This window comes from Paenibacillus glycanilyticus (genome assembly GCF_030161375.1).
In the GTDB taxonomy this organism is placed as follows: Bacteria; Bacillota; Bacilli; order Paenibacillales; family Paenibacillaceae; genus Pristimantibacillus; species Pristimantibacillus glycanilyticus_B.
Window position 1 is genome coordinate 230,687 of sequence record NZ_BSSQ01000013.1, and the last position, 57,671, is coordinate 288,357.

The 57,671-nt window shown below is 51.6% G+C and carries 49 protein-coding genes and 1 other annotated feature (1 of these 50 cut by a window edge); of the genes, 31 read left to right on the plus strand and 18 right to left on the minus strand.

Features of this window, described 5'->3' with window-relative positions:
• Positions 1-15 precede the first annotated feature (15 nt).
• Positions 16-624 carry a polysaccharide deacetylase family protein gene (locus tag QQK89_RS15760; protein WP_284239580.1) on the plus strand — a complete coding sequence of 203 codons (609 nt, stop codon included), beginning with the start codon at positions 16-18 and terminating at the stop codon, positions 622-624.
• A gap of 72 nt (positions 625-696) precedes the next feature.
• Here QQK89_RS15760 and QQK89_RS15765 read toward each other — a convergent pair whose 3' ends face one another.
• Positions 697-1,335 (minus strand): M15 family metallopeptidase, encoded by a 639-nt coding sequence (locus tag QQK89_RS15765; RefSeq protein ID WP_284239581.1) that lies wholly within the window; start codon positions 1,333-1,335, stop codon positions 697-699.
• An 818-nt stretch (positions 1,336-2,153) separates the two neighbouring features.
• Between QQK89_RS15765 and QQK89_RS15770 the strand changes: the two genes are divergently transcribed.
• Positions 2,154-3,770, plus strand: a complete 1,617-nt coding sequence (locus QQK89_RS15770; RefSeq protein ID WP_284239582.1) for an S-layer homology domain-containing protein — start codon at positions 2,154-2,156, stop codon at positions 3,768-3,770.
• Positions 3,771-3,873: 103 nt separating this feature from the next.
• Here the strand turns inward: QQK89_RS15770 and QQK89_RS15775 are convergent, their stop codons facing one another.
• Positions 3,874-4,518: a TetR/AcrR family transcriptional regulator gene (locus tag QQK89_RS15775; RefSeq protein ID WP_284239583.1), complete on the minus strand. Its 645-nt coding sequence runs from the start codon at positions 4,516-4,518 to the stop codon at positions 3,874-3,876.
• 153 nt (positions 4,519-4,671) lie between these two features.
• Between QQK89_RS15775 and QQK89_RS15780 the strand changes: the two genes are divergently transcribed.
• The 20 genes from QQK89_RS15780 (at position 4,672) to QQK89_RS15875 (ending at position 32,615) form a co-directional block, all read left to right on the plus strand.
• Positions 4,672-5,424, plus strand: a complete 753-nt coding sequence (locus QQK89_RS15780; protein ID WP_284239584.1) for an SDR family NAD(P)-dependent oxidoreductase — start codon at positions 4,672-4,674, stop codon at positions 5,422-5,424.
• 138 nt (positions 5,425-5,562) lie between these two features.
• Entirely contained in the window at positions 5,563-7,020 is a 1,458-nt protein-coding gene (locus QQK89_RS15785; protein ID WP_284239585.1) for a PLP-dependent aminotransferase family protein, read from the plus strand.
• Between the two features lie 150 nt (positions 7,021-7,170).
• Entirely contained in the window at positions 7,171-8,082 is a 912-nt protein-coding gene (locus tag QQK89_RS15790; RefSeq protein ID WP_284239586.1) for a D-alanine--D-alanine ligase, read from the plus strand.
• 23 nt (positions 8,083-8,105) lie between these two features.
• The gene (locus tag QQK89_RS15795) at positions 8,106-9,275 is read left to right on the plus strand and encodes an aminotransferase class I/II-fold pyridoxal phosphate-dependent enzyme (RefSeq protein ID WP_284239587.1); all 1,170 of its coding nucleotides are present in this window, start codon (positions 8,106-8,108) and stop codon (positions 9,273-9,275) included.
• Positions 9,276-9,442: 167 nt separating this feature from the next.
• Positions 9,443-10,333 (plus strand): DUF72 domain-containing protein, encoded by an 891-nt coding sequence (locus QQK89_RS15800; RefSeq protein ID WP_284239588.1) that lies wholly within the window; start codon positions 9,443-9,445, stop codon positions 10,331-10,333.
• Positions 10,334-10,390: 57 nt separating this feature from the next.
• On the plus strand, positions 10,391-11,026 hold the full coding sequence (locus tag QQK89_RS15805) for a DUF2306 domain-containing protein (protein ID WP_284239589.1): 636 nt from the start codon (positions 10,391-10,393) through the stop codon (positions 11,024-11,026).
• Positions 11,027-11,050: 24 nt separating this feature from the next.
• The gene (locus tag QQK89_RS15810; RefSeq protein ID WP_284239590.1) at positions 11,051-12,133 is read left to right on the plus strand and encodes a PQQ-dependent sugar dehydrogenase; all 1,083 of its coding nucleotides are present in this window, start codon (positions 11,051-11,053) and stop codon (positions 12,131-12,133) included.
• An 84-nt stretch (positions 12,134-12,217) separates the two neighbouring features.
• Positions 12,218-12,598 (plus strand): hypothetical protein, encoded by a 381-nt coding sequence (locus QQK89_RS15815; RefSeq protein WP_284239591.1) that lies wholly within the window; start codon positions 12,218-12,220, stop codon positions 12,596-12,598.
• A 41-nt stretch (positions 12,599-12,639) separates the two neighbouring features.
• Positions 12,640-13,071 (plus strand): SRPBCC family protein, encoded by a 432-nt coding sequence (locus tag QQK89_RS15820; RefSeq protein WP_284239592.1) that lies wholly within the window; start codon positions 12,640-12,642, stop codon positions 13,069-13,071.
• A 4-nt stretch (positions 13,072-13,075) separates the two neighbouring features.
• Positions 13,076-13,450 carry an ArsR/SmtB family transcription factor gene (locus QQK89_RS15825; protein ID WP_284239684.1) on the plus strand — a complete coding sequence of 125 codons (375 nt, stop codon included), beginning with the start codon at positions 13,076-13,078 and terminating at the stop codon, positions 13,448-13,450.
• A gap of 697 nt (positions 13,451-14,147) precedes the next feature.
• Positions 14,148-15,200 (plus strand): undecaprenyldiphospho-muramoylpentapeptide beta-N-acetylglucosaminyltransferase, encoded by a 1,053-nt coding sequence (locus tag QQK89_RS15830; RefSeq protein WP_284239685.1) that lies wholly within the window; start codon positions 14,148-14,150, stop codon positions 15,198-15,200.
• Positions 15,201-15,311: 111 nt separating this feature from the next.
• A complete protein-coding gene (thrC, locus tag QQK89_RS15835) occupies positions 15,312-16,712 on the plus strand; it encodes a threonine synthase (RefSeq protein WP_284239593.1) in 1,401 nt (466 codons plus the stop codon).
• Between the two features lie 231 nt (positions 16,713-16,943).
• Complete coding sequence (locus QQK89_RS15840; protein WP_284239595.1) at positions 16,944-17,720, plus strand: SDR family NAD(P)-dependent oxidoreductase; 777 nt, start codon at positions 16,944-16,946, stop codon at positions 17,718-17,720.
• Positions 17,721-17,898: 178 nt separating this feature from the next.
• On the plus strand, positions 17,899-20,211 hold the full coding sequence (locus tag QQK89_RS15845) for an AraC family transcriptional regulator (protein WP_284239596.1): 2,313 nt from the start codon (positions 17,899-17,901) through the stop codon (positions 20,209-20,211).
• A gap of 56 nt (positions 20,212-20,267) precedes the next feature.
• A complete protein-coding gene (locus QQK89_RS15850; RefSeq protein ID WP_284239686.1) occupies positions 20,268-21,878 on the plus strand; it encodes an extracellular solute-binding protein in 1,611 nt (536 codons plus the stop codon).
• A gap of 298 nt (positions 21,879-22,176) precedes the next feature.
• Positions 22,177-23,097 carry an ABC transporter permease gene (locus tag QQK89_RS15855; RefSeq protein ID WP_284239687.1) on the plus strand — a complete coding sequence of 307 codons (921 nt, stop codon included), beginning with the start codon at positions 22,177-22,179 and terminating at the stop codon, positions 23,095-23,097.
• A 17-nt stretch (positions 23,098-23,114) separates the two neighbouring features.
• Positions 23,115-24,023 (plus strand): carbohydrate ABC transporter permease, encoded by a 909-nt coding sequence (locus tag QQK89_RS15860; RefSeq protein ID WP_284239597.1) that lies wholly within the window; start codon positions 23,115-23,117, stop codon positions 24,021-24,023.
• Positions 24,024-24,170: 147 nt separating this feature from the next.
• Positions 24,171-25,817 carry an extracellular solute-binding protein gene (locus QQK89_RS15865; protein ID WP_284239599.1) on the plus strand — a complete coding sequence of 549 codons (1,647 nt, stop codon included), beginning with the start codon at positions 24,171-24,173 and terminating at the stop codon, positions 25,815-25,817.
• A 100-nt stretch (positions 25,818-25,917) separates the two neighbouring features.
• A complete protein-coding gene (locus QQK89_RS15870; RefSeq protein WP_284239600.1) occupies positions 25,918-27,618 on the plus strand; it encodes a right-handed parallel beta-helix repeat-containing protein in 1,701 nt (566 codons plus the stop codon).
• 194 nt (positions 27,619-27,812) lie between these two features.
• Positions 27,813-32,615, plus strand: coding sequence for a X2-like carbohydrate binding domain-containing protein (locus QQK89_RS15875; protein ID WP_284239601.1), 4,803 nt, complete (start codon positions 27,813-27,815; stop codon positions 32,613-32,615).
• Positions 32,616-32,680: 65 nt separating this feature from the next.
• Here QQK89_RS15875 and QQK89_RS15880 read toward each other — a convergent pair whose 3' ends face one another.
• Positions 32,681-33,190: a methylated-DNA--[protein]-cysteine S-methyltransferase gene (locus tag QQK89_RS15880; RefSeq protein ID WP_284239602.1), complete on the minus strand. Its 510-nt coding sequence runs from the start codon at positions 33,188-33,190 to the stop codon at positions 32,681-32,683.
• Positions 33,187-33,765, minus strand: coding sequence for a bifunctional transcriptional activator/DNA repair enzyme AdaA (locus tag QQK89_RS15885; RefSeq protein WP_284239603.1), 579 nt, complete (start codon positions 33,763-33,765; stop codon positions 33,187-33,189). The genes QQK89_RS15880 and QQK89_RS15885 overlap by 4 nt, the downstream gene beginning before the upstream one ends.
• 156 nt (positions 33,766-33,921) lie before the next feature.
• Here QQK89_RS15885 and QQK89_RS15890 point away from each other — a divergent pair, with 156 nt between their 5' ends.
• Positions 33,922-34,830 carry a DNA-3-methyladenine glycosylase family protein gene (locus QQK89_RS15890; protein ID WP_284239604.1) on the plus strand — a complete coding sequence of 303 codons (909 nt, stop codon included), beginning with the start codon at positions 33,922-33,924 and terminating at the stop codon, positions 34,828-34,830.
• Between the two features lie 18 nt (positions 34,831-34,848).
• A complete protein-coding gene (locus QQK89_RS15895) occupies positions 34,849-35,595 on the plus strand; it encodes an SDR family NAD(P)-dependent oxidoreductase (RefSeq protein WP_284239605.1) in 747 nt (248 codons plus the stop codon).
• Positions 35,596-35,848: 253 nt separating this feature from the next.
• Here QQK89_RS15895 and QQK89_RS15900 read toward each other — a convergent pair whose 3' ends face one another.
• From QQK89_RS15900 to QQK89_RS15925, 6 genes are all read right to left on the minus strand, one after another.
• Positions 35,849-36,856, minus strand: a complete 1,008-nt coding sequence (locus QQK89_RS15900; protein ID WP_284239607.1) for an LLM class flavin-dependent oxidoreductase — start codon at positions 36,854-36,856, stop codon at positions 35,849-35,851.
• Between the two features lie 886 nt (positions 36,857-37,742).
• Positions 37,743-39,212, minus strand: coding sequence for a hypothetical protein (locus tag QQK89_RS15905; protein ID WP_284239608.1), 1,470 nt, complete (start codon positions 39,210-39,212; stop codon positions 37,743-37,745).
• 109 nt (positions 39,213-39,321) lie between these two features.
• On the minus strand, positions 39,322-39,693 hold the full coding sequence (locus QQK89_RS15910) for an iron chaperone (RefSeq protein ID WP_284239609.1): 372 nt from the start codon (positions 39,691-39,693) through the stop codon (positions 39,322-39,324).
• A gap of 70 nt (positions 39,694-39,763) precedes the next feature.
• Entirely contained in the window at positions 39,764-41,452 is a 1,689-nt protein-coding gene (gene argS, locus QQK89_RS15915; RefSeq protein ID WP_284239610.1) for an arginine--tRNA ligase, read from the minus strand.
• A 49-nt stretch (positions 41,453-41,501) separates the two neighbouring features.
• Positions 41,502-41,742, minus strand: a binding site (T-box leader).
• 44 nt (positions 41,743-41,786) lie between these two features.
• Positions 41,787-42,107: a thioredoxin family protein gene (locus QQK89_RS15920; RefSeq protein WP_284239611.1), complete on the minus strand. Its 321-nt coding sequence runs from the start codon at positions 42,105-42,107 to the stop codon at positions 41,787-41,789.
• Between the two features lie 46 nt (positions 42,108-42,153).
• The gene (locus tag QQK89_RS15925) at positions 42,154-43,107 is read right to left on the minus strand and encodes an L-lactate dehydrogenase (RefSeq protein ID WP_284239612.1); all 954 of its coding nucleotides are present in this window, start codon (positions 43,105-43,107) and stop codon (positions 42,154-42,156) included.
• A 545-nt stretch (positions 43,108-43,652) separates the two neighbouring features.
• Between QQK89_RS15925 and QQK89_RS15930 the strand changes: the two genes are divergently transcribed.
• The 3 genes from QQK89_RS15930 (at position 43,653) to QQK89_RS15940 (ending at position 47,409) form a co-directional block, all read left to right on the plus strand.
• Positions 43,653-44,612, plus strand: a complete 960-nt coding sequence (locus tag QQK89_RS15930; RefSeq protein WP_284239613.1) for an ABC transporter permease — start codon at positions 43,653-43,655, stop codon at positions 44,610-44,612.
• Positions 44,613-44,713: 101 nt separating this feature from the next.
• Positions 44,714-45,631 carry a carbohydrate ABC transporter permease gene (locus tag QQK89_RS15935; protein ID WP_284239614.1) on the plus strand — a complete coding sequence of 306 codons (918 nt, stop codon included), beginning with the start codon at positions 44,714-44,716 and terminating at the stop codon, positions 45,629-45,631.
• A 71-nt stretch (positions 45,632-45,702) separates the two neighbouring features.
• Entirely contained in the window at positions 45,703-47,409 is a 1,707-nt protein-coding gene (locus QQK89_RS15940) for an extracellular solute-binding protein (protein ID WP_284239615.1), read from the plus strand.
• 69 nt (positions 47,410-47,478) lie between these two features.
• Here QQK89_RS15940 and QQK89_RS15945 read toward each other — a convergent pair whose 3' ends face one another.
• From QQK89_RS15945 to QQK89_RS15960, 4 genes are all read right to left on the minus strand, one after another.
• Positions 47,479-48,216, minus strand: coding sequence for a DUF4247 domain-containing protein (locus tag QQK89_RS15945; RefSeq protein ID WP_284239616.1), 738 nt, complete (start codon positions 48,214-48,216; stop codon positions 47,479-47,481).
• Positions 48,217-48,235: 19 nt separating this feature from the next.
• Positions 48,236-48,742, minus strand: a complete 507-nt coding sequence (locus QQK89_RS15950; protein ID WP_284239617.1) for a DUF4178 domain-containing protein — start codon at positions 48,740-48,742, stop codon at positions 48,236-48,238.
• A 30-nt stretch (positions 48,743-48,772) separates the two neighbouring features.
• Entirely contained in the window at positions 48,773-49,174 is a 402-nt protein-coding gene (locus QQK89_RS15955) for a DUF350 domain-containing protein (protein ID WP_284239618.1), read from the minus strand.
• A gap of 116 nt (positions 49,175-49,290) precedes the next feature.
• Positions 49,291-49,965, minus strand: a complete 675-nt coding sequence (locus QQK89_RS15960) for a PspA/IM30 family protein (protein WP_284239619.1) — start codon at positions 49,963-49,965, stop codon at positions 49,291-49,293.
• A gap of 194 nt (positions 49,966-50,159) precedes the next feature.
• On the opposite strand from QQK89_RS15960, the gene QQK89_RS15965 reads away from it, so the two are divergent.
• Both QQK89_RS15965 and QQK89_RS15970 read left to right on the plus strand, forming a co-directional pair.
• Entirely contained in the window at positions 50,160-50,666 is a 507-nt protein-coding gene (locus tag QQK89_RS15965; protein ID WP_284239620.1) for a DinB family protein, read from the plus strand.
• Positions 50,667-50,827: 161 nt separating this feature from the next.
• The gene (locus QQK89_RS15970; protein ID WP_284239621.1) at positions 50,828-52,249 is read left to right on the plus strand and encodes a hypothetical protein; all 1,422 of its coding nucleotides are present in this window, start codon (positions 50,828-50,830) and stop codon (positions 52,247-52,249) included.
• Positions 52,250-52,289: 40 nt separating this feature from the next.
• On the opposite strand, the gene QQK89_RS15975 is transcribed toward QQK89_RS15970, so the two are convergent.
• The 3 genes from QQK89_RS15975 to QQK89_RS15985 form a co-directional block, all read right to left on the minus strand.
• Positions 52,290-52,466: a hypothetical protein gene (locus tag QQK89_RS15975; RefSeq protein WP_284239622.1), complete on the minus strand. Its 177-nt coding sequence runs from the start codon at positions 52,464-52,466 to the stop codon at positions 52,290-52,292.
• A gap of 50 nt (positions 52,467-52,516) precedes the next feature.
• Positions 52,517-52,693 (minus strand): hypothetical protein, encoded by a 177-nt coding sequence (locus QQK89_RS15980; protein WP_284239623.1) that lies wholly within the window; start codon positions 52,691-52,693, stop codon positions 52,517-52,519.
• 532 nt (positions 52,694-53,225) lie between these two features.
• Positions 53,226-54,458: an aminopeptidase gene (locus QQK89_RS15985; protein ID WP_284239624.1), complete on the minus strand. Its 1,233-nt coding sequence runs from the start codon at positions 54,456-54,458 to the stop codon at positions 53,226-53,228.
• A gap of 172 nt (positions 54,459-54,630) precedes the next feature.
• Here QQK89_RS15985 and QQK89_RS15990 point away from each other — a divergent pair, with 172 nt between their 5' ends.
• Positions 54,631-55,743, plus strand: coding sequence for a M24 family metallopeptidase (locus QQK89_RS15990; protein ID WP_284239625.1), 1,113 nt, complete (start codon positions 54,631-54,633; stop codon positions 55,741-55,743).
• A gap of 911 nt (positions 55,744-56,654) precedes the next feature.
• Here QQK89_RS15990 and QQK89_RS15995 read toward each other — a convergent pair.
• On the minus strand, positions 56,655-57,572 hold the full coding sequence (locus tag QQK89_RS15995) for a proline dehydrogenase family protein (RefSeq protein WP_284239626.1): 918 nt from the start codon (positions 57,570-57,572) through the stop codon (positions 56,655-56,657).
• Between the two features lie 93 nt (positions 57,573-57,665).
• Between QQK89_RS15995 and pruA the strand changes: the two genes are divergently transcribed.
• Positions 57,666-57,671, plus strand: partial view of an L-glutamate gamma-semialdehyde dehydrogenase gene (gene pruA / locus QQK89_RS16000; RefSeq protein ID WP_284239627.1) — the 5' portion only. The gene runs 1,542 nt beyond the window's last position; the window shows 6 of its 1,548 coding nt (coding positions 1-6); its start codon is at positions 57,666-57,668; its stop codon lies beyond the right edge, outside the window.

Consider the following 57,671-nt stretch of genomic DNA (forward strand, 5'->3'; position numbering starts at 1 on the left):
GAGAAGGAGCATTTTATGTTGATACAAGCCATTAACACGAACAGCAAAGCGGTTGCTTTTACGTTTGATGACGGACCTGATCCGGTGCATACGCCGGAGTTGCTTGAGATTTTTGCTGAAGCCGGAGGGCAAGCGACCTTTTATATGGTTGGCGAGCAGATCGCAGCTAACTTCGAAGTGGCCAAGCTTGTCCATAAACGTGGGCATGAAATCGGCAATCATTCGTACACCCATCCTAATATGACGGAGTTATCGGTTGAAGAGATTGAAAGTGAAATCGCGCGGACGGAAGAGCTTATAAAACAAGTAACCGGATCGCGTGCGGCAACGATGCGTTTGCCTTATTTGGCGGGAGATGAACGTGTTAATGCGATTCTTGCCCGCGAAGGTTACCCTTCCATTGGCGCGGTAAACACGGAAGCAAGGGACTGGGATATGCCCGGCGTTGACCATATTCTCGAAAGTTCGCGCAACGCCGTGGAGAACGGAAGTATTCTGATCTTCCACGACGGGTACGGCGACCGCTCGCAAACGGTTGAGGCCGTACGCGTTCTGACAAAGGAACTGGCGGCAGAAGGGTACCGTCTAGTGACGGTCAGCGAGCTGCTTCGTCTAGCGGAATAGACATGGCTAACGATAAGTAATAACCTTCATAACAATGGCCCGTTGCTGAAACCAGCACGGGCCATTGCTGCGTTATTCCGTTGTTGGCGGGCGTTTGCCGCGCTGCAGGTCTTTAATCGAGTAGCCGAAATCCATTTGCAAATGAGGGTAGTCCTTGAAGCTTTGCCAATCTCCGCCCCAGGCGAAACCAAGCTTTTTGGCAGCCGAGACGACTTCCATCCAGTCAGGCTTCCCGTTGTCGTTGCCGTCATATTTCATATCCCAGATCACATCGCCATCCGGCTTGACGAGCGCGAAATCGACAGCCAGGCCGTAGTTATGGTAGGAAGCGCCGCCTTTGACGTTAGTGACAACTTGTCCGGGTTCGGTTCGTCCTTTTTTGTACAAGACGTTCTGCTCCTCGCTTGAGCGGAAATCGTCGGTAATTAGAATCTTTATGCCGAGTTTGCCGGTTTGGGCAACAAGGGTATCGGCTTTGTTGGCAACGATCGGATTAAGGGAAGTTGTTGGCGCATTTTGCTTTTGCGTCTGCTTGGAAGCTGGTGCCGGTCGATCCTGGACCGATTCAATCCACCTCCAGCCCAATATAATAATCGCGATCAATACGATCGAGGTCATGAGCGGGTTTCGCTTCTGCTTCTGCTCCGGCCTGACATACGGCTGGTTGATCTGCCTCATTGCTGTATTCTGTCGTGCCAAAGGTTCGGGCATCTCATTACGTCTCCTCTCCGGGCTTGTCTCTCTATCAATCTATAACTCTCTCTATCAGCATGCGCATTTATGTACGATCGTAAACACTCGGATTGCCCTATTGTAGCATAGTTCGACATGGCGAGCCCCCGCCTGGGGTAGGGGAAGAACGATCATACTTAAGAGGGATAGGGGATACAAAGCGTTGGCGAAACGACAAAAGGCCCATTGAAATGGGCCTTTTGCTTGCGGGTTAAGCTTCGTATTCTGCTTGGATGGATACTGCAGTTAAGCTAGGAATTAGTACATTCTGCCAAAGCCACAACCGCAAATAATGATCACCAAGAGTATAAAAAGCACCAGGATGAAACCTGTAGAGTTAACACCACCAACGTAACCGGACATTATACATGCACCTCCTTACGTCTTCAATACTCTATAACTTATGACGATTTGCTCCAAGGTGATTGGGTGTTTGTTCCTGAGGCATTTGACCAATTATAAATGCAGCCCCATGTTGCTTGTACCGGATGCACGTTTGCCCGGCAAAATATTCATTCCCATTTTCTTGCCGATGAACGCCGGCGCCATCTTTGTTACCATTAAAGAATCATGACCTTAACTATTAAGGAAGCACATGCTTACGAAGTAAGAATGATCAATGAACAGCCCAATTGGGCTGTTTGAGTTGACCATCATGCTTACGAAGCAAGAATGATCAAGAAACAGCCCAATGCGGGCTATTTGAGTTAATCATCATGCTTACGAAGTAAGAAAGATCAAGGAACAGCCCAATGCGGGCTATTTGAGTTAACCATTCTTTTTAGGAGGGCGAAACCTTGTTTGGTAGCAAGTTTAAGAGATGGCTCGCGGGAACCGCAGCATTGTCTTGCCTGATGGGGATCGTTCCAACCGTAGATGCAGCAAGCGCGGACAAGTTGCCTTTCGACGATATTGCGGGCAGCTTCGCCAAGGAATCTATCATTCGTTTATATAATAAACAACTATTATCGGGAACTTCCGCTAGAACCTTCTCGCCGAAACAAGCGGTGACCCGGGCGGAATTTATCACGATATTGGACCGCGTTCTCGGAATTACACCGGTCCAAAGCGCAATTAGCCCATTTAAGGATTTGTCCGCAAATGCTTGGTACTACGGTGCCGTTACGGCGGCCGTGCAGGTCGGTCTCGTGGACGGAACAAGCGCGCATACGTTTGAACCATCGAAGCCGGTTACGCGGCAGGAAGCCGCGATTATGCTTATACGGGCTTTCAAGCAGTCTGGCGTAAGCGGGGATACTTCGTATTATGCCGATGCCGATAAGATTGCAAGCTGGGCGGATGCGGCCGTTGGCGCGGCGCTCGAGCTGAATCTGATGGCAGGCGATGCGAATGGCAACTTTAAACCGGCAAACGGAATGACTAGGCAGGAGATCGCCGCCGTGATCGACCGCGCATTGCAAGACGATGACTGGTCAGCCGCGCTCGCCAAGAAGCCGAATACGGCACGGATCCAGCTTGGCTGGCAGTATGGCCAGACAACGGCTCAGTTCGAACAGTCCGTCAAACAAGCGGGCGTAAACACGATGTCGCCTCGTTGGTTCTTTTTTGACCCGGCAGGGGTTGTGGCAAGCAATGCCGATCAATCGCTCGTCACTTGGGCGAATAAAAATAATAAACAAATATGGGCGATGGTCGGCAATCGATCGAATCAGGAAGTCACGCATCAGAACTTGTCCAATGTGACGTACCGGACCAAGGTGGTTAATCAACTGGCGGCCTACGTGCAGAACTACGGACTTAAAGGACTGAATATCGATTTCGAAAACGTAGCTCCCGAAGACCGCTCCTACATGACGGCTTTCATAAGCGAGCTCAGCGCGAAGGTGCATAAGCTTGGAGCTGTTGTTTCGGTCTGCGTTTCTCCTGATCTTGGCAGCGACTGGACGGAAGGTTTTGATTACGCGGCGCTTGGCGCTTCGGCGGATTATATCGTCATGATGGCTTACGACGAGCATTGGAGTACCAGTCCGCTTGCCGGTTCTGTTGCCTCCATGCCTTACGTGAATCATGCCGTCGATACGCTGCTTGACGTCGTGCCCGCAAGCAAGGTGATTCTGGCATTGCCTTACTACAACCGGGACTGGACAACAAACAAGAACGGTACCGTAACGGCAACGGAATTGACCTTAATCGAGCAAAATCAGACCGTGAAACAACGTAAGCTGTTGCCGGAATGGAACGCATCGGTCCAGCAGTATACGGTTTCCTATCAGCTTAACGGACTTAAGCATCAGATTTGGCTGGAAGACGGACGGTCGCTTGCCGCCAAATACAAAGCCGCGATGGACCGCAATCTGGCGGGGATGGCTTATTGGTACATGGGCGGCGCCAGCGCCGATATTTACACCAGCCTTGGCAATGCGGAACGGTTCTACGGGCTAAATTTTAATTAGCTTTTGTATTAACGCCATTATTTATTAATTTTGATAAATATTTTTGACGCAAAGAAAGCTCCCCGGCTGCGGGGAGCTTTCTTCTGTTTGAATCGGCACAAGCTTAACGGCTTTTCACATATTCGAGGAACAGTCCTTTGAGAATAAGCAATTGCGGCTTCGACTCAAGATCCGATTCGAACAGCAAAATGTTGTTCTGCAGCGACAGCTGACGTGAAAATTGGCCGAAAGTATTCATAATCGTCGTTAAGGTTTCCTTGATCTGCAGATCGCTGCGGATAGAGCCGTCCTCGATGCCGGACTGTACAATAGCCGCAAAATGCTGCGAGATTTGCCGGTGCAATGCTTCAAACGTCTCCATATCCTCTACTGGCTCAAGCGAATGCGCAGCGTAGCTATCGAAGTCGACCATGAATTTGGCGCTTGCGCGGTTATGTTCCTCGATTAAATAATCGAATAGCCGTTCCAGCTTATCCAGACAAGGCACCTGCAGCGCAGCGGTCGCCATAAAGGCATCATGAATCGGCTGCAGCAGCTTGGTCGCCACCGCAACAATCAGCTTCTCTTTCTTCGGGAAATACCGAAACAACGTAGCAATGCCGATATTAGCCGCGTCCGCGATATGCTGCATAGTGGTTTTCTCGATGCCCCGATGTATAAATTCGCGTTCAGCCGCGTCTAGAATCGTTAGCAGCCGTTGCTGTTTACCGTCTTTCCGTTCTTTTACATACCGTGCTTTCGCATCCATAGGCCATTACCTTTCTTCCGCATTAAATATATGCGTATTATACCGATGCCAACTCCTTCTAGGCAAGAAGCATTGCGCTTGAATTAGTATGGTGATATAGTTTATATCATAGTGATATACAAACTATCATTACATTCAAAGGAGAGATGATCCATGAGTCGTCTAGCGGATAAAGTAGCCATCATTACCGGTGCGGGAAGCGGCATGGGCCGGGAGGAAGCGCTGTTGTTCGCCCAAGAAGGCGCAAAGGTTGTTGCAACCGACATTAATGAAGAAGCGGTTCTCGCCGTCGTAAAGGAAATCGAGGCAAAAGGCGGCGTTGCAATGGCAATCGCGCATAACGTCGCATCCGAAGAGCAGTGGATCAGCGTTGTTGCAGCGGCGGTGGAGGCTTATGGACGAATCGATATTCTCGTTAATAACGCCGGTATTTCGTTTGCTGTTGGCATGCTGGATACAACGGTCGATCAATGGGACAAGGTGATGAATATTAACTTGTCTAGCGTATTCCTAGGCATGAAGCATGTCGTTCCGCATATGCAAAATAATAAAAGCGGCTCAATCGTTAACATTTCGTCGATCGCCGGCCTTACCGGCAGCCAAGGCGCCGGCGCTTACACGGCGTCTAAAGGCGCGGTCCGCATGCTGAGCAAAGCGGCGGCCGTAGATTATGGGAAGGACAATATCCGCGTCAATTCTGTGCATCCCGGCTTTATTGAGACGCCAATGAGCAAGGAGTTCGTGAACAACGAGCAAATGCTTGGCTGGTTCTTGTCTCAGACCGCCCTTCCTCGCGTAGGACAAGCAGTTGAAGTCGCGAAGGCGGTCCTGTTCCTCGCTTCGGATGACGCATCTTACCTGACCGGTATCGAATTGCCCGTCGACGGCGGCGTGACGGCGAAGTAATATTTCATAAGAGCACTTATCCATTAGTCTTGTCTAAGAACCACGCTGAAGGCGAAAGAAGCCTAGCGTGGTTCTTTTGCTTTGGACCGTTTTATGACATGATAAGCTTATCGGTAAAATTGTTGGAGGTTAATTGGGATGTATTCTGATATTCAATTCGCGGGCGACCGGCCGGTATCGATGCAGGTCAAAGATTATATGAAACGGCTAATGATCACGGGCGCGCTGCAAGCGAATCAGAAGCTCCCGTCCACGCGAGAGCTAAGCCTCTTGATGAATGTCAGCCGCAACACGGTCGTGACCGCTTATGCGGATCTGGTGGAAGAAGGGTTCATTTATGTCGTTAAAGGCAAAGGCAACTTCGTTGCTCAATCGGCGATAGCGGCTGATGAAGGCGGCGGCAAACAGCTGAACTGGAGCGAGCGGATCAACGCGCTGGCCCGCACGGCCGAAGAGCATGATCTGATGAAGCATGGCATCCGCTCGAAGCGGGGTGCGATTTCTTTTACAAGCATCGCTCCGGACGAGAAGCTGTTTGACCTGCAAAATGTAAAACGAGCATTCCTCGACCGGATGTCGCTGGAAGGCAACATCATTCTGAATTACGGTTACGCCAAGGGCTACAAGCCGCTCATCGAGTTTCTCATGCGTTATATGGAGAACAAAGGCGTTGATCTAACCGGCAAGGATATGCTCATTACGAACGGCTTTACGGAAGGGTTTGACCTTGTCCTGTCGGCGCTTGGAAAGCGCAGCGGACACGCGTTATGCGAGAACCCGACTCACCATACCGCAATAAAAAATTTAAAGATGCACCAATTCGCCATAACCGGCGTAGATATGGAGCCTGACGGCATTAGCCTAGAGCAGCTGGAAGAGAAGCTTGGCAGGCAGGATTACGACCTTGCTTATCTTGTTCCTTCGTACCATAACCCGACCGGAATCGTGATGTCCCATGAGAAAAGAACGGAATCGGTCCGGATGCTGAACGACCGCCAAATCCCGATTATCGAGGACGGCTTTAATGAAGAGCTCCGTTATTCCGGCGCTCATGTAGCCCCTCTTCTCGCATACGGCGGCACACGAAACAACGGAACGATCTACTTGGGCAGCTTCTCCAAAATTCTGTTCCCGGGCCTCCGTGTCGGATGGATTCTGGCGGATAAGGAGCTGATCGACTATTTGGAAAGCGTCAAACGCGCGCGCACCATTCATACGTCGACTCTGGATCAATCGCTGCTGTATCAATATCTTCACAACGGCAACTTCGAGAAATATCTGAAGCGGGCGAAGGCGGAATACAAGCGCAAATACGAGCTGGCAGTTGAAAGCTGCAAGACGTATTTACCGCTGAAAAGGCTCTCAGGAGACGGCGGGCTTCACCTGTTCGTCGAGTTCGAGGAGAATTTCTCTACGAGGGAATTGCTGCAGGCGTGCACGGAGCAAGGCGTGCTCTTTACGCCGGGGGATATTTTCTACACGGACGGCGGCGGACGGCATGCGATGCGGCTTGGCTTCTCCCGCGTGTCCGATGAGGATATCGTGAAGGGGATCCGAAAGATCGGGGATTGCGCGAAAAATATGCTTACGAAGTAATTTTGCTTCGCAAAATTTAGGCAAATGCTTACGAAGTAATTTTGCTCGTTAATTAATTTGTAATTTGATTAAGTATTTGCTTCGCAAAATTTAGGCATATGCTTACGAAGTAATTTTGCTTCGCAAAATTTTTAGGAGGCTACACACATCATGAAGAAAATCGGAGTTATTATGGGCGGCATTTCGTCCGAAAGAGAAATTTCCTTATTAACGGGCCAAGAAATGATCGCGAATCTGGATCGCGGCAAATATGAAGTGGTGCCGATCGAGATTAACACGAAACGCGACTTGATCGATAAAACGGCAGGCATTGATTTTGCGCTCCTCGCCCTACACGGCAAATACGGCGAAGACGGCACGGTGCAAGGCACGCTGGAATCGCTCGGTATTCCTTATTCGGGCTGCGGCGTATTGTCGAGCAGCGTAAGCATGGATAAAGAATTGGCCAAAAAGCTGATCCGCTTTGACGACATCCTTACGGCAGACTGGATCAATGTCTCCAGCATGGAGGAGCTTGCTTCGGCTAACGTGGAACGTCTTGGACTGCCGGTTGTTGTTAAGCCGAACTCGGGCGGCTCGAGTATCGCTACGCGTCTGATCAAAACCCAGGAAGAGATTGCCGGTGCGGTGGCGGAAGCTTTGAAATGGGATAACTCCGTGATGATCGAGCAATTTGTCGGCGGGGATGAGATCACTTGCGCCGTGCTGAACGGCAAACTGCTGCCGATCGTTTCGATTCAGGCGAACTCGGACTTCTTCGATTACGACTCCAAATATCAAGACGGCGGAGCAACAGAGGAAATTATCGAGTTGCCCGCGGATGTGCACGCCCTCGTAGAAGCGTCAGCGCTTGGCTGCTACAAATCGTTAAAGTGCAGTGTATATGCACGTATCGATATGATTATTGCGAATGGCGTTCCGTATGTGCTGGAAGCCAACACGCTGCCGGGCCTGACGAAAAACAGCCTGCTGCCGAAGGCAGCCAAAGCGGCTGGCATCAAATTCAGCGAGTTGCTTGATTACATCATCGATTATTCTCTTGAGGAGCGTAAAGAGAACTAATCGGCCGGGGGAGAGGGATTACCATGTTGACGAAGAGCACATGGGTGTCGCCGCTAGTACGCGATTTGCCGCCATCGGGCATTCGCAAGTTTTTTAACGCGGCTGAGGGAAACAAGGAGATCATATCGCTAGGGGTTGGGGAACCCGATTTTGCTACGCCCAAGGCTGCTAGAGAGGCCTGCATCCGCTCGCTGGAGCGGGGCCGCACGATGTATACGCCAAACGAAGGGCTTATGGAGCTGCGGGAAGAGATTGCGGCTTATATGCTCGGGAATTTCGGCGTGAGCTACGAGCCGGCCAAGGAAGTGCTGGTTACGGTAGGCGGCAGCGAGGCCATTGATCTGGCCATGCGGGCCATTCTAGAGCCCGGCGATGAAATGATTATTCCGGTACCCGGTTATATTGCTTATGCGCCAATCTGCAAGCTAAACGGAGGGGTGCCGGTTGAACTGGAGATGACCGCCGCCCAGTCGTTCAAGCTAACGGCAGATGCGCTGAAGCAGGCGATAACTCCCCGTTCCAAGGTGCTTTTCGTCAACTTCCCGAGCAATCCGACCGGAGCGGTCATGTCTTACGAGGATTGGCTGCCGATTGCAAAGCTTGTAGAGGAGCATAACCTGATCGTCTTCTCCGACGAGATTTACGCGGAGCTGTCCTACGAGAGTAAACATGTGAGCTTCGCTTCTTTGCCGGGGATGAAAGAACGGACGGTTATCATCAGCGGCTTCTCAAAAGCTTTTGCGATGACGGGCATGCGGGTTGGTTACGCTTGCGGCGGAGAAGAGCTGATCGCGGCGATGACCAAGATTCATCAATATACGGCGCTGTGCGCGCCAATCGTTGGCCAGGTTGCGGCGATCGAATGCCTGCGTAGCTGTATGGAGGATAAGGACGAAATGGTGAAGGCGTTTAATCAGCGCCGCCGGATGTTCGTCAAAGGGCTAGGCGAGCTTGGATTAACTTGCCGCGATCCGCAAGGAGCGTTTTATGCATTCCCATCCATCGCCGTAACCGGACTTAGTTCCGAGCAATTCGCGCAAAGGCTGCTTCAGGAGGCGAAGGTCGCCGCGGTGCCCGGATCGGTGTTTGGTTCGGGAGGCGAAGGATTCATCCGGTGCTCGTATGCATCCTCGGTGTCGAACCTGACGGAAGCGCTGGAGCGCATGGACCGTTGGATGCGAACTGCGATATAGCGAATGCGTCAATATACTTGTAAACAGGTTATGACTAAAAGTCGATCTCTTGAGGTTGGCTTTTAGGAATAGCCTGTTTTTTTGCGTTGCCTTAGTTTGCAGAAGTGTCGGCAGATATGATAGGTTGGAGAGACAGTAGATGTCAGCGTTGAGGGGCGGTGAGCCATTTGCCTATACATATCGGTCTTGCGGGTTGGGGAGACCAGGACGCGTTGTACGGCCCAAAGGTCAAAGCGAAGGATCGGTTGAAGGAATACGCGAAGCATTTTCCGCTGGTGGAAGTGGACAGCAGCTTCTACGCGATACAACCGCCGGATAGATTCGCGAAGTGGACGGAAGAGACGCCTGAGTCGCTCCATTTTATCGTGAAGGCTTATCAAGGAATGACCGGTCATCAGCGCGGTCCCGCTGCGGCGGCTGCAGCGAATGATCCGGATAGTACGTTTGCGGCATTTCGGGAATCCATCGCGCCGGCGATGGAGGCGGGGCGGCTGCGGGCAGCCTTGTTCCAATACCCGCCATGGTTCGATTGCACCCGGGACAACGTGCGTATTCTTCGCGAAGCCAAGCGCCGGATGGAGGGAATTCCCGTCGCGCTGGAGTTCCGGCACCAGAGCTGGTTCACCGAGGAGTACCGGGCGCGTACGCTCGACTTCATGCGCGAGGAAGGCTGGATGCATAGCGTATGCGATGAGCCGCAGGCCGGCCTCGGATCGATCCCGACCGTGCTTGAGGCGACGGATGCCGCCATGACGGTTGTCCGCTTCCACGGCCGCAATGCAAGCGGATGGAACCAAGGAGGCGGGCCGAATTGGCGCGATGTCCGTTATTTGTACCGGTACAACGAGGACGAGCTGCGGCAATGGGCAGGTTACCTGGAGCAGCTGCAGCAGCAGAGCCAGCATATATGCGTAATATTCAACAATAACTCCGGCGGCGATGCAGCGGATAATGCGAAGCAGATGATGGCGATGCTTGGCCAGCTTAGACCCGATGGCAAAGACCCGCTGGAACCGGTCGAAGCACCGCCGCAATACGAGCAGCTAGACTTATTTTGATAGCCATGCCAAGCAAAGTTTGAAAGATGAAAGATGAAAGATGAAAGAGGCAATCCCGTGCGTAAAAAAAGCAAGTTATATGTAACAGCGCTGGTCGTGTCGATCGTGTTTATCGGTTACACGACCTATTCGAACTTTATCTATGATCCGGAAGCGAGCCGGTTCCTGAGCCATAAGACCGGCCTGAAGCATGTCTCGCTGTGGCTTTCTATTAGGAATGTACATATTCTGGCGGCTTGTGCGGCCATGATTGCCGGTCTTGTCAACTTCTCGAAGCGGATCAGGCAAAGCAGGCCAAAGCTTCACCGGATCATCGGATACGGCTATGTAGCGGCGGTAGCAATCGTTGATTTGACCTCCGGTTACATGGCTCCATCTTCAACAGGCGGAAAAGCGAGCAGTATCGCTTTTAACTTTATTAATCTAATCTGGCTGATCATAACGGTCATTGCGGTCGTGAAGATTAGGAAGAAACAGGTCATTCAGCACCGCAAGTGGATGATCCGGAGTTATGTTTTTGTATTCACCAATATGTTCATCCACCTTATTACGGCAGCCTTTCACCAAGGCTTTGGCCTAGATTACACGATAAGCTACACGATTTCGGTCTACTGCTCGATTGTGTTGCTGCTGGCGTTGGCAGAGGTCGTGATCAGGACGAGGCCTGCAGTTGGCGGCAGTCAACCTCTGTAACGATAGGGATGAGGAGAGATGAGGATGGGGAAGAGGTTAATCGTAGCCGTAGCGCTCACTCTAGGAACATTGCTGCTTGCTTCCTGCGAAGGGAACGAAGGGAATAAGCCATCGGTAAGCACGCAAGGGTCTGGGGAGCAGGCTTCCTATAAGGTTGTGGCAGAAAAGCTGCGGGCGCCTTGGGTGATCGCGTTTGACGGCGATGTAATCTACGTTAGCGAACGTGACGGCAATGTCGTGCGGATTGCTGGCGGGAAGTCGACGCGGATGCCGGCGGAGTTCAAGAAAAACGTCCACGCACAGGGCGAAGGGGGCTTCCTCGGCTTTGTGCTGGCTCCGGATTTTGCGGAGTCCAAGGAGGCTTTTGCCTACCATACGTACGAGGAGAACGGCGAGATTTGGAACCGGGTTATTGTGCTGAAGCTAAAGGGGAATGCTTGGGTCGAATCGAAGGCGCTGCTTGAAGGCATTCCGGGTTCGTTTAACCATGACGGCGGACGGATGGCGATTGGGCCGGACGGCTTGCTGTACGTGACAACGGGAGATGCGGGGCAAGAGGAGCTGGCCCAAGACAAAACCAGTCTGGCGGGCAAAATCCTTCGCATGAAGCTGGACGGCTCGATTCCGGCAAGCAATCCGTTTCCGGATTCCTATGTCTACTCCTACGGGCATCGGAATCCGCAAGGGCTAGCCTGGAGCAGTTCGGGGATGCTGTTTGTCGCGGAGCATGGACCGTCGGGCGATCCCGGCGGGCATGACGAGATCAACAGCATTGTACCGGGGGGCAACTATGGCTGGCCGGTTGTTATTGGCGGGCAGCACCACGACGGGTTGATCGATCCGGTCTATCATACGGGCGAGGACACCATTGCTCCTTCCGGGATTGCGATGGATGCGGAAAATCATTTGCTCATTGCGACTCTTCGAGGGGAGAAGCTGCTGCGTTACAATACGTTGACCAAAAAAAGGTCAGTCGTACTCCAGAAGGAAGGCAGGCTGCGGGATGTACGAGTGCATGACGGCAGCGTGTACGTGATCACGAATAATACGGATGGCAGAGGGACACCATCTGATAAGGATGATCGTCTGCTGTTGTTGGCGAAATAAGGTTATTGACAGGAAACCATTTGGTTTCCTATAATAAAAAGCGAAACCAAATGGTTTCATAATTTCAAAGGAGTCTTGAGCGGAATGAATGAAGAACTGTTGAAGAAACTTCGCTTCAAGTCCGGACAAGCATCTGCGGTTTTAAACGCACCGGATGGTTATTCGCTTGGAGTTGAAGCGGGCTCCGATGGGAAGCATGATTTTGTACAGCTGTTTGTAAACAGCAAGGCTGAGCTTGAGGACAAGTTGCCGGAGGTATTGCCGCTATTGGCCGAAGATGCGGTGTTTTGGATTACTTATCCGAAGCAAAGCGGCAAGATAAAGCCCGACATCAACCGGGATTCGTTGGCTTCGCATGTGCAAGACACCACGCCTTATCGGGCAGTCAGCAACGTAGCCGTAGACGAGAAGTGGTCGGCTTTGCGGTTCCGGTTGAAGGAAAAGGTCAATGCCAAGAAGTCTTGAATAGCAATCATAAACAGCAATTAAATCGGAGGTTAAAGACGATGAGTAACGGAGTTAACACATTGCCTGACGTACGTCAGACAGTAGAAGTGAATGCAACCATTCAGAAAGTATGGAATGCCGTATCCACGGCGGAAGGCATTGCGGCATGGTTTATGGCGCCAAGCAGCGACTTTAAACCGGAGGTTGGCTGCGAATTCCATCTGGAAGCCGGGCAATTCGGCCAGTCCCCGTGCAAAGTGACGGAGGTTGACCCGCCGAACCGTCTGGTGTTCAACTGGGGTAGAGACTGGACGCTGACGTTTGAGTTGAAAGAGCTTGACGGCGGCAAAACCGAATTTACGCTGATTCATGGCGGCTGGGATGCGGACAAGGTTACCGAATTCGGCCAAGCGCATCCGCAAGTACGCGAGCATATGGCTGGCGGCTGGGTTGGCATCATGAAGAAATTCGTCAGCGTTGTCGAAGCTTAAGAATATGGCTGCCGAGCCTAAACATGACGTCTTCCAGGCGATTGCCGATCCGACGCGCCGCAGTTTGCTGCAGCTGCTAGTCGATGAGGAGATGCCGGTGACCGTGATCAGCGGTCACTATTCGATGAGCCGGACGGCGGTGTCCAAACATTTGCGCATACTGGCGGAAGCCGGCTTAGTGAAAGAACGCAAGGTTGGACGGGAGACGCGTTACCGGCTGGAGCCCGAGCCGCTGCTTGAGCTGAAGCGCTGGCTCAGCTATTACGAGCGGTTCTGGGAGAACAAGCTGCAAGCGCTCAAACGTTTTGTCGAAGAGGACATGCCGGCGGGCGAGCCGTCAGGTCCGCTGCAAGTCGTTGAAGGCAAACGAGAAGAATAACAGAAAGCCGCGATTGGACGAGCTATTGCCCGTGCAGTCGCGGCTTTTGTTTTGTTTGGAGTTTGGGTATTGGGTTTGTGATGGGGGAAAGCCGTTGGCTAGCTCGGTTGCTGGCAGTTCTCTGTTAGCGCTAAAGGAGGCTTACACATACAGAAGTGTGCGGAATGTTAGGCTGTAAGCGTGGATGGAGGCTTACGGCCAGCCAGAGTGGGAGAAGTCGATCGATTCTAACGGTTGTAAGCTTTATAGGAGGCTAACGGATGCCAAAGTGAGCGAAAGGTTGGGCTGTAAGCTCAAAAGGCAGTCAACAGCAGTTGAAGATGGTGGAGATCAAACGTGGAAGTGTGCATGAAAGGGCATAGGTTGCTGGCAGTGGGGTTATCGGCTAAGTAACCTAGACAAAAGGCTGAAAGGCTGAAACCAGCCTAACAGAGGCTGATTGAGGGCGAAAAGAAGGCTACAAGGCGGAACTCTGCCGTCAGATGGAAAGTTTTCGCTTCATACTGGAAATCAACAAGCCTGCTGGCTTACAATAGACGGGATAAGTGAGCGACCGGTTAATCATGCTTTCGAAGCAAGAATCATCACAACCTTCGGTTAGGTTCTAATTCTTTAAGATCATGCTTTCGAAGCAAGAATCATCACAACCTTCGGTTAGGTTCTAATTCTTTTTAGGAGTGGTAGTGTGAGTAAAATTATGTTTACAGGCGGAGGATCGGCAGGGCATGTCACGGTTAACCTGGCGTTGATCCCCCATTTTATACAGGAAGGCTGGTCGGTGGACTACATAGGTTCGGAGGCTGGCATTGAGAAGCAACTCATCGAGCCGCTGCAAAATGTGAGTTATCACGGCATCGCAACCGGCAAGCTGCGACGTTACCTAGATTGGCAGAACGTGAAGGACCCGTTCAAGGTGATCAAAGGCGCGTTCCAGGCATACCGCATCATTAAGAAGGAAAAGCCCGACGTGTTGTTCTCGAAGGGCGGCTTCGTCTCCGTTCCGGTTGTCATTGGAGCTCGGCTGAACAAGGTGCCGGTGCTCATCCATGAATCCGATCTGACGCCGGGGCTGGCGAACAAGATCGCGATTCCTTTTGCGGCGGGGGTCTGCACGACTTTCCCGGAGACGCAGCAGCATTTGCCGGCAGGCAAATCGCATTATGTCGGCGCGGTGATCCGCGATCAGCTCAAAGCAGGCGATGCGGCACGCGGCCGCAAGTTCGCCGGCTTCATATCGAGCAAGCCGGTATTGCTCATCATGGGCGGAAGCCTTGGCGCCCGCAAGATCAACCAGGCTGTACGCGCATCGCTTGGCAAGCTGACGGAGAAGTTCCAGATTATCCATCTATGCGGCAAAGGCCAGGTTGACCCGTCCCTGCAGTCCCAGCAGTACAGACAGTTCGAGTATGTAAATGAAGAGCTCCCGGACCTGCTGGCGATGGCGGATGTGATCATTTCGCGAGCGGGCTCGAACTCGATCTTCGAGTTCCTGTACTTGCGCAAACCGATGCTGCTTATCCCTCTGACGAAGGAAGCAAGCCGCGGCGATCAGATCCTTAACGCGCGTTCGTTCCAGTCGGCGGGCTTCTGCGAAGTGCTCTATGAAGAGGACATGACGCCGGAGACGCTTGTCACCCATGTAACCGACTTGTACGCAAACCGCGATCAATACGTCGATAACATGTTGAAAAACGACCGCAAGGACGCTTTGTCCCAGCTGATCGACTTGATCAAGCAGACGGCGAAATAACCGTCTCGAGCCCTCATATGACCGCTATTAACCAGCAAGATTGTCTTGTGGTAATGGCGGTCTTTTTCTATAATAGGGGGAAGGTTAGGCAATAGTAGGAGGGAAATACAGATGGAATATATCAGTACTCGCGGAAATGTAGGCAAAATCGGCTTTGTCGACGCTTTCCTCATGGGTCTTGCGGACGACGGCGGACTTCTTGTGCCTTATGAAATTCCGGTTGTTTCCGCGGCTAAGCTGAAAGAATGGCAGGAGCTCAGCTATCAGGAGCTGGTGCTTGAAATTTTCTCGCTTTATACGAATGATGAAATTCCTTATGAAGATTTGAAGCAAATGGTATACGACGCTTACGCGACGTTCCGCCATCCGGAAGTAACGCCGGTTCATAAGCTGAAAGACGACCTCTATTTGCTTGAATTGTTCCATGGTCCTACTTTTGCGTTCAAGGACATCGCGCTCCAGTTCATGGGCCAATTATATACGTACGTGTCCCGCAAGCAGAACAAGAAGATCCACATTCTTGGCGCTACTTCCGGCGATACCGGCGCTTCGGCGATCGAAGGCGTCAAAGGCAAGGAAGGCATCAAGATCTGCATTCTGCATCCGAACGGCAAAGTAAGCAAAGTGCAGGAGCTGCAGATGACGACGGTTCAAGAAGACAACGTTCTGAACCTGTCCGTGGAAGGCAACTTCGACGACTGCCAGCGCATTATTAAAGATTTATTCGCGGATCTCGAATTCAAATCGGCTAACCGTCTGTGCGCGATTAACTCGATCAACTTCGTGCGCATCATGGCGCAAACGGTTTACTACTTCTATTCCTACTTCCAAGTGGCGAAGCAAACGGGCAATTCCGATGCAAAAGTAAACTTCAGCGTGCCAACAGGCAACTTCGGCGACATCTTCGCGGGTTACCTGGCGAAACGCATGGGTCTGCCGGTTGACAAGCTTATTCTCGCAACAAACGAGAACAACATTCTTGAGCGCTTCATCAAAGAAGGCGTGTACAAGCCGGGCGATTTCCGCACGACATACAGCCCTTCGATGGACATTCAAGTAGCGAGCAACTTCGAGCGTTACCTGTACTATGTACTGGGCGAGAATCCGGAGCAAATCCGTTCCCTTATGGACGGCTTTAAGGCAGAAGGGCAAATCGTGGTTTCCGGCGACGCGCTCGGCAAAGTACAAGAAGAGTTCGCCGCGCATGGCGTACAAGGGCAAGAATGCCTGGATACGATTGCAGCTTACAATAAAGAAACGGGCTATCTTCTGGATCCCCACTCCGCTTGCGGCGTAGCGGCATCGGATCAACAGGCGAAAGCGGGTTCTGTAACGATCTCGCTGGCGACGGCTCATCCGGCGAAGTTCAACGAAGCGATTGAACTCGTTCATATCGAGCAAGAGTTCCCAGCGCAAATCCAGGCGCTCTTCAATAAACCGCAGCGTCAAACGCAAGTGGACGGCACGCAGGAAGCCATCGTGCAAGAAATCGTGAAGTTCTACAACGCGTAACGCTCTCAAGAATCAAGAATCAAGAATCAAGAGGCTGCTTTGAACAAACCGAATGTTGCATTCGGTTTGCTCGGAGCAGCTTCTTTTTGCTATACATCCTTTAATGAACGGGACAATTAGCGGACTAATCGTCAACTTAATGGATGCCTGATCAAATACGAATTTCCAAATAAATGATAGAATAACTACAACTTATACGGAGAAGAGCGAAACAGAAGGAGAAATAAGTTCATGCGGTTTAATGAGAAGGTTGTTATCGTTACGGGCGGCGGTTCGGGAATCGGGGAAACAAGCGCGCGTCTGTTTGCCGCCGAAGGGGCGAGCGTCGTCATCGCGGATTGGAACGAGGAAGACGGGCAGCGAGTAGCCGCGTCGCTAAACGCAGAGTTTCCAAGCAAGATGATGCCTCGAGCGGTTGCATTAAAGACGGACGTATCCCGGGAGGAGGATTCCGTTGCGTTAATGGAGTACACGATGCAAACTTTTGGAAGGCTCGATGTACTATTCAACAATGCGGCGGTTATCCATCCGAAGCCGATCGAGGAGATTACCGAGCACAATTTCGACCGCTTGATGGCCGTTAATTTGAAGGGTGTCTATTTGACGATCAAGCATGCTATACCTTTGCTTCGCCGGACGAAAGGCTCGATCGTTAATATGGCTTCGCTTGGCGGAATTGTCGGCCAACGGAATAACCCCATCTACGCGGCATCCAAGGGCGGTTTGATTGCGTTGACCAAGTCGCTCGCGCTTGATTTCGCGCCGGATGGCGTACGGGTTAATTGCGTCTGTCCGGCTGGCGTGTCGACGCCCTTGCTTGAAGCGTGGACAATGGAGCAGCCCGATCCGGCGGCAGCCGCGAAGTCGCTTGCCGACATGCATCCGCTTGGCCGTCCGGCCACCCCGGAGGAGGTCGCGCAGTCGGTGCTGTACCTTGCGTCGGAGCATGCTTCGTTCGTGACGGGAGTTGCCTTGCCCGTAGAAGGCGGCGCTTCGCTTGGCTATTAATGAATAGGCTTAATACAGTAGAATACCTTGCTGAAGACAACTGCGAATCTATCTTTTGGCGGTTGTCTTTTTGCATAAATTATGGTTATTTATATAGAGATAGGATAGCGAGTGAGGAAGATCGCAACGTTTATCCAAGTAATATGTAAGCGCTTTAATTGCGGGAGGGAGCTATTGTATGCCGAAGCATTCCACCATTTTTCGTAAATTCCTAATTTCTTATCTTATTATTCTAGTCATACCGAGCATTGCCGGGTACGTATCCTACCGCACATCCATCGAGGTTACGCAATCCGTCTCCATTGAGAACGGCATTACGCAATTGGAACGCAGCAAAGAAATATTGGAGAGAAGGATGGCGGAGGTTGAGGGTTTCACGAGGCAGTTGGCTTTGAATCCGGATTTGAATGCTCTGATGAACGAAAAGATCAAAGGCGATCAAGATAACGTGTACGGCATCTGGAACGTGATGAGGCAGGTGATGCCCTTCAGCCAGACGAACGACTTCCTGCAAAATTATTTTATCTATCTAAGCAACTACGACGTTATCTTGTCGCAAGGCTCCGCTTATTTCCGGCCGGAGCATTATTACGACAATTTCCGATACAATGACATGTCATTGGCTGAATGGAAAAGCACGGTGCTGGATCGGAATCATGGCAGTGAAATTATGCCGCTCCGCCCGTTCACGAACAAAACAAAGCAAACTTCGGTCGTTACATACATGCAGTCGCTTCCGCTCGACAGCTTCAGCGGCAATTCGCCGGCGACCGTTGTTGTCATCATAGACGAAGAGAATATTTCAAGCTTGCTATCCGGACTTGAGGAGCGGTATGGCGGCTGGACCCATATTAGCGATTCGCAAGGAAATACGATCAGTCTGCGCGGTACCGATGAGAATGCGGCAGCCCGGTTAAGCGGGGATACCCGCTTTGATCCGGCAAAAGTTAGCCAGTTCTACAACGATGACCTCGTTATTACGATTCGTTCGGACAAGAACGGTTGGGTGTACCAAGCGGGAATTCCGCGCCACGTCCTAATGGAGAACGCGAATCAAATCAGGACGATTACCTGGCTGGTGACCGGCGCCGCTCTTCTGCTTGGTTTGCTTGCCGGCTTGCTGCTTGCGTACCGGAACAGCGTACCGATTAACCGGCTGTTAGGCGTCATGAAGGAGCACTTTGGCAAAGAAGGCATAACGGGGCGGAACGAATTCGACTTCCTGCAGGGGAACATTTCGAGGATGATTACAAGCAACCGGCAACTGGAGAACGAGCTTAACCGGCAGCTACCGCTCGTCCGCGACGGCTTCCTGAAACGGCTAATCGCCGGTGAATTCCAGTCGGGGGAGGAGATTGCCGCGGCGGCTGCGCAAGCAGGCGCTCACTTCCAGTCGCAGCAAGGGTTTGTTAGCGTGTTGCGAATTAACGGCTACTCCGGCATGGACAGCGTCGAAATTCTTAACGAGCTGACGGCCGCCCGGCTGATCGTAAAGCAGATACTCCTTGAGCTAGAACTAGGCAGCAATCTTCTAATGACGGATCTTGGATCAGACCGGATCGTTACGATTTGTCAGGTCAATCAAGAGGAGCAGGAATCCGGGAATACAACGGAACGAAAGTCAATCACGGACATGTTCGAGAAGCTGATAGAGCTAGCCTACCGGGACTACAAAATTCATCTTACGGCATCTCTCGGCGAACAGTATCATTCCCTGCTCGAGGTAAGCCATTCTTCCGAACAGGCGAAGCAGACGATGGAATATGCCGAGTACGATATCAAGCAAAGCATTGTGTGGTTTAGAGACGCCCAGCCGGAGACGGCTACGTATTATTATCCGCTTGATATCGAGCAGCGCCTGATCAGCACGATCCGGGCGGGCGACAAGGAAGAAGCGGGGCGTATGGTGCAGGCCGTCATCGAGAAAAACACGGATAACCGCCAGCTGTCGATTGAAATGAAGCAGCAGTTGGTAGGCGAGCTCAAGGGAACGCTTCTTAAGCTGCTCGATCAGAAAGCATTTCTGGAATCGGAGTTGCAGTTTGCGCTCAAGAACCAGATCGTAAACGTTCAAGCATCAAATCCGGTTGCAATCATTCAAGAGGAGATTATCGAAATCGTCGATGCGTTATGCGGAGTCATTAGCAGCAAGAAAAGCCATGCCCATATCCAAATGGTTGAGGAAATGAAACAATTCATAGCCCAATCGTATGGAGATCCCGAGTTGACGCTGTACCGGATTGCCGAACATGCGGAGCGGCCGGAGAAGTATATTTCCCAATTGTTCAAGGAAGTGACGGCTACGAACATTTCGGATTACTTGGAGATGGTCAGAATCGAGCATGCCTCCGAGATGCTAAGGACAAATGCATGCACGGTTGACGAAATAGCGGAACGCGTCGGGTACAATAGCGCGCATTCCTTCCGCAGGGCGTTTAAGCGGGTAATGGGCGTTGCGCCGAGTTCGTACCGCCAGTCCATCAAAATTTGAGGTGCCGTAAAGGGATCAAGGGGGAACGGATTGTGTTCAGAAGCATCTTTGGCCATATGGTTACCGCTTTGGCAGGCATCTTATTGTTAACCGCTTGCACAAATACGGGCGGGACAGCTAAGAACGCAGGTGAAGCCGGAACGGGTAACGCTCCGCTGCCTATTCGCGTATTTGCCCAACAGGAGATGGGCTTAGATCTGGAGACGAATACGTTTACGAAGCTGCTCGAGGAGAAATTCGGCGTCAAGTTCAACTGGGATCTCGTGTCCGGGGAAGGGGCTAAGGAGCAACGGCAAATCTCGCTTGCTGGCGGGGATTATCCCGACGCATATTGGTTAACGACGTATATCGACCAGTTCTCGCAAGCCGACTTAATGAAATACGGGAAGCAGGGGGTCATAATCCCGCTTAACAAGCTTATCGAACAATATGCGCCTAACATGAAGGCCGCTATGGAGCGGGAGCCGGCTTTAAAGGCGCTTCAAACCGCGCCGGACGGCAACATATACGGACTCGCCGCTTATTCCGATTGCTTCCATTGCTCCTATCCGAACAAGATGTGGGTTAACGCCAAATGGCTGAAGCAATTGAATTTGGAGCTTCCGGCAACAACAGAGCAGTTCAAGCATATGCTTGAGGCGTTCAAGCATGGCGACCCGAACGGCAATAACCTGCAGGACGAAGTGCCGCTCAGCGGCTCAACCGAAAATTTCGGCGTCCACATCATTCCTTACCTAATGAACGGTTTCATTTATCACGACGACCGCACGTTCCTCGGCATAACGGACGGGAAGCTGTATTCCGTTGTGGACAAGCCGGAATGGAAGGAAGGGCTTGCTTATATCAAGTCTTTATATGACGAGGGATTAATCGATCCGGGCGCCTTCACGCAGAACTCGGAAGCCCTTCGAAAAGTCGGCGAGAACGCGGATGCCGAAATTCTTGGCGCCGCAGCTGCCATGCATCCGGATATATTCGTCTACGGCGAGCGCAGTGCGGATTACGAACCGCTGCCACCGCTTGCCGGACCGCATGCGGCGTACGCGTCTTTCGTTGGAGGCGGACTTAGCCCAGGGGCGAAGTTCGTCATCACAAGCAAAGCGACGGAGGAAGAACAAATAGCGTTAATCCGGATGGTCGACTACATCTATACGCCGGACGGGCAGACGGTTGCGCAGTCGGGACTTGAAGGCACGGGCTGGAGAAAGCCGGAAGCCGGCGAGATTGCGCTTGGTGAAGGCGTTCAGCCGAAATACGCGGCTATTCCGAACGAGGCTGGCACGTATGGGCAGAACTCTGGCTGGAGCGGAATGGCGCATTTTTACATGCCAAGGGAATACCGGGACAGCTGGGTGGCAGCGAAGGATATTTTCGCGAACACGGGCTACGAGCGCAGACTGTACGAGGCAACGCTCCTCTACGAAGGACATGAGCCGGACGAGGTATTTCCGTATTGGGCCGTGTGGATGGCTCCCGAAGAAGCGGATGAGGCTGCCATGCTTCAAACGAATCTCAAAAATTACATCGAGCAAAGCACGCTGCAGTTCATTACGGGCAATCTGGATTTGGACAAAGACTGGGACGAATACGTAGAAGGGCTGAACCAATTGCAGATTAGCCGCTACGTGGAGCTGATGCAGCAGGCGTACAACGATTACAAAGAGTAATAAGAGCATTCCGCGAGTTAAGACGGAAATCCCCATAAAACAGCGGTTCAGGGAAAACGCCCTGCGCCCGCTGTTTTTCTTTTTGCGGAAAAGGTACGTTTCCCGGCGGAATTGGCCCTTCCCAAATGGCGCATTTGTACGCTAAACGACCGAAGTGTACCTACCTGCTTGAGCGTACTCTCCACTATGATCAGGGTATAGAAAGCGCTATCAAATGCACCGGGGGACAACATTTAGAGGAGGGATCGTTCTGCTGCAACAACCTACTACCAAACAGCAATCTATCAAGCCCGCCTATATGAAGAACGGGTACGGCAGGCAGTTTGCCAAAAGCTTGCGGTCGCATTGGCAGCTATATTTGCTCGTCATACCGCCGCTTCTGTTTTTTATCATTTTCAAATATGTGCCGATGGCGAACGCGGTGCTGGCATTCAAGGAGTACAACGTCGTCAAGGGGATCTGGGGCAGCCCCTGGGTGGGATTGAAATATTTCAGAATGTTCTTCGACAATCCCATCTTCTGGACTCTCATACGCAATACGCTGGTTCTAAGCTTCTATCAACTGCTGGCGGGGTTTCCGATACCCATTCTGCTGGCGCTTATGCTTAACGAGATAGGGAGCGGCCGCTTCAAACGCTTCGTGCAAATGGTCACGTTCGCGCCGTATTTCATCTCCACGGTCGTCATGGTGTCCATGATCATGCTGTTCCTCGCGCCGCGGCTTGGCTTTGTTAACGTTGCGCTCCAGCACTTTGGGCTCGAGCCTGTTAATTTCTTGGGCGAACCCGGCATGTTTCGGTCGATCTACGTCTGGTCGGATATTTGGCAGACGGCAGGTTACGCGGCAGTTATCTACCTTGCGGCACTTGCGGGCATCGATCCAACGCTGTATGAAGCGGCCAAGGTGGACGGAGCATCGCGCTTTCAGAAAATCTGGCATGTCGATCTGCCCGGTATCCTTCCGACCGTTACGATCATCCTGATTCTGAACGTCGGCAACATCATGTCCGTCGGCTTCGAGAAAATTTATTTGCTGCAAAATTCGCTGAACTTGCCTGCGTCCGAGGTGATCGCGACTTACGTGTACAGCATGGGGCTTCTCAACGCCAACTATAGCTTCGCCACGGCGGTGGGTCTGCTTAATTCCGTCATCAACCTTATTCTATTGGTCGCGGTGAACAGCTTGGCGAAACGAATTTCGAACAACAGCATCTGGTAAGCAAGGGGGAATGGGACATGGCAAAATCATTGGCAGCGCCTAAATCAAAAATTCGAGAGTCAGCCGGCGACCGCATCTTTGTCTTCGCGGTCTACGCGATATTGAGCCTTGTGCTCGTCGCCGTCTTGTATCCGCTTATTTATATCGTCAGCAGCTCGATCAGCAGTCCGTCGGCCGTTGTGTCCGGCAAGGTCTGGCTGTGGCCGGTAGACCTGTCGTTCAAAGGCTTCGAGACGATATTAAAAACGCCGCTCATCATGACCGGCTACATCAATTCACTGTTTTACATGTCGGCGGGAACGCTCATCAGCGTCGTGTTGACGGTCATGCTGGCCTATCCGCTGTCGCGCAAGACGTTTTTTGGCCGCAGCGGCATCCTCATGATCGTCATGTTCACAATGCTGTTCGGCGGGGGACTTATTCCGACTTACCTCGTTGTGAAGGAGCTTGGCATGATCGATTCACGCTGGGCGCTGCTTATACCCAATGCGATCTGGGTATGGCAGGTCATCATCGCGCGATCATTCTTTCAGACGACAATACCGGGCGAACTGATTGAAGCAAGCGAAATTGACGGCTGCAGTGACTGGAGGTTTCTGGCAAGCGTTGTTATCCCGCTCTCAAAGCCGATATTGGCCGTACTTGTCCTTATGTACGCCGTTGGGCAATGGAACGCGTATTTCGACGCGCTTATCTACTTGAAATCCGACAAGCTGTATCCGCTGCAGCTCGTGCTTAGAAGCATCATCATCCAAAACAATAGTGCCGGAGCGATGGATATCAGCGTGCAGGTGCAGAGGGCGCAGCTGGCGGAGCTGCTCAAATATGCGCTTATCGTTGTGGCTACGCTGCCGGTGTTGATCATCTATCCGTTCGTGCAGCGCTATTTCGTGCAAGGAATGCTGGTTGGTTCGGTTAAAGGCTAATCTAACGGCCGGCCGTTCCCGGCGGTGATCTCATTAAGGAGGTGGGGGCGATGTAGCCATAGGTGATACATCCCTTGCGTTTAATGCTGCAAGCCCGAAGAGACCAGCTTCACAATTACGGTTACTATGCAAAGGGGAGCTAAAAAAATGAAAAAGAACAGCTGGAGTTTATTATCTATCCTACTCATCTTGTCTATGGCGATGTCGGCCTGCTCGAGTAAAAACAACGAGCAGCCCGGTGGCAATTCGCCTAGCGCAAACGGTTCGTCCAAGCCGCAGGAGATTAGCGTATTTGCCGTGCAGGAGCAAGGCATCGACCTGCCAACAAACAAGTACACGAAGTTTGTGGAAGATAAATTCAACATCAAATTTGATTTCGAGCTGGTCCCTTCGGACGGAGCGAAAGAGAAACGCCAAATTTCGCTTGCGAGCGGCGATTATCCGGATGCCTACATTCTGACGCATTATATCGATCAGTTCTCGCAAGCCGACTTGTTGAAATATGGCAAGCAAGGCGTCATCGTGCCTTTAAACGATCTTATCGACAAATATGCGCCTAACATCAAAGCAGCGATGGAGTCCAATTCGGATCTCAAGACGCTGAATACGGCGCCGGACGGCAAGATTTACGGCCTTGTTGCCTATACGCAATGTTTCCATTGCTCTTACCCGAACAAAATGTGGATAAACACCGATTGGCTGAAAAAGCTGAACCTCGACATGCCAACAACGCCGGAGGAGTTCAAGAAAGTTCTGGAAGCGTTCAAGACGCAAGATCCAAACGGCAATGGCGCAGCGGATGAAGTGCCGCTCAGCGGTTCCACCGAGGAATTTGGCGTACGCGTTCTTCCATTCCTGATGAATGGGTTCGTCTACGACGACGATCGCAACTACTTGAATATGTCTGGCGGCAAAGTGGAATCTGCGGCGATCAAACCGGAATGGAAACAAGGGCTTGCTTACGTCAAATCCTTGTATGATGAAGGGCTGATCGATCCGGGCGCATTTACGCAAAACGCGGAAGCGTTCAAAAAAATCGGCGAAAATGCCGACGCTGAAATATTGGGCGCTGGCGCTGGCATGCATCCGGCGATCTTCATTGATCTGGGAGGACCGCGTTCCGCCAAATATAATCCGGTACCGCCTCTGAAAGGACCAAACGGAGCTTTTGGCACGCATGACAACGGCGGCGTCTCCCCAGGCGGGAAATTCGTCATTACGAACAAGGCCAGTGAAGAACAGCAGATCGCGCTTATCAAACTCGTGGACTACATGTATACGCCGGAAGGCCAGACCAATGCAGGCTCCGGCATGAAGGGCATCGATTGGGAAGATCCGGCTCCGGGCGACAAGGCGCTTGGCGAGGGCGTTAAGCCGATGGTCAAGACGATTCCGAGCAAAGAGGGCGAAAAACCTCGTAACGCCGGCTGGTCCGGCATGGGTCACTTCTACATGCCGAAGGAATACCGCGACAGCTGGGTGCAAGGAGAGGACATCTATGATTCGGCAAACTACGAACGCAGGTTGTATGAAGCGACAAAGCTGTACGAAGGCAGCGAACCGAAGGAGCTGTTCCCGTTCTGGTCGATCTGGGTTGACCCGGACCAAAGCGACGAGATGAGCATGCTGCAAACGAACATCCGCGACTACATTGAACAAAACGCGCTTCAATTCGTTACGGGCAACAAGGACTTGGACAAAGACTGGGATAGCTATGTAGAGGGCTTGAAAAACCTCAAGCTGGACCGCTATCTCGAAATCCTGCAAGCTGCTTACGACGCTTCGGCCAAGTAACCGGCGGTAGCTATAGAAACAACGCAATCGGACGCTTCTTTGCGAAGCGTCCGATTGCGTTATAAGTAATGCATAATACGACAAACGAGGTGATGAAGGAATGAATCCTACGGTTATTCAATTGGCTGATTTCGGGGGCAGGCCGGATTCGGGAGAGGATACGACGGCGGCAATGCGCGGCGCGCTTGAAGCGGCGGCTATTATTGAAGGTCCCGTTGTGCTTGCTTGCGAACGGGGGCGGTACGAGTTTTTCCCTGAGCAAGCGACGAGAGCGAAATACTATATTTCGAACACGGCAAGCGAAGAGGAGAATCCCGACGTGACAAGGACGATCGGAATATTGCTGCAAGGCATAAGGAATTTGATACTGGACGGCAATGGCTCGCTGTTCGTCTTCCATGGCAAGCAGACCATGATCGTAATCGACGGCTGCGAAGAGATTGCCATTCGGCATTTGCGATTGGATTACGCTTGGCCAACAGTGACCGAGATGACTGTCGAGGGGGTTGGACCCGATTATCTCGACATGGCGGTTCATCCGGACAGCCGGTATGAAATCGCGAACGAGGCGCTATATTGGGTCGGCGAAGGATGGAAGTTTCGGGACGGGCCGATGCAGGAGTACGACGCGCTGACGGATACGACATGGCGAACCGGCAATCTATCGGCTTCGGCGGTTCGCGTCGAGGAGAGAGGGGCAGGAAAGCTCCGGCTGTTCTATTCGTCCTCTTCGATGCCAACGACGTCGAACGGACGAGTGTTCCAAGCTAGAGACGGCATTCGCGACCAGGTTGGCGCGCTTATCGTCCAGAGCCGCAAGATCGCGTGGAGCGATGTCGGTGTCCATTTCATGCATGGGCTTGGGCTCGTCTGCCAATTCAGCGAAGATATTTCATTCGAACGGATAGAGCTGGCTCCTCGCCCGGAGACCGGGCGGACCGTAGCGGCTTTTGCCGATTGCATCCATGTATCGGGCTGTCGTGGGGTTGTGCGCGTAGCGGACAGCCGGTTTGCCGGCGCCCATGATGACGCGATTAACGTACATGGCACGTATATGCGAGTCGTTGGACATCCTGCGGCGGATGAGGTGCTGCTCCGGTTCATGCATCCGCAAACCTATGGTTTTCCCGCGTTTTTCCCGGGAGATCGCATCACATTTGTCCGCGCCGGTACGCTGACCGGCTTCGCCGAAGCTGTTGTGTCCGAAGCCAAGCTTCTGGAGCCGCGCGTCATTTGGGTGAAGCTGGATAGAGACGTGCCGCCGGATCTGCGCTTGGGCGACGTTGTGGAGAACGTGACATGGACACCGGAGGTGGAGATTGTCCGCAACCGGCTGTCCCGAATTCCGACTCGCGGCGTACTCGTTACGACTCGCCGGAGGGCGCTGATTGAGGGGAACCGGTTCGAGAGAATCGCCATGAGCGCGGTGCTTGTCGCGGGCGATGCCGGAAGCTGGTACGAATCCGGGTGTGTCCATAACTTGACGATTCGGGGGAATTCGTTCTTCGAGTGTGGCGGGGCGGAGCATGCTGTCATTGCCATCTCGCCGGAGAACGCGGAACCGGAGTTTGTGCATGCAGGCATTATGATCGAAGACAACCGGTTCGACATGAGGGCCGCGCCCGTACTTGCTGCCCGTTACGCGAAGGAGCTGACGTTCGCGAATAATCAAATCTCGGTTCATCACGGGCACGCACAGCAGGATCGGGAAGCCGATGCGGCCATTCGGCTGACGGGCTGCGACGAAGTGACTCTATCAGGCAACCGCTATTTCAAATCTGCCGCTATTCGTACGCCGTGAGGGGGATTGCCCCCCTCGCGAAGCGCGGGATTGTACGGAAAAGGAGGAAGTGTACCTATTGGATCGGACGCGTACTCCGCTATGATCAACTTGCTAGTAAGCGCTGTCATTGCATATTCGGGTGAATGCCTAGGAGGGAATTAAAGCGGATTTCCATTAATGATGAAATGGGGATGAGAGGATTGAACGGATGGATGAGGATAACGCGGCTATTGGCGATTATCGCCTTGGTGGCGCAGTTCGGTGCAGGCATTGGGATGATTACGCCGGGCAGTGGGATCGCGGAGGCGGCAAGCAAGGAAGTGGCGGCGAAGCCGTATATGGGCTGGAGCAGCTACAGCATGCAGGTTTGGGATAGTAATCATGGCGGTAACGGAGGCAAGTGGATAACGGCCGAACAGATTAAAGCGCAATCGGATGCGATGCATGAGAAGCTGCAGCCATACGGCTATGAATACATCAATGTGGATGCGGCTTGGAACGGGGGAATGGACGGATACGGACGGCCAATTCCAAGCACAACGTTATTCCCGGACGGGCTGCAGGAGGTTATCGATTACGTTCACGCGAACGGGCAGAAGTTTGGTCTCTACACCATTCCGGGGTTGTCGAAGGACGCTTATGAGCAAGACCTTCCCATCTATAACGCCCCTGGCTGTTCGATGAAGGATATTGGCGACCCTACGAAAGGATCGGATTATTGGGGTTTCGGTTATAAAATCGACTTCTCTAATCCTTGCGCGCAAAAGTATATTGACTCCATTGCGGACCTCTTCGCCCAATGGGGCGTCGATTTCCTGAAGCTCGACAGCGTCACGCCGGGATCGGGCATCTCCGACCTGTCGCTGGATGCGCGAGATGACGTAAAAGCCTGGTCAACGGCACTTGAGCCTCATCATATATGGCTCGAGTTGTCCTGGGCCATTGACGTCAAGTATATAGATTACTGGAAACAATACGCGAACGGGTGGCGCGTTGATTGGGATATCGAATGTTATTGCGAGAATGGCTTAACGACATGGCCGAGTATTTCGCGCTTGTTCCCGATCGCGGAGAAATTCTGGCGCCATGCCGGCCCGGGGGGCTGGAACGACTTCGATTCCCTGAACATCGGCAACGGCAGCATGGACGGCATCACGCAGGAGGAGCGCAAGACGGCCATGTCGTTCTGGGCGATTTCCTCGGCACAGCTGTTTACCGGCAACGATTTAACCAAGCTGGACGACTACGGACTGGAGCTGCTCACGAACAAAGAGGTGATCGCCGTCAATCAGGCGGGACGCCCGGGGCACCCGGTTTCAACGGAAACTCAGCAGCAGGTATGGTACGCCAATAATGGAGACGGTACCTACACGGTTGGTTTGTTTAATCTTGGCGGAGACAAGGCTACCGTATCCGTTGATTGGAGCGACATTGGTCTTACAGGAGCAGCTTCTGTTCGCGATCTATGGAGCCATAAGGAGCTTGGAAAGTTTGATAGCGGCTTCAGCTCGGCTGACCTGGCATCGCATGGATCGCGCCTTCTGAAGGTAACGGCACTGGACGGCTCGCTCTTCGTTAACGACGACGATACCGGCATGAAATATATGGGAGAATGGACGCGCAATGGCGGTAAGGAAATGGCTGCCGACCAACAGAACCTCGTTATTGGCATCAGCGATTCGGAAGCGGCGAACAGCTCCATTAATCCGGTATCGGCTGGCTTTGACAAGAAGGAATCCGAGCAGGCGGATGTCCAGACAACCATGACATTAAGCGGCAATACGCTTAATGCGATTAGAAACGGCGGCACTACGCTGTCGGAAGGAACGGACTATACGGTAGAAAATAATGAAGTTACGTTTAAGAAGGGGTATTTGGCCTCGTTGCCGGTAGGCACGACGAATTTGTCCTTTGTCTTCAGCGGCGGTACGGCACAAGGCTTTGCGATAGCCGTCAGTGACACGACAACGCGTGACAGCCGGGTGACGCCGGGCGCAGTGAGCTTCGACAAGAAGGCGGGCAGCGACATCGTCCTAACTGTCTCGCCGAATGGCAATGCTCTGACGGGAGTAAGTCTAGGCGGCTCGCCGCTGGCGGAAGGCACCGATTACAAGGCTGTTGATACACAAATCACGATACCTAAGAGTTATCTTTCGGCATTGCCGACGGGCACTTCCGAGCTTAAGTTCCGGTTCGACGGCGGCGAGGATCAGCGCGTTGCGCTTGTTGTCAGAGATACGTCCGCAGGCGGCACGATTTCCTATAATAACGATCATCCGGATATCCATTACGTAGGAGCCTGGAACAGGAGCTACAACCGGGGACTCGGCGATTATATGGATGACGTCCATTTTGCCGAGAAGAACGATCAGGATTCTATCGAGTTTACATTCAACGGAACGGGAGTCGAATACATTACCGAGCTGGATCCTTCCCAAGGCGATATGGCTATTTACGTGGATGGAGAGTTCAAACAGACGGTAAGCACCTCGAATCTTGGCCGATTGTCCCAGCAGCCGGTCTACAACATCACGGGACTGGACAATGGAGTGCACACGCTGAAGGCAGTCAAGAAATCCGGCGTGTTTATGCTCCTAGACCAATTCATTGTAAGCGTCCCCGATCTATTCAGTCCGAGTACCGTAAGTTTCGATAAAGCCGATGGGGCGCAGTCGGACATTACAATAGCGGCGCCTGGCGCAGGCAGCGGACTCATCGGAATCAAGAATGGCGGGTCCGCTCTTGTGAAGGATACCGACTATACGGCAGCAAACGACGAGGTAACGCTTAAGAAGGAATATTTGGCTTCTTTGCCGGTGGGTACGAGTGCCCTCTCTTTCACGTTCGCCACGGGCGCAACGCAGAAGTTGACCGTTACGGTCAGCGATTCGTCGGCTGCAAATAGCACGATTAGTCCGGTAACCGGCAGCTTCGACAAGAAGCAGGACGCTCAGGCGGATATGGCGGTTACGATCGATCTGGCAGGCAACACGCTTAACGCCATTTCTAATGACGGCAAGCTATTGCAGGCAGGCACCGATTACGAAGTTGCGGGCAATCTAGTGACTCTGAAGAAGGGGTATTTGGCAGCGCAGCCGGTCGGAATCACCCGTCTGACCTTCAGCTTCGATCGCGGCGCTTCGGAGGAGCTCTCGATTGCGATCAGCGATTCAACGCCGAAGAACAGCTCCATTACGCCAACGCAGCGCACCTTCGACAAGAAGGCATCCTCGCAGGAGGATGCGGCAACTACGGTTGCTTTTAACGGAAACAGCCTGGTCGGAGTGTTGAATGGGGCGGCTGATCTGACGGAGGGCGTTGATTATACGCTCTCGGGCAACGTGTTGACCGTCAAGAAGGACTACCTCGCTCAGCAGCCTAACGGAATGGCAATGTTGACCTTGTCGTTCAGCGAAGGCGTTTCACAGACGCTGGCCGTTACTATAATTGATTCGGCGAGGGGCCGTTATACCGTCGTTAATAATGACGATACCGGCATTTCATACAAGGGGGCTTGGCAGAGCAGCCGGGACAGAGGATTGGGCGATTACAAAAACGATGTGCAATATACCGAGAAAGACAACGATTACTTCGAATATTCCTTCTACGGAACAGGCATCGAGCTAATGACGGAGAAGGATCCTTCGCAGGGCAATATGGATATTTATATCGATGGCGATTTCAAGCAGACAATCAGTACTTACAATGACAGCAAGCAGGTGCAGCAGACTGTATTCAGCATGATCGGATTGACGGAAGGCACGCATACGATTAAGGCCGTCAAAAAATCAGGCTACTACATGCTGCTAGATGCGTTTAAAGTGAAGACATCCGATCTGTTTGGACCGGATTCGGCTAGCTTTGATAAGTCTGAAGCCGCAGATGTCACAACGGAACTTGCCGTAGACGGCAGCAACCTGACCGGTATTAAGAATGGCAGCGAGGTTTTGACGGCAGGAGCGGATTATACGTTGTCGGGCAATCTGGTTACGATTAAGAAGGAATACTTGGCGGCTCAGCCAAGCGGCTCGGTTAGTCTAGTGTTCTCCTTCGGTGGTGACTTCCATAATGACGTACATTATACCGTGAACAATGGCGATTATTACGAGTATGCGTTTAAGGGGACCGGGCTGGCACTTATCATGCCGAAGGGACCATCGCAAGGCGAAGCCGATGTGTACGTGGACGGCGAATGGAAAGCGACAGTGGATGCCTATCATGCAAGCCGTTTAACGAAACAGACGGTGTACAGTCTCTCGGGGCTGAGCAATGGGGCCCATATGGTTAAAGTGGTGAAAAAATCAGGCGGCGAATTGTTGGTCGACGGCCTTAACTTCACTGTCAAAGCGGATACGGAAACCTCAACGCCGGGTACCCCCGGTAACTCCGGTAACCCTGGTACGCCAGCTGCTAATCATCATGCAGCCTATATGAACGGTTACAAGGACGGAACCTTCAGGCCGGAGAGCAGCATTACGCGCGCCGAGATGGCATCGATTCTATCGAGGGTGATTACACGGAAGGCAAGCGAAACAGCTTCTACTTATAGCGACATTGGTTCTTCTCATTGGGCGAAAGAGGCGATCGAAGCCGTAACGAAGATGGGTCTCATGCAAGGCTACGGGAACGGCAAGTTTGGTCCGGACAGACCGGTTACCCGCGCCGAAATGGCGAAGCTCGCATCTCTTCTTATCGGGCAGCCGGCGGAGAAGGGCACTAGCTTTACCGATATAGAGTCATCTTGGGCGAAGTCGTACATTCAGGATGCGCAAGCTGCAGGCATTATGAAAGGTTATGCGGATGGTACCTTTAAGCCGAATTTAGCGCTGACGCGCGCTGAGACGGTGGCCATCATAAACCGGATCCTCGGCAGAGGACCGCTTGAAGGCGTGAAGACGTCTCCATGGAAGGATGTACAGCCAAGTTATTGGGCTTATGGCGATATCGCCGAAGCAACAAAGGACCATGTATTCGAGGCGAATACGGGCGGCGGCGAACGGTGGATTGAGCAGTGAGATGAGTTAGAGTGAATTAGAGAAGGGACGCCGGATTGCCGGCGTCCCTTCTGCCATTTCTATAATTAGTTACGCTGTTGTTCCAGTTCAAGCAGCGCGGTCTTCATCGGTATACCTCCGCGGTAGCCGGTCATGGACCCGGTCTTGCCTACAATTCGGTGGCACGGAAGGATGATCAGAAGCGGGTTTGCGCCAACCGCGGCGCCAACCGCGCGGGCAGCATGCGGCCGGCCGATCGTCTCGGCAAGGTCGGAATAAGCGGCCGTGCTGCCATACCGTACCTCGCTCATGGCCTGCCATACTTTCTGCTGGAACGGGGTGCCTACCAGATCAAGGGGCAAAGAGAAGACATCCAAACTCCCTTGAAAATATTTCGAGAACTCATGCGCGTACTTCTCCATCTCCGCATCGTGGCGGACAAGCTCATAGCCCGGCAGGCGAGCTTCGGCCCATTCGGCCAGCTCTTCGTAAGAGGCGCCTTGCGAACCTACGTAACAAAGGCCGGTGTCCGTTGCGGCCAAATGTAGGTTCCAGTCGTCGTGTTGAAGCAAGGTCCAGTATACGTTTTTACTCATGGCTTTTGTTTCTCTCCTCGGTATTGGGTTGGGGTAAGTCCGGTTGCTCCCTGAAATCTCGTTGCAAAATGGGCGGCGTTTGCATAGCCTACCTGTCCGGCAATATCGGTGACAGGCAGGTTCGTAGAGGCAAGCAGCTTCATCGCCTCTTGCATTCGGATTTGCTGTATATAGGCTGCGGGCGTAGAACCCGTTAGTCTTTTGAAAGTGCGCTGAAGATGGTAAGGACTTAGATGAAGCGCGTCCGCAAGATGGGACAAGGTGAGCGGCTCCCGGTAATGCGTTTGGATATAGACGCGCGCGTGCGTTGCCCATTCTTCATCCGGCAGATGCCGCTCGGCGGGCTTGCATCGTTTGCATGGACGGAATAACTCGGACTCGGCATCGCTGGCCGTCTGGAAGATCCGGACATGCGAGCGGTTAGGAGGCTTCGACTTGCAAGACGGCCGGCAAAAAATTCCCGTCGTTGTTACTCCATAATACCATTGCCCGTCATAGGAACTGTCATTCGATAGAACGGCAAGCCATTTGTCCTCCGGGATGTTGCCCGCGTTAACCGCTTCCGTATTTCCCATTGTTGATCACCTCTTCGTCTAGTATACCTTGCGTGGACCAAGAATCGTAAGCGGGAGCGAATGAAAGCGCAAGATTACGAAAGCGGGACGCCAAGTTGGTATGGTTCAATGAATGGAGTAAAATGGAGGAAGATCTACTTGGGAGGAACCTTAACAATGCCGGATTCATCGATCCTATATATAAAAGTACCGGAACCGTTTAACTATAACGAGACCGTCAATTATTTGCGGAGATCGCCTAACGAACTGCTGTATCAAGTAGAAGGCGACGTCGTCTATCGGCTTATTCCTTCCGCAAGCGGGGAAGAACCAGCCGCGGTGGAGATCCGTCATTCCGACGCAGGCGAATTGGTTGTGCGGGTTGTTGGCGAGGAACGGGTCCATATAGAGCGGCAGCGGGAGATTGAAGCGTATATCCGGGAATGGTTTGATTTCGATACGGATTTAAGTCCCTTTTACGATATGGCGGGGAAGGATCCTCTGCTCGTCCATGCGATCAGCCGCTTCCACGGCCTCCGGAGCGTGGGGATTTCCGACTTGTTCGAAGCCTTATGCTGGGGGATTATCGGGCAGCAGATCAATCTGGCTTTTGCCTATACGCTCAAAAAACGGTTCGTGGAGGCCTACGGGCAAAGCTTGGAGCGGGAAGGCCGGACGTACTGGCTGTTCCCGGAACCCGGGACCATCGCGGCATTAAAGACGGAAGACTTGACGCCGATGCAGATGACCGTGAAAAAATCCGAATATCTCATTGGGGTAGCCAAACTTATGGCTGAAGGGACTTTAAATAAACATGGCTTGCTGGAGCTAGGGGATTTCGCGGCGATCGAGAAGCAGCTTATCGCGATCCGGGGTATCGGACCGTGGACGGCTAATTATGTTCTGATGCGTTGCTTGCGGCTGCCTAACGCGTTCCCGATCGCGGATGTCGGGCTTCATAATTCAATCAAAGCGTTGACGGGAAGCGAGGCGAAGCCCTCGATCAGCGAGATTAAGCGGATGGCGGAAGGCTGGAAGGGCTGGGAAGCTTACGCGACCTTTTATCTGTGGCGGATTTTATATTAAGGAAGGAGATAGATTTAGATGAAGTTTGAAGGGAAAGTCGTCGTCATTACAGGTGCGGGAAGAGGAATCGGAGCAGCGCTGGCGGTTGCCTATGCAGCCGAAGGAGCAAGCGTTGCGGCAGTTGAGCGCGATGCCGAACTGGCGAAGCAGACGGTTGACGGCATTGTGGCATCGGGCGGGAAGGCAGTTGCCGTTACGGCCGATCTTAGCCGTCCTGAAGACATTGCGGCAGCTTTCGCCGAGATCGACGAGCGGTATGGCCGGATGGATGTGCTGATCAATAACGCGGGTCTAGGAAAGTGGAAATCGCCGTACGATCTTGAACTCGACGAGTGGGACTACGTGCTGAATACCAATCTGCGGGGAACTTTTCTGTGCGCAAAAGAAGCGGCAAAGCGGATGCGGGAACATGGCGGCGGATCGATTGTGAACATGGCTTCGACCCGTGCACTGATGTCCGAGCCGAATTCGGAGGCGTACGCGGCGTCCAAAGGCGGCATCGTTGCGTTGACGCATGCGCTTGCGGTATCGCTTGGACCGGACCATGTGAGGGTCAACGCGATTAGCCCGGGCTGGATCGAGAATGGCGATTACGGCGCGCTTCGCCCGGAGGACCATTCGCAGCATCCGGCCGGCCGGGTCGGCAGACCGGACGATATCGTCCGGGCCTGCTTTTATTTGACGGATCCGGCGAATGACTTCGTGACCGGCATCAACCTCGTTGTGGACGGCGGCATGACGCGAAAAATGATTTACGAGGAGTAGCGGCGGGGATTTCATCCAACGAAATCAGCCGTTTATGTAGCAAAGAGGCGAATGGAGTGCTTTACGCTGGACTGAATCCGACGTAGCACCATTCGCCTCATTTAATTCGTTTTTTACTGTAGAAAATCCAATCTAGCACGGGAGGGCGCAGCCAGGTAGTCTGGCGGACCTGTTATGCCCGGCAAGCGGCAAAGTCCGCTATTCCGACTAGTTGGCAGGGGCTCATATGAGCGAGTATGCTCTTCCTAAGAGCTTATCCCTGTAGCCCAAATGCCTCGGCAATCAGCCGGTACGATTTCACGCGAGCTTCGAAGTTGTGGATAGAGCTCATGACGAGCACCTCATCCGCGTCGTATTCTGCCGCCATACGTTCAATGCCGGCTTTTACCTGCTCCGGCGTGCCGATAATGCGCCGTTCTCTGGCGCGGTTGATTCGGTACAGATCCGACTCCGTATACGGATAATCGTAGGCGGTCTTGACCGAAGGGAAGCTGATCTGGTCAACGCCGTTCTCCAGCAGCAGGAAGAACAGATCCGTACTAAGCGCAAGCTCGTTTGCTTCTTCCTCCGTATCCGTGCAAATCGCCAGTACCGCAATCATGGAATGCGGTTTGTCGTATAGAACGGAAGGTTCGAAGGTGTCGCGGTAATGCTTCATCGCTGTTTCGCCGCCCGGCGTACCGAAGAACTGCGCAAAAGCATATTGCGTCCCAAGCTGGGCGGCAATCCGCGCGCTCTCGTAACTGGAGCCAAGCAGCCATACTTCGGGCACTTGATTGATAGAAGGAGCCGCGTGCAGGCCGGTGAAAGGATGACCTTCGGGCATTTTGCCGCGCAAGTATCCGATTAGATCGATGATTTGCTGCGGATACTTGTTAATATCTACAAATTTGTGTTCCTGCAGCGCGCGTGTCGCTATCGGCATGCCGCCGGGCGCACGGCCGAGACCAACATCGATCCGGCCAGGATGAAGCGCTTCTAGCAGCTTGAAATTTTCGGCGACTTTATAAGAGCTGTAATGCGGCAGCATGATTCCGCCCGATCCGACGCGGATCCGCGAAGTTGCCGCCGCGAGATGGGCGATTAGAATTTCAGGGCTGGAGAAGGAGAGCATCCTGCCCGCATGATGTTCGGAGATCCAGTAACGGCTGTAGCCGAATGCTTCCGTTTCTTGAGCGAGACGGGTTGTATCCGCTAATGTAGTAGCAGCGGTCTGTCCTTCGTTAATATGGGACTGGTCGAGAACGCCCAGTTTGATCATAAGTGCTGGCACCTCCTGCGCATGATAAGTGAACTAAATTTGATTATACCTTAAAAAGGCTAACTGTTACAAAAAAGTATACAGTATAGGCCGTAAATATTGACTTCAGCGGCTATAAAGGGTATTATTACACAAGCTTGAATACGAACAGTAAGGGTGAAAATCTTGAATTCGAAACTTCAAATTAAGAGCGTAACCTTAGCGGACAAAGACTTGAAATCCGGTTTATTCCAGTACATTATGACACTTCAAGACGGCTCTAGAGCAAGACTTTTCTACAGCAACAAACCAGAGTGGCACCTGACAGGCGTAACCCGTCTGCTCAACGTACCATGCCCACTGTGCATGAAAGATTACTACTGCGGTTGCTTTGAGAAAAATGCAGAACTGTTTGACCGTCAAGTGAATGAGCACGATTTTATTCCTGCATCCATGAGAGCTTAGGCTTCATAGTATGACGAAACGGCTTCGACCAAGCGTGAACGGTTGCCCTTAAGGGTACCGTACACCGCTAGTCGAAGCCGTTTGTCGTTTTCTTCCGCATCGTCCCTCAACCAGCCGCTGTAGCAGGCAAAAAACCTGCTACAGTTATAATCCGCCGCCTAGCGTGCCCAACCAGCCCTTGTAGCAGGCAAAAAGCCTGCTACAGCGCTCATCCGCCGCCTAGCGTGCCCAACCAACCGTTGTAGCAGGTAAAAAGCCTGCTACAGCGCTCATCAGCCGCCTAGCGCGCCCAACCAGCCGTTGTAGCAGGCAAAAAGCCTGCTACAGTCCTAATCCGCCGCCTAGCGTGCCCAACCAGCCCTTGTAGCAGGCAAAAAGCCTGCTACAAAGGCTCGCCCGCAGCTCCGCGCACCAAACCAGCGCATGCAGCGGGTAAGATAGCTTATTTCCGCGCTCCGCCTTCTACGATATTGAAGTAATAGTTCACCGGATCTTCGCAGGTCGCCCAATCCTCTATCGTTTGCGGAGCGCAAACCTGCAATAAATGGGCTGTGACCGGAAGCTGCCCGTCTTCGATTTTGTAGACGCCTTTGCCGTCAACGCCATAGTTATTCTGATCCTTCATCGCATAATTCCCCTGAATCCCATCATGCATTAGCTCGAATCGGGTATACCGATGTTCACCGCCTGAAGGCATGAGCTCCAGTAACTTCAAACTTTGCATTTGCTCTGCGAGATGGTCGGTTGACATCAACTGTGGAAATTGCAGCCAGGAATCCGTCAAACTGCGTCTCAAGGATACGGTTTGACCGGAAGCGTTGTAATCGGCCCACAAGTGGGAGTAGTGTCCCGTATGATCCATGTCCGTCAAGTAGAAATGAATCTCCTTAACTTCGCCGTCAGTCGAAAATGTGGTATCAAAGTTATTTACTCCAGCCTGACTGCCTAATCCCGCTTGGGCAGCAACCATCTTAAGCACGCCGTCAACGCCAAGCTGTTCGGCCGAAATATGGCGGAGAGTCGAATGACGGGGCTCCGAGTCGAAGTGGTTAATAATCGTCGGAGACACCAACTGAAGCACATACATAAGTAGTCCCAGCAGCGCCGCTTTATCCTTGATAGGGATATTGGGTCTTGGTTTCCGGAAAAATAGCAAGTAAACAACAAAGCCTAGCGGCAGCTTATTGCCGTTCAGCGCGAACGTAAATCCTCCCAGCAGGAGATATCCGATAAGCTTCCACCCGAGCCCGGTTTCCGGCTCCGAGCGTTTGCGGTACAACAGAACGAGGCAAGCAATAACGAGCAGGCTGAATACGATGGGGATCCAATAGCCAAGCTTGCTTTCGTCCTTCTGGTGATAGCCGTACAAATAAAAGCCCGAAAAATGAACATTAACTCCGTCCGCAAACTTCTCTCTGTATTTATCGTCAATAAAAACCGAAGTTTTGTTGTTCGGGCCTTGACCTGCACCGTACTGGTCACCCAGCAAATCGTTATGATCCGCATCGGTGATTGTCCATTTAAACCCACCTGTATAAGTGAAGGTATGATCGCCAATCCGGGATAAACTCAGAATCTGACCTGACTCTCTTCTAGCATGTGTCCTAACGTCCAATTGAATATAAAAGTCCGAATCCCGCTTGCCGACCTTCTCCAAAATAATATCCGAACCAAACTTTTCCGCGATGACAAGGTTAAGCTTGTTTTCTCCAACTTCTTCCGGAATCCATTCCGGCTTGAGAAAGAAGTCCACCGGTATGCCTTCCTTAACCAGGGAAAGGCTGTAGCCGTCTTGGTTAATAATCCGGTTGTACACCGCGGAGCTGCGGTTATGGTAGAGCTGGAGCGCCGTAATGACGATAACGACGGCCAGAACGCCAACTGTTATTTTCCATGTTAATTTCCAATTCAATAGAAAACCCCCTTCGGCTTATTCCATGACCCGTTGTATACACCTGTATCTATATACACTGGGAAAACAAGGAAGGTTGCGGTTAGGGGGAAGAATTTCTAATTAGTGTCTATTTCCGCCAGAAAGTCGAGCAGTCTGCTTTATCTTCGATATTAAACGCGATCAGCTTCTCCAATAAGGAGAAATCGACCTCGTTCTTCCAAGGAATGCGGAACAACCCTTTGGTATGGTCATAACCGGCTTTAACAATATCGTCAGCAAAGCGATCAATAACGATGTTTTCTGGGGCAACCGACATATGTTGCTTGGAGACGCTGAAGCCAATAATGAAAGTGCCATGATCCGTGAACATCGGCTGGTTCCATGCGAGCTTTGGTTCTAAGCTTGGAAATTTCTCCGCTACCCAGCTTAATACTTCCTCGGTACGCGCCCGGTGTTCGGGATGATCGATTTTCGTCAAATATGATTCAAAAGCCTCCATGGGATCCCTCCGCAATTGTGCAAGTTATACTAGTAATGATAGCAGGAGGAAAGGGCTCAAACAACTTGCCCTACATCTCCTTTAAGGCTTTCAGACCCAACAGCTTAAGGCCGTCTTCCAGACACTCGGCCGTTAATTGCACGAGTGCAAGCTTGGCGTCCTGCTCAGCCGTATAACCCGTAATGATTTTTTCATGGTGATAGAACCGGTTGAACGTCTGCGCCAGATCAATGAGATAACGGGCAACCACGGAAGGTTCATAACGCGCTGCCGCTTGGGCGAGCACTTCAGGGTACCGTAGCAGCGCTTTGACCAGCTGCCAGGCATAATCGCCGGATGCATGGCTGAAGTCGGCGGCCTCAAGCTCCTTAGGTATGCCAGCAGAGCAACCAGCTTTCCGCAGCAAGCTTTGCGTCCGGGCATACGTGTATTGCACATATGGACCGGTCTCGCCTTCGAAGTTAACGACGTCTTCTAAGGAGAAATTCACCTCATGTTGACGCGAGTGGAGCAAATCGCCAAATATAACGGCACCGACGCCTACCGCTTCCGCAACCTCGGCCTTGCCGGAAAGAGAAGGATTCTTCTCCTCAATAATGCGCAGAGCATGTGCCGCCGCTTCATCCAGTACATCTTCGAGGAATACGACTTTGCCTCTGCGGGTCGACATTTTTTGCCCGTCCATTAGCATTAGGCCAAACGGAATATGTTTGCATTGGTCCGCCCAGCCATAGCCCATCCGTTCGAGCACCAGGAACAACTGGCGGAAGTGGAGAGACTGCTCCGCGCCAACGACATACAGCAGCTCTTCGCCGCCCATTTGTTCCTGGCGATAGATCGCCGTTGCGAGATCGCGGGTTGCGTAGATGGAGGAACCGTCGGATTTCTTGATGATGCAAGGAGGCAAGCCTTCATCGTCGAGACGTACAACAAGTGCGCCGTCGCTTTCTTCCAATAATCCGCGCTGCGACAGCTGCTCTACGACCGCGTCCATTTTATCGTTATAGAAGCTTTCGCCAAGATAATGGTCGAAGGATACGCCTAAACGGTCGTACAGCTTATTGAAGGCTGCGAGGCTGTCTTCAATGAACATGCTCCAATAGCGGCGAGCATCGGGATCTGCGGCTTCCAGCTTCACGAACCACTCTCTTGCTTCCGTCTCCAGATCCGGCTGAAGTTTGGCTTCTTCATGAAAGCGGACATAAAGCTCAAGGTAAGCTTTAATGGGATCATCTGCTTTATCCGCGGGATTGCCCCAATGCAGGTAAGCCGTAATCATTTTGCCGAATTGCGTTCCCCAGTCGCCCAGATGATTAACGTTAACCGTATCGTAGCCGACCTTGCGCAGCAGGTTGTATAAGGCATTGCCAATCATTGTGGAGCGTAAATGCCCGATCCCAAACGGTTTGGCGATATTCGGAGAAGACATATCGATAATGACGCGTTTGCCGTTGCCAATCTCCGGTATACGTGCCCCGCCATCTTGCGCGAGCTGCTCGGCGATGGCCGCACGGTTAAATTTAAAGTTCAGGTAAGGTCCAGCCGCTTCCGTTGTCCATTGTCCGCTGGGAAGGGAATCCGCTAATTGGACGGCAATTTGATTCGGACTTTGTTTCATCGTTTTGGACAAGGCGAAGCAGGGGAATGCAACGTCGCCAAGTTGATCGTTAGGCGGGAACTCCAGAAGATCAAGGATTTGCTGCCCGGTTAGCGGAGAGCAATAGTCAGCTAGCGCTGCGGCGATTATTTCTTTTAACATGGGGGAAACCTCCTAAATAATATATAAACGCAAAAAACCCCCGTCTCGTTGAAGAGACGGGGGTTAATCCCGTGGTGCCACTCTTGTTGCTTATGGGCTGCCGAACATGAAGCCGCCGCCATAAACATCTCGCCGTTGTAACGGTTCCGAACCGGGCAGACCTACTGCAATACTGCTTCGGCCAACCATCTCCCGGGTCCTCTTCGCATTAAGCGCCATCACCGGCTTTCACCTCCCCGGCTCGCTGTTCATGGCTATCTTACTGGTACTGTCCCGTTCCTCGATGATAATTATAACGAACATCATACTAGAAATTATCTGAATAATCAATCGACTATTTATTTCGCTGGCCAAGAATCTGGATAAACGACTGGCAAGCCACAAAAGTCCGCATGACCGTGATAGGCTCGCCGTTCTTATACAGAGCGATAGCGGGGACGGAGCGCAATTCAAGCGGAGCGGCGGTAAGCGGAAAGAGGTCGATATTCACCGACGTAACGGTCATCTCTTCTCTAAGAGCAGGCGCTGCTGCTTCCAACTGAGCGGCGATGGTATGGCAAGGCGTGCAGAAGGTGCTGCGGTACAGGACAAGGACGGATCTGCCGCTTGCAATAAGCTCCTGAAGCTGTTGATCGGTAAGTTGGTTTAAAGACATAAGTTTGTTATCTCCCGGACACTTTCGAATGATGCCATTCATTGTATCACCCAAGGGACAACTGCTCAATCGCATTTCTTATCGTGCGGCAAGAAAAGTTCATTTGCTGCTCTTCCAGAGGCGTCAGGTTAAGCTCGACAATTTCTTTGACGCCGCTGCGGGTAATAATGGCGGGGACGCCTGCCGCAAGGCCGCTCTGGCCGTATTCCTGCTCCAAGACGGCAGAGACGGCGATGATGCGATGCTCGTCGTTTAATATGGAACGGGTAATGTAAGCGAGGGCGTTGCCGATGCCATAATGCGTTGATCCTTTGCGTGTGAATATTTCCCAGCCTGCGTTTTTGGTCTGCTCGGCGATTTTCTCGAGCTTAACATGGCCAAAACGCGCGGGATGCTGGGCCAAAATATCCCGAATCGGCTTGCCGCCAATCGTGACATGCGACCAGGCGGGGAATTGCGATTCGCCGTGTTCACCAAGCACATAGCCGTGAACGCTGCGCGGATCAACGGGGAAATGCTCGCAGAGCAGCGTCTTCAGCCGAGAGGAGTCGATAGACGTTCCGGTACCAATAACCTGACCGCGAGGAAGTCCTGACAGCTTCCACACCATATAAGTAACGACGTCAACAGGATTGGCAGCCGCGAGAACAATGCCTTGAAATCCGCTGTTCATGATCCGTGGAATCATATCTTTGTAAATGTCATAGACCAGGCTAAGCGTCCCAATCCGGTCCTTGCCCTCAGTCGGATAGCCCCCAGCGCAAAGGATGACAACATCCATATCCGTGCAATCCTCGTAGGTGCCGGTGTAAATCCTGGTGCGGCTTTGCACAAAGTCCATGCCATGCGACAGGTCGAGCGCTTGCGCCACGGCACGGTCCGGCGTCCGGCCTATAAGCATGATTTCGTCGCAGATCGACTGATTGATGAGAGAATACGCGCAGCTTGAACCCACGTTGCCAACCCCTGCGATCGCTACCTTGCGCGCCTTGCTCCTCATGCCGTTCAGCCCCTCGTTACAATAGTTGTTACTTTAATATATGGGCTTGCATACCAAACATGTGACGGCGAAGTTACGGTTATGTTTGTCTATAAGGGAAGGACGAACATAACCTGTGATCATAACGGTGCCGCCCGCGTGAACCATGTCATAAGTCATGCTGTCTGAAGTTAGGATAGGTGATAATACGACCAGAACCTCCAAAAACCTACATTTTACGACAAACATATTTAATATATTATTTAGATTAAACGATATTGAGAACGTTAGAAAAAGAAAGATAAAGCGCTAAACCTTTTGAAAATCGCCGATTTTTGCCCAATTATTCCGTAAAATCGTTCATTGGTAGTATTGATTCTATATATTAAATATATTATATTTATATGTATGTAACCGCTTTCAGTTGATGGGTGACAAAACGGCCGATTCCGCAATTGAGTAGCAAGTTGCTTTTAAGCCCGAGCAATTGCTTACGAAGTATGAATTGTACCACTGGCAGAGAGCCTGGCCGTGGGGGTGTTATTCATTATAGGAGGTGGAAGACGATGATTGTGAACGAGGCAAAAATCGAAGCCATACCAATACCGGAGAAGAAAACGAAAAGCGATGTCTGGGCGAAAGTCTGGAGATTCAGGCACGCCTACTTGTTTATGCTTCCAGCCGTAATATGGTATCTGGTGTTCAGCTATTATCCGATGTACGGCGTACTCATTGCCTTTAAAGATTTCAAGTACAACCTCGGCATATTGGGAAGTCCATGGGAAGGATTGCGGTTCTTCAAGCAGTTCCTGAATGATTCCAATTTTTACTCGGTCCTCAAAAATACGCTGTCGATCAGCGGCCTTAAGCTGTTGTTCGGATTTCCGGCGCCACTTATTCTCGCCTTAATGCTTAATGCTGTGATGCGCAGCAAAGTTAAACGGATCTTCCAAACGATTTCTTACCTGCCTCACTTTGTATCCTGGGTCGTTGTCGTCACTCTGATGCAAAAGATTCTTTCTCCTAACGTTGGTCTTGTGAATGATATCCGTGAAAAAATGGGACTCGATGCCATCTTCTTCATGGGCCTGCCGAAATTATTTTATCCTCTCGTCATTTCCTCCGATATTTGGAAGGGCATTGGATGGGGATCGATCATTTATTTGGCCGCATTAACCAACATTGATCCACACTTGTATGAAGCCGCGGAAATGGACGGCGCGGGACGCTGGAGCAAGCTGTTCAAAATCACGCTGCCAACCCTGGTGCCTACGATCGGCATTCTGCTCATCTTCTCCTTAAGCGGCATTCTGAATGCCGGGTTTGACCAAATATGGCTAATGCAGACGCCTGCAACATTAAGCGTCTCTGAGATATTGGACACCTACGTGCTCAAAACGGGTATCCAGCAAGGACAATTCGCGTATTCCACGGCGATCGGTTTGTTCAAATCGGCGATCTCGCTGGTCCTCATCATAACGGTGAACAAGGTAGCCAAGAAGGTAAGCGACGTGTCTTTATGGTAAATGGTTGTCTTATCAATTCATAAGATTATGCTTTCGAGGTATGAATCATCACAATGAACTAATCGTTCATTGGGTGACAATTCATTATAGGAGGTGCATGAATGGGAACGAGAAGATTGTCGGCAGCCGATAGAATTTATTCGAGTTTGAATTATACCGTGCTGATCATATTTTGCCTGACGGCACTCTACCCTTTTATTTACTTTTTAGCGCTTTCGTTCAATGACGGTTATGATGCCATGAAAGGCGGCATTTACCTCTACCCGCGAGTGTTCACGCTTGAGAACTACTCCAAGGCGTTTAATAATCCCCAGATCTTGAATGCCTTTTGGATATCCATTTCACGGACGGTAATCGTTACCCTATGTTCCGTCATGCTGACTTCTATGCTAGCTTATGGGCTTTCGCGGAAAGGTCTTCCCGGAAGAAAATATATCGTCTTTTTCTTCTTCTTTACGACCTTGTTCAGCGGCGGATTGATTCCAACTTTCATTTTGTACCGTCAAATCCATATTATCGATACGTATTGGGTGCTGGTACTGCCTGTGCTGTATGACTTTTTTAACGCGATTGTGATGAAAACGTTTTTTGACGGGATCCCTCCAAGCTTGTCGGAGTCGGCCCGAATCGACGGCGCAAGCGAAATGCAGGTGTTTGCGCGAATCATTCTCCCGCTTTCCATGCCTGTGTTGGCTACCATAGCTTTGTTCGTAGGGGTTGGCGTCTGGAACGACTGGTTTACCGGCCAGTTCTTCATCTCGAAAGAAAGCCTTCAGCCTGCGGCGACATTCCTGAACAAAATGATCAGCGAAGCGTCCTTCCAGACCATGACGGGTTCGGGAAGCAGTGGTTCGGGTATCCAAAACATGAGCCAATCGCAAATGGAGCTGCGGGGCGTAACGCCGGAAGCACTCCGGATGACATTTGTTATCATCATCACCACTCCGATCCTTTGCGTGTATCCTTTCCTTCAAAGGTTCTTCGTAAAAGGCGTATTGGTAGGTTCGCTTAAAGAGTAGTCGCGAGGCGAAGGGTATAAAAGGCATTGCCTTTTATATATAAAAATTAAAAAATGAGAGGGGCTTGTCAAATGCGTAAAACCAGATTAAAAGGTTCTCTTGGCTTGGCAGCTGCGATTCCACTGCTTGCATTGTCGATGACGGCGTGCAGCGATAACGGGGGGAACAACGAACCAGATGCGTCTGCGCCTGCAGGCAATGCAACGAATTCGGGGCAAAAAGAAGCAGATGCGCCTAAGCCGGTCACGTTAACGTTCCTGAGCGCATGGAATGGCGGCGGAGCAGGTTTCCCGCAAGATCAAGAGAACAATCCGGTAGCAAAAGCGATTAGAGACAAGACTGGCGTCACGCTCAAGATGGAATCCATCACGACAAGTGAAGTCGAGAAGCTGAATACTATGTTCGCTTCCGGCACGGTTCCGGATATCGTAAATGCTCCGTACTGGTCGACAACCGGCGGTGAAGGACAAGTTATCAAAAAAGCCGCTCTGGAAGGTCAGCTTCTTGACTTAACGCCTTATCTCGATAAATATCCGAATGTTAAGAGACTGGTCACGACTGGCATAGCGAAAGACTTTGCCGAGTTTGACATGAATAGCCCTGATCTGGAGGGCAAGCAATATATCATTCCGACGGAGACGCCGGACGGTTCGATCGAAAGCATTCATAACTGGAACTACGGCCTGTTTGCCCGCGGCGATATTTTGAAAGCGCTGAATGTAAATGCGGCGGATATTGATACGCAGGAAAAGCTGACCGATTTGCTGGAGAAGATCAAAAACGGCAATTTCAAAGATATTAGCGGCAAGCCGGTTATCCCTGCAGGAACGCTGCACAACGGTTGGGATTCCAGCCAATTCACGAAGGGCTGGACGGGTTACAATATTTCCGACTTCCGCGAGGAAAACGGCAAGTTGACCTTCTGGGCTTTGTCCAAAGACGAAGAAGACAAAATGATGTATTTGCGCAAGTTGATCCAAGGCGGACTGTTTGATCCTGAAGCATTCAGCAACACCGATACAACGGCGATGGAGAAGCTGACCACCGGCAAGCTTGCTGTATTCGGAGCTCAACCTATGCTTGGCGATTTGTCCAAAACGCTGTATAAGACAAATCCGGAAATGCAATACGAGCTGCTTGGTCCAATGAAGAATAAGAATGGCGAAATCGCAACGCAAGTTGAGAAGCCAGGACGTTCCGGATTCCCTGCGATCTTCTTGAGCGCGAAAATCAAAGACCCGGATGCGGCACTGCGTTACCTTGATTTCGTAAACAGCGACGAAGGCCGTCTGCTTGCTTATTGGGGTATTGAAGGCAAAGATTACACGATGGTGGACGGAAGACCGCAATGGATTCCGGACGTGAAGAAGCAGTTTGACGAGAATCCGGACTTGAAGCGCGACGAAGGACTTAACTTCCTGCCGGGCCGATTCACTGGCGCATTCTCCGATACGGTGACATGGCCAAAAACGGATGATCAAAAAACGCAATGGGATAAGCTGGAGGAAAGCTTCTCCGTAAAAATGCCTATTAAAATCATCGATAAAGTAAGCGCCAGCTATCTGGAAAGAGACTGGCCGAAATATCAGCAATATCGCGACAAAGTAGGCAGCTTTGACTTTAACGCGGAATTGCAAAAAGCATACTTCGCGAAGTCGGATGATGAAGCTTTGAAAATCCTTCACAAAGCGCAAGACAAGTTCAAAGACGCCGGTGCTGAGGAAATGACCGAGTATGTGGCGCAAAAAGCCGCAGAACGGGATGACATTGGTTACTAAAATGAGATAGACAAAAAAGCTGTCCCTATCGTGAGGGACAGCTTTTTTGCGTCTAATAACATGCCTTCGTCATCGCCGCCTTGATATGCGGCCTGAGCCTTTGCGGATCTTCGGCGTCGATTTCTTCGGCTTGGTGAAGACCGAGCCCGACTTTTTCGAGGAAGAAGAGCCTCCGGTAACGACCTTGCCCGTTGAGCCGCTGCTCGATCCGCTGCCTGAGCCAACGGCGGAGGAATCCGCGTTTTTCGAACGCTTGAATATCGAACCGGTTCGGTTCACCGTCATTGGCGGTGCTTTTTTGAGATCCTGATTGGTTGGCTTATGGTAAGTGGTCTGCGGTTTGTAGACATCCTTCTGGGAGTATCCGCGATAATTGCCATGGCCGTATCTGCCGTTATCAAATAGATCGCTTAGCACGCTTGCAAGCAGGTAACCTTCCAGGAAGCTGCTGCTGTAGTTATTGCGCACATATTCCTTGGAATCAATCTCGATCAGAGTATCCGCGGGGTCATCCGTAGCCTGCTGGATTTGGATAACCTCGTCGCTATAGACCAGGAACATCCGCTCCGTGCTTTCCGGAGATTGCTGCTCCGGCTTTTTCTTATCAACCAGCTGCTTGGCGACCTCCGGAACGGTCTGGTCGGCAGCCCGGTAGACGTAAGACGTCTGACTGCCCGAGCCGTTCACCGATTCAAGCGGATACTGCTCCTTTACGGTGTCGGAGACGGCACAGCCAGCGAGTATAGGGATGATGAGGCTGATTAATAGTATGATTTTGATGCTATGAAGCCACCATTTCTTAACCATGTGCTCCTCCTGAAAAGTTTTATGCGCCACGGATCACGCGAACATCCGCAGGCAGCACCGATTCGCCGACGTACAACATAAAACGTCCGTCCAGCCATTCCACGCGGAGCAGCTTCATATCGTCGGACTGGTATTGCCAAACGTACTGCTCGCCGCCCATCATAAATGGCGTTTTGCCGCTAGCCGCGATCATACCCGAGTAGTTCTCTTCCATGTGGTAAGCCCGGTCATCAAGCTCCAGCGTTGTTGGCACTTCGTCAAACGTATCGAGCCGTCCGTCAATTTGCTCATACAGCGCAAAAACCGTTCTTTCCCGTTCCTCGATCGACAAATAGCGGATATCCGTCCCATCCTGCAGCGTGAGTACAACGGCGTTGCGGCTGCGGTTCCGGCTGCTGCCGGTCACTTGGTAAGTGACAAGGGACACTTCGCATACATCGCCGGGCGTCAGAGACAGTATGCTTTTCTCCGCCTTTACCGGTTCGGGTTTCGCCATTATATTTTTGATCCGTTTAAAAATACTCATAACCGTTACTCCTTTGTCCGTACGTTTATGCTACACCGATCCAATGATCAACGCGCCTGCGATATGAAGGGATCCGGCGATCAGCGCGTAGCCGATCTTGCCTTCGTGAATGCCTTTGTCCAATTGGATGCCGGCAATAACGCCAAATATAATGCGGAATATCGCTTCAACAATCAAGAGCGTAATAAACGATGCAAGCGAAATGACGAGTGCTTCCCACATGTACGTTGCCTGTCCGATCGACGAAGCGAGAATATACGCTTGCGCCCCCAGCTTCATTACAAAACGAATCGTTACGGCAATATTACCATCTTTCATTTCCTTAAAATCATGGTATTTCGTGGAGAGCGAGTCCAGATACATCAGGATAAACAAGAGCAGCGCTCCCGCACCCGTCCATACCGGAATTTGCAGCAAATCCGTCCAAGTCATGACATGGTTTCCCCCAGATATAGTAGTAGAACCGCAAAATCCGCCGGCGCATCGTTTGAAGCGAAGGCGCCGGCGGATAACAATCGTCAGTCCATATTATTCAACAATAAGCCGAGCTATTCCTTCTTCTCGTATTGCTTCAAGAGAGCGGCCAGCTCGTCTTCGACCGCTTTGTCTTTGCCAAGTGCGGCAAACTCATCGTCGAGCGATTTGCCTTTGGATCCGGCAAGCTCGTTGGAAGCTTCGGCGCGAGCTTCGGCTTGAAGCATTTTTTCTTCCATGCGTTTCAGACCCGCGTTTGCGGAATCGGAGCTGAAGCCGGCCATCGATTTGTTGATATGCTCTTGCGCTTTCGCCGCTTGATAACGGGCAACCAGCGTTTCGCGTTTGTTCTTCATTTCGGTCAGCTGCTTGCGCATTTCGTCGAGCTTGCCGCGGAGGTTATCGGCCATCGCTTTGTTGCTGTCAAAGCTTGTTTTGTATTCGGCCGCTTTTGCTTCCGCCGATTTTTTCTCTTCCAATGCCCGGCGGGCAAGGTCGATGTTTTGCGCTTGCGCCGCGATATGAGCCTGCTCACCGCGTTTTTCTACCAGTGCGGCTTGCTCTTCGTACAGCTGCTTAAATTTTTTCTCGAGGGCGATTTGAGCGGCTACCGCTTTCTCGGCATCCTCAAGATCTTCTTGCATGTCGCGAATATATTGGTCAGTCAGTTTGATCGGATCTTCCGCTTTCTCAATCATCGCATATACGTTAGACAAGGTAAGGTCACGAAGTCGTTTGAAAATAGACATTTTAAACATCCTCCCGGAATTTTCGTTTTTCAATCATGAATTGGTTTGTATAACACCTACATACGATTATACGCTCGAATAAGTTTCATTTCGATAGTCCGGAAAAAAGTTGATACCGGGGATTGATTGCTCTGATTTTGAAAAGTTTGGTAAAATTAAGGGGGAGCTTTTATTGAAATGGAGGGAGATCTGGTATGAGTCATGAAGCGATTCGGCAATTTGACTATCATGTGTGGGCGAATAATCGGGTATTTGAACATGTGAAACAGTTGCCCGAGGAAGTGTATGCGGCGGAGGTTCAAAGCGTGTTCCCGTCCGTAGCCGCGGTGATGGAGCATTTGTATGTCAGGGACGAGCTGTGGCTGGCGGTTATCCTGGGAGAAGATAAGGATCTGATCGGGCTGGTAAACAGCCTTACGGAGGAAGTGAAGGGGCTCACGGCTGAGGAGCTGGAGAAACGTTATGCCGAGGTCGCTGGCCGCTACCGTGATTTTATAGCAAGCGACCAGGATTTGGACAAGATAATGACCATTACGCATCCGAGATTCGGCTCCATGAATGCGCCTGTATCGGGGCTTGTTCAGCACGTCGTTAATCACGGAACTTATCATCGGGGGAACGTGACGGCGATACTAAGGCAACAAGGGCATCCGGGTATTCCAACGGATTATATAATTTTTCTATATGGTCAATTCAACTAATCCACAAGCTTATCCACATTATCAACATGGGTAACCCCCAATAATAGCGAGCTTTACATAAAGTTAATAACATATCCACAGCATAGGCTGTCCACACAAAGTCCTAGGCCGGAAGTCAGGTTATGCATGCAAAAATGTGGAGATTTGTCGGAGGTTCATCATTGAAATTAAGGATTCGTTTAGAGTGGCTGATCGTACTTGTTGCGGCCGCTGTATTAGTGCCATTATTGTTTTTTAGTCCGATCGGCGTTGCGAATAACGGTGATTTCTACCGTATGATGCTGGCGGGCGGCATTGATTTTGCCGATCCTGATGAATCGAATCGGGACAAGTATTTCGGATATTTTCATGCGATTTACCATTATGGTCCGTATTCTGCGAAGCATTATCTGTCTTCCCAGATTTTCTTTGTCTTTATGGCGGGGCTGATCGGAAGGGTGGTCAATTCACGGGTTTTTGACATTCGCCTCTTGGCGCTTTTGTATTCCGCCTTGTACGTCGCGGCATTGTATGTCATCGTAAAATATAACAAACGGCGCTCCATTCTATTTAATGCCGTCCTTGTCGCAAGCTTGTCGCTTGTCTTTCTGGATATCGGGTACGTCGCGTATTTCAACTCGTTTTTTGGCGAAGCCGTTACCGTCATCTTTATGCTGCTTACGTTTGGGCTCGCGCTAGCTTTGTCTCGATCGGACAAGCCTTCGGTCTGGCTGCTGACGGCCTTTTTCTTATCTGCGGTCTGCCTGGTTGGCACGAAGTTGCAAAATGCCCCCATTGGCCTGTTGCTCGTGCTGTTAGGTTTGCGGTTCTGGAAGCTGCGCGCCGACCGGATGTGGAGATGGACGGTGGGGATTTGGTCAGCCGTATTGCTCCTTGCATCGGTGACGATGTATGCCGCAGCGCCAAATGAACTGAAGCATATTAATTTGTACCAAACGGTGTTCTTCGGCGTGTTGAAAGATTCGCCGGATCCGGCAGCGGATCTGAGGGAGCTTGGCTTGCCGGAGGAATTCAAGGTAAACGCGGGAACGAACTATTTTCAGACGGATACGGTAATGAAGCAGGATGACCCTCGGATTGTTGCCGCGCTGGAGGGAATTAGTCATAAGGACGTACTCCTGTATTATGTGAAACATCCGGACAGGTTCATTCAGAAGCTGAAGCGCGGTGCGGAGAACGGGATGAGCATCCGGCCGTTGTATCTGGGCAGCTATGAGAAGGAGGCGGGCAAGCCTTACGGGGCAGTCAGCTACACTTATAGCGCCTGGAGTACATTCAAGCTGAAAGTTATGCCGCACAACCTTTGGTTTGATGTTGGTTTTGCGGCAGTGTACCTGCTAGTGCTGATGGTTGAGTATGTAAGGCATCGGCGTTTGAAGGAACGCATGGTTGTTGAGACCTTGCTAATACTAGCGCTTGTCGGGATGTTTGGTTTTGCCGTTCCGCTCGTTGGGGACGGGGAAGCGGATCTCGGCAAACATCTATTTCTGTTTAACGTCAGCTTCGATATGATGATGATCGCAAGCGTGCTCTATATTGTGCGGCTATTCGTAAAAACAGCAGGGCTGTCCCGTAGAGGTTAATCTCTACGCGGGCAACCCTGCTGTTTTATTGTGCACCTGCTTAACCTTGCGCGCCTGGGCGAAGGCGGACGACGCCAATCTCGGAAGCGTTGATGGCAAAGGCGTTGCCGCCTTGGTTAATCGTGGCGTTCGCCGATTGGCCAACGCGCACGTTTGTTGTGCCGGAGCTCCATTTCACGATGTTTTTGTCTGCGGATTTTGTCTTTTTGCGACCCATTTCAATCACCTCCCCGTCTTCGCCTAGTCATCCGACGATCTGGAGGTTGATTAACGTTTGCGTTTCTTTTGCTTGGCCAGCTGCTTCTGAATCTGCACGTTAACGGCGTTGCTAGCAAGCACGTTCCCGGCTTCGGCGGACGCCGAGGCGTTCTGGTAAATGTTAATGACAATGTACTGGTTACGGCCAACGCGGTACCGGTAGGTTTTCACGTTCTGATGAATCAAGGGGGAAGCCTCCTCCTGATAGGTAACATCAGTATAGTCTATGATTGATAGGTAGATTCGGTCGCGGCGTATGGTAGAGATTAAGGGATTATAAATGGCTGAAAGAGATATTGATGATGTTACGCAGGAAAGTATCGAGGGAGATTGACTAGGTTACGCAGGAAAGTATCTCGTTCCGGTTGCTGTTGTTATCTTGATATTCTGATTGGAATTTTCAACGGTTATATCAAGAGTAACAAAGGCAAGCGCTGCGCTCCTCCACGAGATACTATTCCTTCTCCACCTATCAATCGGTGGGGGGGCAAAAAAGTGGAACCGGCTTAAGCCTAGTTCCACTTTTTAGGTCTCACAAAAATAATCGATAGGATTCAAAGAGAAATTATCTCCTGGAAGAGTGTAACGCTTGCCTTTGAAATCGTGATAAAACATTAACCCTATTCAATCGGATATCACGATTTCAACAGCAACTGGAAGGAGATATTTTTTCTGCAGGGTCACAGTCGATAAGAAACTCTCGCGGAATCACTATCGATTAAAACGCCCAATTGCCGTTCAAAAGGATCGGTTCGCGGGTACCGTCTTCAGTGATGCCGTACAGATTGAGCTCGGCGGAACCAACCATGAAGTCGGTGTGAGCCATACTTTGGTTCAAACCTCTTTCGAGCAGCGCTTCGCGCGATAAGCCGGCACCGCCTTTGATGCAAGACGAATACGCGCTGCCCAGCGCGAGGTGGCAGGAAGCATTTTCGTCAAAGATTGTTTTGTAGAACAAAATATTCGAATCCGAGATTGGCGATGTATGCGGCACGAGCGCAACTTCGCCAAGGAATTTGGCTTCGTCATCGGTATCGAGCAAACCTTTAATGGCTTCTTCGCCTTGCTCCGCTGTGAAATCGACAACGCGGCCGTTCTCGAAAGTAAACGAGAAGTTATCCACGATGTTGCCGTTATAGCTAAGCGGCTTTGTGCTGGAGATCGTTCCGTTTACGCCAGTACGGAGAGGAGCGGAATAGACTTCTTCCGTAGGCAGGTTCGGAACGAACCAAGTGCCTTGCTCGTTTTGCTTGCTGCCGCCAAGCCAAATTTGATCTTTTGGCATTTCGAGCGTCAGGTCGGTGCCAGGGGCAACATAGTGCAAATATTTATAAGCTTTATCGTTCAAATATTGCGCTTTGGATTTAAGTTGTTTAATATGCGCTTCCCAAGCGGCGATAGGGTCCGGCTGATCGGCACGCACCATTTGGAAGATCGTATCCCACAGCTTAGAGACTTGCTCTTCCTGCGGAAGATCTGGGAAAACCTTGGCTGCCCAAGCGGCGGAAGGGGCTGTTGCCAGCGACCAGGTAAATTTGAAAGCTTGGGACATTTGGCGGTATCTCTCGTTCGCTTTGCGCGCCGTGCGGTCCGCGTTGCGGATTTTTTCCTGCGGCACGCCGCTAAGCAAATCGGGATCGGCGGATCCGATCGTAATGGAAGCAGCGCCTTTTTCGGCCATTTCGAGCTTTTCGCCGGCAGACCATTTAGGCTCTTCCAGGAAGGATTCAAGGGGCGCAAGATCATAATGAATGCGGGATGTCGCGTCATCATGCCAGAACACTTTCACTTGGTAAGCGCCGGCTTCGTAGGCTTTTTTCACAACGAGCCGAACAAGCTCTGGCGCGTCAATTGTCGCATTAACCATGACCGATTGTCCTTGCTGTATGTTTGCTCCGATTTTTACGATGATGTCCGCATAGTTGTTTAATTTTTGCTCAAAAGTCAGCACGGGGCTTCATTCCTCTCTCGTCAACTTATGTAGAGTTCCAGCGGAACCTATACCTATAGTATGAACTTATTTTCCGCGAATTTCAAAATGATAGGGTGAAAGTTGGTTTGGTTACGGTGGGGGACGGCGTTATAATAGCAGGGTAGGCGTTAACTGAGAAACGGAGTGAAGAATGATGGAATCGGTCTGGCAACAACGAAAAGAGCAACTTGCTGCTTATTTGAAAAACAATGGCATTGATATCGCCTTTATTACGTCTCCGACGAATGTATATTATTTCACGGGTTTTTTCTGCAATCCGCATGAGCGTTTTCTGGCTTTGGCGCTGGATGCGCGCTCGGGAGAGGAAACGTTGTATATGCCGCTTTTGGATTTGTCCGCGGCGGAGCCTTTTGGCGGGAACGGGAAGCTTGTGCCGATCTCGGATACGCAGGATGCGTACGAGGTGTTGAAGCAGCATACCGCATCGGGAGCCAAGGTTGCGGGCATCGAGAAAGAAGCGGTGTCGATCGCCAAGGCGGAACGGATTCAAGGCGCTTTGGAAGGGGCGCGTTTTGCGGATTTGGAGGGCTTTATCCTGTCCCTGCGCACGAAAAAGAGCGAAGAAGAAATTAGCAAAGTGCAGAACGCCGTCTTAATGGTGGAAAAAGTCGTTGCCCACGCAGCTTCTCACGCCAAGATTGGCATGACGGAGCTTGAGTTGACGGCGGAAATCGAGTATCAGATGCGCAAGCTTGGTGCGGACCGTCCGGCATTTGAATCGATTGTGCTTACCGGTGCGCGTTCCGCGCTGCCGCATGGTACGCCGGGGTATGACACGATTAAGCATGGCGACTTCGTGCTCATTGATATTGGCGTGCAGGCGGGCGGTTATTGCTCCGACATTACGAGAACGTTTGTGATGGGCGAAGCTTCGAAAGAGCAACGTGCCATCTATGATACGGTGCTTGCGGCAAACATGGCGGGGATCGCGGCGTCTCGCGCAGGCGTTACGCTCGCTTCCGTGGATAAAGCGGCCCGCGACGTGATCGAGCAGAAGGGTTATGGACCGCTGTTTACGCATCGCCTTGGCCATGGCTTCGGCATGGACGTACACGAGCAGCCTTCGGTTTCCGGGCAGAACCAGTCGGTTATTGAGCCGGGTCTGCTATTTACGATTGAACCGGGCATCTATGACCCGGTCATCGGCGGCGTCCGCATCGAGGACGACGTGTATATCCAAACGGACGGCTCGGTACGGGTGCTGACCAGCTACCCGAAAGAGCTTATTTTGCTGGGGAACTAGTTTGCAGTCCTGACTTGGTAGGTTAAAACTAACTCTCTCTAGAGGCATCCGTTGCAGGAATTAAGGACAGCTAGCAGGTGGAGCTACGTTGGAAATTATGCAGTAAAAGGCGGTGTATCTCCTCGGTAACATGGGTTACATTGGATGGAGTACAGTGAATTCAGCGATGCGAGTTGTACGTAGCACATTTCGGAGAATTTTACTGGAGTGAATCCAACGTAGGGGCTGCACGCTAACTAACTAGCTTTTTTATGGTGGAGGAGATCCAACGTAGGCTACGTTGTAGCCTAGCACTAGCAGGTGCAATAAAGGATTAAATCCCCCGCGGGTTCCGCGGGGGATTTTGATGTTCGAGTCTAACCGACCTATGCAGCTAACCGACCTTTGACCGACCTACGGGTCTAACCGACCTCGGCTAGCGAGAAATTTCGCTATTAAGGAAACAAATTTCCTTAATTTAGATGAGTTTGGCATCTTTGATTCATCTTATTTACCTTTTGCATAAGTAGCGGAAAAGAGTTTCCGTATTAGGTAATAAATTTCCTTATATGCGTTATGGCGTATTAGGATAAGCAGTTTTGGCTTATTTAAGGTAAAAACAGCAGGATATAAGGAAATTATTTTCGCAAGCCGCATCCTTGCGTCTTGCCGAGAACAACCGGAGTACAATTGGCCTCCGATTGTTGCGGTTACCCGACACAGGTCACCGAGTATACCCCCGGTGCCCTTTGCGGTTACCCGACAAAGGTCACCAAATAGCCTCCGGTGCCCTTTGCGGTTACCCGACAAAGGTCACCAAGTAGCCCCCGGTGCCCTTTGCGGTTACCCGACAAAGGTCACCAAGTAGCCTCCGGTGTCCTTTGCGGTTACCCGACAACAACCGGAGTATAAATGGCCTCCGATTGTTGCGGTTACTTAAACATGTTCCTCAAAACCAACGCCAGATTAGCCGGTTTCTCGGCCAAACGGCGGGTGTAGTAAGGGTACCACATGGTGCCGTAAGGTACGTAGCAGCGCACGCGGTAACCTTCCTCGGCAAGCTCGGCTTGCTTGTTCATGCGGAGACCGTAGAGCATTTGGAACTCGAAGGCGTCCCGGGCGATATTGTTCGCCGCGGCGAACTTTTTGGTCCAGTTAATGATTCGGTCGTCGTGTGAGGCAACGGCTGTATAGATCCCGTTCGTCAGGCGGTGCTCGATCAGCTTTTTGAAGTTGTCTAGTACTTGCCCGGCATTCTGGTAAGCGACCTCCGGCGGCTCTTTGTAGGCGCCTTTTACAAGCCGCAAGTTCACTTTCTCATTGCTAAGCTTCTCCACGTCTTCTTCCGATCGATGCAAATAAGCCTGAATAACGGTGCCGACATTAGTCATCCATCCGGCGTGCATTTTGCGTACCAGGTCAATAGTGGCCTGGGTGTACGGCGTATCCTCCATATCGAGGCGGACAAAAATCCGGCTATACTTGGCCTCCGATACTACCGCCCGGATATTGGCGTAGCATTGCTCTTTATCAAGCGCTAGGCCGAATTGGGTGGGCTTAAGCGAGACGTTGGCGTTTACTTTTCGCTTCGCAATCTCGCGGACAATCCTTAAATACTCATCCCTGTACCCCTCGGCTTCCTTCAGATCTTTAATGCCTTCTCCCAAATGGTCCAGCGTTACCATAATGCCTTGTTTGTTCAGCTCCTCCGTTCGGTCCATCGCTTCTTCCAAGTTGTCGCCGGCGATGAATTTGGAAGCGAGCTTGCGGCCATAACGGGTGGATAGATGCTCCACAAGCTTGTTGTTTGAGATGGTGAGCATGGTTCGGCGGTAAAGGCCAGCACCCATTGTCTATCGCTCCTTTCTTATAAGACACACATAACGTCCTGCCGGATGAACTATAAATGGAATAGAGAGCATGTATCGAAGGGAGATGCGGGTATGAGG

What these genes read in the sequence shown, in the direction of transcription:
- QQK89_RS15760 (WP_284239580.1), top strand. Translation starts at nt 16, where the DNA reads ATGTTGATACAAGCCATTAACACGAACAGCAAAGCGGTTGCTTTTACG.
- QQK89_RS15765 (WP_284239581.1), bottom strand. Translation starts at nt 1,335, where the DNA reads ATGCCCGAACCTTTGGCACGACAGAATACAGCAATGAGGCAGATCAAC.
- QQK89_RS15775 (WP_284239583.1), bottom strand. Translation starts at nt 4,518, where the DNA reads ATGGATGCGAAAGCACGGTATGTAAAAGAACGGAAAGACGGTAAACAG.
- QQK89_RS15780 (WP_284239584.1), top strand. Translation starts at nt 4,672, where the DNA reads ATGAGTCGTCTAGCGGATAAAGTAGCCATCATTACCGGTGCGGGAAGC.
- QQK89_RS15785 (WP_284239585.1), top strand. Translation starts at nt 5,563, where the DNA reads ATGTATTCTGATATTCAATTCGCGGGCGACCGGCCGGTATCGATGCAG.
- QQK89_RS15790 (WP_284239586.1), top strand. Translation starts at nt 7,171, where the DNA reads ATGAAGAAAATCGGAGTTATTATGGGCGGCATTTCGTCCGAAAGAGAA.
- QQK89_RS15795 (WP_284239587.1), top strand. Translation starts at nt 8,106, where the DNA reads ATGTTGACGAAGAGCACATGGGTGTCGCCGCTAGTACGCGATTTGCCG.
- QQK89_RS15810 (WP_284239590.1), top strand. Translation starts at nt 11,051, where the DNA reads ATGGGGAAGAGGTTAATCGTAGCCGTAGCGCTCACTCTAGGAACATTG.
- QQK89_RS15815 (WP_284239591.1), top strand. Translation starts at nt 12,218, where the DNA reads ATGAATGAAGAACTGTTGAAGAAACTTCGCTTCAAGTCCGGACAAGCA.
- QQK89_RS15820 (WP_284239592.1), top strand. Translation starts at nt 12,640, where the DNA reads ATGAGTAACGGAGTTAACACATTGCCTGACGTACGTCAGACAGTAGAA.
- QQK89_RS15825 (WP_284239684.1), top strand. Translation starts at nt 13,076, where the DNA reads ATGGCTGCCGAGCCTAAACATGACGTCTTCCAGGCGATTGCCGATCCG.
- QQK89_RS15830 (WP_284239685.1), top strand. Translation starts at nt 14,148, where the DNA reads ATGTTTACAGGCGGAGGATCGGCAGGGCATGTCACGGTTAACCTGGCG.
- thrC (WP_284239593.1), top strand. Translation starts at nt 15,312, where the DNA reads ATGGAATATATCAGTACTCGCGGAAATGTAGGCAAAATCGGCTTTGTC.
- QQK89_RS15840 (WP_284239595.1), top strand. Translation starts at nt 16,944, where the DNA reads ATGCGGTTTAATGAGAAGGTTGTTATCGTTACGGGCGGCGGTTCGGGA.
- QQK89_RS15845 (WP_284239596.1), top strand. Translation starts at nt 17,899, where the DNA reads ATGCCGAAGCATTCCACCATTTTTCGTAAATTCCTAATTTCTTATCTT.
- QQK89_RS15850 (WP_284239686.1), top strand. Translation starts at nt 20,268, where the DNA reads ATGGTTACCGCTTTGGCAGGCATCTTATTGTTAACCGCTTGCACAAAT.
- QQK89_RS15855 (WP_284239687.1), top strand. Translation starts at nt 22,177, where the DNA reads ATGAAGAACGGGTACGGCAGGCAGTTTGCCAAAAGCTTGCGGTCGCAT.
- QQK89_RS15860 (WP_284239597.1), top strand. Translation starts at nt 23,115, where the DNA reads ATGGCAAAATCATTGGCAGCGCCTAAATCAAAAATTCGAGAGTCAGCC.
- QQK89_RS15865 (WP_284239599.1), top strand. Translation starts at nt 24,171, where the DNA reads ATGAAAAAGAACAGCTGGAGTTTATTATCTATCCTACTCATCTTGTCT.
- QQK89_RS15870 (WP_284239600.1), top strand. Translation starts at nt 25,918, where the DNA reads ATGAATCCTACGGTTATTCAATTGGCTGATTTCGGGGGCAGGCCGGAT.
- QQK89_RS15875 (WP_284239601.1), top strand. Translation starts at nt 27,813, where the DNA reads ATGAGGATAACGCGGCTATTGGCGATTATCGCCTTGGTGGCGCAGTTC.
- QQK89_RS15880 (WP_284239602.1), bottom strand. Translation starts at nt 33,190, where the DNA reads ATGAGTAAAAACGTATACTGGACCTTGCTTCAACACGACGACTGGAAC.
- QQK89_RS15885 (WP_284239603.1), bottom strand. Translation starts at nt 33,765, where the DNA reads ATGGGAAATACGGAAGCGGTTAACGCGGGCAACATCCCGGAGGACAAA.
- QQK89_RS15890 (WP_284239604.1), top strand. Translation starts at nt 33,922, where the DNA reads ATGCCGGATTCATCGATCCTATATATAAAAGTACCGGAACCGTTTAAC.
- QQK89_RS15895 (WP_284239605.1), top strand. Translation starts at nt 34,849, where the DNA reads ATGAAGTTTGAAGGGAAAGTCGTCGTCATTACAGGTGCGGGAAGAGGA.
- QQK89_RS15900 (WP_284239607.1), bottom strand. Translation starts at nt 36,856, where the DNA reads ATGATCAAACTGGGCGTTCTCGACCAGTCCCATATTAACGAAGGACAG.
- QQK89_RS15910 (WP_284239609.1), bottom strand. Translation starts at nt 39,693, where the DNA reads ATGGAGGCTTTTGAATCATATTTGACGAAAATCGATCATCCCGAACAC.
- argS (WP_284239610.1), bottom strand. Translation starts at nt 41,452, where the DNA reads ATGTTAAAAGAAATAATCGCCGCAGCGCTAGCTGACTATTGCTCTCCG.
- QQK89_RS15920 (WP_284239611.1), bottom strand. Translation starts at nt 42,107, where the DNA reads ATGTCTTTAAACCAACTTACCGATCAACAGCTTCAGGAGCTTATTGCA.
- QQK89_RS15925 (WP_284239612.1), bottom strand. Translation starts at nt 43,107, where the DNA reads ATGAGGAGCAAGGCGCGCAAGGTAGCGATCGCAGGGGTTGGCAACGTG.
- QQK89_RS15930 (WP_284239613.1), top strand. Translation starts at nt 43,653, where the DNA reads ATGATTGTGAACGAGGCAAAAATCGAAGCCATACCAATACCGGAGAAG.
- QQK89_RS15935 (WP_284239614.1), top strand. Translation starts at nt 44,714, where the DNA reads ATGGGAACGAGAAGATTGTCGGCAGCCGATAGAATTTATTCGAGTTTG.
- QQK89_RS15940 (WP_284239615.1), top strand. Translation starts at nt 45,703, where the DNA reads ATGCGTAAAACCAGATTAAAAGGTTCTCTTGGCTTGGCAGCTGCGATT.
- QQK89_RS15945 (WP_284239616.1), bottom strand. Translation starts at nt 48,216, where the DNA reads ATGGTTAAGAAATGGTGGCTTCATAGCATCAAAATCATACTATTAATC.
- QQK89_RS15950 (WP_284239617.1), bottom strand. Translation starts at nt 48,742, where the DNA reads ATGAGTATTTTTAAACGGATCAAAAATATAATGGCGAAACCCGAACCG.
- QQK89_RS15955 (WP_284239618.1), bottom strand. Translation starts at nt 49,174, where the DNA reads ATGACTTGGACGGATTTGCTGCAAATTCCGGTATGGACGGGTGCGGGA.
- QQK89_RS15960 (WP_284239619.1), bottom strand. Translation starts at nt 49,965, where the DNA reads ATGTCTATTTTCAAACGACTTCGTGACCTTACCTTGTCTAACGTATAT.
- QQK89_RS15965 (WP_284239620.1), top strand. Translation starts at nt 50,160, where the DNA reads ATGAGTCATGAAGCGATTCGGCAATTTGACTATCATGTGTGGGCGAAT.
- QQK89_RS15975 (WP_284239622.1), bottom strand. Translation starts at nt 52,466, where the DNA reads ATGGGTCGCAAAAAGACAAAATCCGCAGACAAAAACATCGTGAAATGG.
- QQK89_RS15990 (WP_284239625.1), top strand. Translation starts at nt 54,631, where the DNA reads ATGATGGAATCGGTCTGGCAACAACGAAAAGAGCAACTTGCTGCTTAT.
- QQK89_RS15995 (WP_284239626.1), bottom strand. Translation starts at nt 57,572, where the DNA reads ATGGGTGCTGGCCTTTACCGCCGAACCATGCTCACCATCTCAAACAAC.